Annotated in this window: 56 protein-coding genes (1 of these 56 running past the window's edge); 37 read left to right on the top strand and 19 right to left on the bottom strand. The window is 48.6% G+C overall.

Annotated elements, in window-relative coordinates; translation table 11 throughout:
* Both D515_RS05030 and D515_RS05025 read right to left on the bottom strand, forming a co-directional pair.
* On the bottom strand, positions 1-811 hold the 5' portion of the coding sequence (locus tag D515_RS05030) for a type III PLP-dependent enzyme domain-containing protein (RefSeq protein WP_051997475.1). 503 nt of this gene lie to the left of the window's left edge; 811 of the gene's 1,314 nt are visible here — the first part of the coding sequence; it begins with the start codon at positions 809-811; its stop codon lies beyond the left edge, outside the window.
* Positions 812-825: 14 nt separating this feature from the next.
* A complete protein-coding gene (locus D515_RS05025) occupies positions 826-1,194 on the bottom strand; it encodes a hypothetical protein (RefSeq protein ID WP_002536626.1) in 369 nt (122 codons plus the stop codon).
* Positions 1,195-1,336: 142 nt separating this feature from the next.
* On the opposite strand from D515_RS05025, the gene D515_RS05020 reads away from it, so the two are divergent.
* The 19 genes from D515_RS05020 to D515_RS25170 all read left to right on the top strand — a co-directional run bounded on the left by D515_RS05020 (position 1,337) and on the right by D515_RS25170 (position 22,299).
* Positions 1,337-2,284 (top strand): hypothetical protein, encoded by a 948-nt coding sequence (locus D515_RS05020; RefSeq protein WP_002536624.1) that lies wholly within the window; start codon positions 1,337-1,339, stop codon positions 2,282-2,284.
* Complete coding sequence (locus tag D515_RS05015; protein ID WP_002536622.1) at positions 2,277-3,830, top strand: AMP-binding protein; 1,554 nt, start codon at positions 2,277-2,279, stop codon at positions 3,828-3,830. Before D515_RS05020 ends, D515_RS05015 begins: the two co-directional genes overlap by 8 nt.
* Complete coding sequence (locus D515_RS05010) at positions 3,827-4,816, top strand: 3-oxoacyl-[acyl-carrier-protein] synthase III C-terminal domain-containing protein (protein ID WP_002536621.1); 990 nt, start codon at positions 3,827-3,829, stop codon at positions 4,814-4,816. Before D515_RS05015 ends, D515_RS05010 begins: the two co-directional genes overlap by 4 nt.
* Complete coding sequence (locus tag D515_RS05005) at positions 4,797-6,332, top strand: AMP-binding protein (RefSeq protein ID WP_002536619.1); 1,536 nt, start codon at positions 4,797-4,799, stop codon at positions 6,330-6,332. Before D515_RS05010 ends, D515_RS05005 begins: the two co-directional genes overlap by 20 nt.
* A complete protein-coding gene (locus D515_RS05000) occupies positions 6,325-7,215 on the top strand; it encodes an alpha/beta hydrolase (RefSeq protein ID WP_152442348.1) in 891 nt (296 codons plus the stop codon). The genes D515_RS05005 and D515_RS05000 overlap by 8 nt, the downstream gene beginning before the upstream one ends.
* Entirely contained in the window at positions 7,212-8,162 is a 951-nt protein-coding gene (locus tag D515_RS04995; RefSeq protein WP_002536616.1) for a transglutaminase family protein, read from the top strand. Before D515_RS05000 ends, D515_RS04995 begins: the two co-directional genes overlap by 4 nt.
* On the top strand, positions 8,143-9,102 hold the full coding sequence (locus D515_RS04990; RefSeq protein ID WP_002536614.1) for a 3-oxoacyl-[acyl-carrier-protein] synthase III C-terminal domain-containing protein: 960 nt from the start codon (positions 8,143-8,145) through the stop codon (positions 9,100-9,102). Before D515_RS04995 ends, D515_RS04990 begins: the two co-directional genes overlap by 20 nt.
* 8 nt (positions 9,103-9,110) lie before the next feature.
* Positions 9,111-10,070: an alpha/beta hydrolase family protein gene (locus D515_RS04985; RefSeq protein ID WP_239643944.1), complete on the top strand. Its 960-nt coding sequence runs from the start codon at positions 9,111-9,113 to the stop codon at positions 10,068-10,070.
* Positions 10,071-10,296: 226 nt separating this feature from the next.
* Complete coding sequence (locus D515_RS04980) at positions 10,297-10,566, top strand: acyl carrier protein (protein WP_002536610.1); 270 nt, start codon at positions 10,297-10,299, stop codon at positions 10,564-10,566.
* Positions 10,567-10,703: 137 nt separating this feature from the next.
* On the top strand, positions 10,704-11,459 hold the full coding sequence (locus D515_RS04975) for a hypothetical protein (RefSeq protein WP_239643943.1): 756 nt from the start codon (positions 10,704-10,706) through the stop codon (positions 11,457-11,459).
* The gene (locus D515_RS04970; protein WP_002536606.1) at positions 11,459-12,061 is read left to right on the top strand and encodes a hypothetical protein; all 603 of its coding nucleotides are present in this window, start codon (positions 11,459-11,461) and stop codon (positions 12,059-12,061) included. The genes D515_RS04975 and D515_RS04970 overlap by 1 nt, the downstream gene beginning before the upstream one ends.
* Complete coding sequence (locus D515_RS04965; protein ID WP_002536605.1) at positions 12,058-13,170, top strand: acyl-CoA dehydrogenase family protein; 1,113 nt, start codon at positions 12,058-12,060, stop codon at positions 13,168-13,170. Before D515_RS04970 ends, D515_RS04965 begins: the two co-directional genes overlap by 4 nt.
* The gene (locus D515_RS04960; RefSeq protein ID WP_002536603.1) at positions 13,167-14,480 is read left to right on the top strand and encodes an MATE family efflux transporter; all 1,314 of its coding nucleotides are present in this window, start codon (positions 13,167-13,169) and stop codon (positions 14,478-14,480) included. Before D515_RS04965 ends, D515_RS04960 begins: the two co-directional genes overlap by 4 nt.
* A complete protein-coding gene (locus tag D515_RS04955) occupies positions 14,477-16,066 on the top strand; it encodes a class I adenylate-forming enzyme family protein (RefSeq protein ID WP_002536602.1) in 1,590 nt (529 codons plus the stop codon). The genes D515_RS04960 and D515_RS04955 overlap by 4 nt, the downstream gene beginning before the upstream one ends.
* Entirely contained in the window at positions 16,063-17,178 is a 1,116-nt protein-coding gene (locus tag D515_RS04950) for an efflux RND transporter periplasmic adaptor subunit (protein WP_002536600.1), read from the top strand. Before D515_RS04955 ends, D515_RS04950 begins: the two co-directional genes overlap by 4 nt.
* Positions 17,175-20,372, top strand: coding sequence for an efflux RND transporter permease subunit (locus D515_RS04945; RefSeq protein WP_002536599.1), 3,198 nt, complete (start codon positions 17,175-17,177; stop codon positions 20,370-20,372). The genes D515_RS04950 and D515_RS04945 overlap by 4 nt, the downstream gene beginning before the upstream one ends.
* A gap of 261 nt (positions 20,373-20,633) precedes the next feature.
* Positions 20,634-21,449, top strand: coding sequence for a helix-turn-helix domain-containing protein (locus D515_RS04940; protein WP_002536597.1), 816 nt, complete (start codon positions 20,634-20,636; stop codon positions 21,447-21,449).
* 48 nt (positions 21,450-21,497) lie between these two features.
* A complete protein-coding gene (locus D515_RS04935; protein ID WP_002536595.1) occupies positions 21,498-21,896 on the top strand; it encodes a VOC family protein in 399 nt (132 codons plus the stop codon).
* A 226-nt stretch (positions 21,897-22,122) separates the two neighbouring features.
* Positions 22,123-22,299, top strand: a complete 177-nt coding sequence (locus D515_RS25170) for a DEAD/DEAH box helicase (RefSeq protein WP_002536593.1) — start codon at positions 22,123-22,125, stop codon at positions 22,297-22,299.
* 4 nt (positions 22,300-22,303) lie between these two features.
* On the opposite strand, the gene D515_RS04930 is transcribed toward D515_RS25170, so the two are convergent.
* Genes D515_RS04930 through D515_RS04910 form a run of 5 tightly spaced genes read right to left on the bottom strand, consistent with a single transcriptional unit; the run spans position 22,304 to position 26,681 of the window.
* Positions 22,304-22,933: a bifunctional 4-hydroxy-2-oxoglutarate aldolase/2-dehydro-3-deoxy-phosphogluconate aldolase gene (locus tag D515_RS04930; protein WP_002536591.1), complete on the bottom strand. Its 630-nt coding sequence runs from the start codon at positions 22,931-22,933 to the stop codon at positions 22,304-22,306.
* 25 nt (positions 22,934-22,958) lie between these two features.
* Positions 22,959-23,912 carry a sugar kinase gene (locus D515_RS04925; protein WP_002536589.1) on the bottom strand — a complete coding sequence of 318 codons (954 nt, stop codon included), beginning with the start codon at positions 23,910-23,912 and terminating at the stop codon, positions 22,959-22,961.
* Between the two features lie 20 nt (positions 23,913-23,932).
* Positions 23,933-24,325 carry a RidA family protein gene (locus tag D515_RS04920; protein WP_002536588.1) on the bottom strand — a complete coding sequence of 131 codons (393 nt, stop codon included), beginning with the start codon at positions 24,323-24,325 and terminating at the stop codon, positions 23,933-23,935.
* Positions 24,322-25,797, bottom strand: a complete 1,476-nt coding sequence (locus D515_RS04915) for an N-acyl-D-amino-acid deacylase family protein (protein WP_002536587.1) — start codon at positions 25,795-25,797, stop codon at positions 24,322-24,324. The genes D515_RS04920 and D515_RS04915 overlap by 4 nt, the downstream gene beginning before the upstream one ends.
* A gap of 20 nt (positions 25,798-25,817) precedes the next feature.
* Positions 25,818-26,681, bottom strand: coding sequence for a MurR/RpiR family transcriptional regulator (locus D515_RS04910; protein ID WP_002536585.1), 864 nt, complete (start codon positions 26,679-26,681; stop codon positions 25,818-25,820).
* Positions 26,682-26,846: 165 nt separating this feature from the next.
* On the opposite strand from D515_RS04910, the gene D515_RS04905 reads away from it, so the two are divergent.
* The 6 genes from D515_RS04905 to D515_RS04880 all read left to right on the top strand — a co-directional run bounded on the left by D515_RS04905 (position 26,847) and on the right by D515_RS04880 (position 33,561).
* Positions 26,847-28,124: an amino acid deaminase gene (locus D515_RS04905; RefSeq protein WP_002536584.1), complete on the top strand. Its 1,278-nt coding sequence runs from the start codon at positions 26,847-26,849 to the stop codon at positions 28,122-28,124.
* A gap of 456 nt (positions 28,125-28,580) precedes the next feature.
* Complete coding sequence (locus D515_RS04900; protein WP_002536582.1) at positions 28,581-29,123, top strand: TRAP transporter small permease; 543 nt, start codon at positions 28,581-28,583, stop codon at positions 29,121-29,123.
* Positions 29,123-30,397: a TRAP transporter large permease gene (locus D515_RS04895; RefSeq protein WP_002536581.1), complete on the top strand. Its 1,275-nt coding sequence runs from the start codon at positions 29,123-29,125 to the stop codon at positions 30,395-30,397. Before D515_RS04900 ends, D515_RS04895 begins: the two co-directional genes overlap by 1 nt.
* A gap of 71 nt (positions 30,398-30,468) precedes the next feature.
* On the top strand, positions 30,469-31,521 hold the full coding sequence (locus D515_RS04890; RefSeq protein ID WP_002536580.1) for a TRAP transporter substrate-binding protein: 1,053 nt from the start codon (positions 30,469-30,471) through the stop codon (positions 31,519-31,521).
* Between the two features lie 150 nt (positions 31,522-31,671).
* A complete protein-coding gene (locus D515_RS04885) occupies positions 31,672-32,910 on the top strand; it encodes a DEAD/DEAH box helicase (protein ID WP_002536579.1) in 1,239 nt (412 codons plus the stop codon).
* 195 nt (positions 32,911-33,105) lie between these two features.
* Positions 33,106-33,561 carry a GNAT family N-acetyltransferase gene (locus tag D515_RS04880; RefSeq protein ID WP_039849623.1) on the top strand — a complete coding sequence of 152 codons (456 nt, stop codon included), beginning with the start codon at positions 33,106-33,108 and terminating at the stop codon, positions 33,559-33,561.
* A gap of 48 nt (positions 33,562-33,609) precedes the next feature.
* Here the strand turns inward: D515_RS04880 and D515_RS04875 are convergent, their stop codons facing one another.
* The 5 genes from D515_RS04875 to D515_RS04855 all read right to left on the bottom strand — a co-directional run bounded on the left by D515_RS04875 (position 33,610) and on the right by D515_RS04855 (position 38,105).
* The gene (locus D515_RS04875; RefSeq protein ID WP_002536577.1) at positions 33,610-34,092 is read right to left on the bottom strand and encodes a YehS family protein; all 483 of its coding nucleotides are present in this window, start codon (positions 34,090-34,092) and stop codon (positions 33,610-33,612) included.
* A gap of 195 nt (positions 34,093-34,287) precedes the next feature.
* Positions 34,288-34,536 (bottom strand): DUF3297 family protein, encoded by a 249-nt coding sequence (locus tag D515_RS04870; RefSeq protein WP_002536576.1) that lies wholly within the window; start codon positions 34,534-34,536, stop codon positions 34,288-34,290.
* 129 nt (positions 34,537-34,665) lie between these two features.
* Positions 34,666-35,583: a cation efflux transmembrane domain-containing protein gene (locus D515_RS04865; protein WP_002536574.1), complete on the bottom strand. Its 918-nt coding sequence runs from the start codon at positions 35,581-35,583 to the stop codon at positions 34,666-34,668.
* Positions 35,584-35,769: 186 nt separating this feature from the next.
* Positions 35,770-36,189, bottom strand: coding sequence for a bifunctional diaminohydroxyphosphoribosylaminopyrimidine deaminase/5-amino-6-(5-phosphoribosylamino)uracil reductase RibD (locus tag D515_RS04860; RefSeq protein ID WP_002536573.1), 420 nt, complete (start codon positions 36,187-36,189; stop codon positions 35,770-35,772).
* Positions 36,190-36,206: 17 nt separating this feature from the next.
* Entirely contained in the window at positions 36,207-38,105 is a 1,899-nt protein-coding gene (locus tag D515_RS04855; protein WP_002536572.1) for a sensor histidine kinase, read from the bottom strand.
* A gap of 90 nt (positions 38,106-38,195) precedes the next feature.
* On the opposite strand from D515_RS04855, the gene D515_RS04850 reads away from it, so the two are divergent.
* From D515_RS04850 to D515_RS04830, 5 genes are all read left to right on the top strand, one after another.
* The gene (locus D515_RS04850) at positions 38,196-39,368 is read left to right on the top strand and encodes a Mur ligase family protein (RefSeq protein ID WP_002536570.1); all 1,173 of its coding nucleotides are present in this window, start codon (positions 38,196-38,198) and stop codon (positions 39,366-39,368) included.
* 61 nt (positions 39,369-39,429) lie between these two features.
* Positions 39,430-40,992 carry a hypothetical protein gene (locus D515_RS04845; RefSeq protein ID WP_002536568.1) on the top strand — a complete coding sequence of 521 codons (1,563 nt, stop codon included), beginning with the start codon at positions 39,430-39,432 and terminating at the stop codon, positions 40,990-40,992.
* Between the two features lie 19 nt (positions 40,993-41,011).
* Positions 41,012-41,710, top strand: a complete 699-nt coding sequence (locus D515_RS04840; protein ID WP_002536567.1) for a tail fiber domain-containing protein — start codon at positions 41,012-41,014, stop codon at positions 41,708-41,710.
* A 25-nt stretch (positions 41,711-41,735) separates the two neighbouring features.
* Positions 41,736-43,433: a hypothetical protein gene (locus D515_RS04835; RefSeq protein WP_002536566.1), complete on the top strand. Its 1,698-nt coding sequence runs from the start codon at positions 41,736-41,738 to the stop codon at positions 43,431-43,433.
* Positions 43,430-44,584 carry an OmpA family protein gene (locus D515_RS04830; RefSeq protein ID WP_002536565.1) on the top strand — a complete coding sequence of 385 codons (1,155 nt, stop codon included), beginning with the start codon at positions 43,430-43,432 and terminating at the stop codon, positions 44,582-44,584. Before D515_RS04835 ends, D515_RS04830 begins: the two co-directional genes overlap by 4 nt.
* A 3-nt stretch (positions 44,585-44,587) precedes the next feature.
* On the opposite strand, the gene D515_RS04825 is transcribed toward D515_RS04830, so the two are convergent.
* Positions 44,588-45,214 (bottom strand): response regulator, encoded by a 627-nt coding sequence (locus tag D515_RS04825; protein ID WP_002536564.1) that lies wholly within the window; start codon positions 45,212-45,214, stop codon positions 44,588-44,590.
* Between the two features lie 256 nt (positions 45,215-45,470).
* Here D515_RS04825 and D515_RS04820 point away from each other — a divergent pair, with 256 nt between their 5' ends.
* On the top strand, positions 45,471-47,324 hold the full coding sequence (locus D515_RS04820) for an MFS transporter (protein WP_002536563.1): 1,854 nt from the start codon (positions 45,471-45,473) through the stop codon (positions 47,322-47,324).
* A 51-nt stretch (positions 47,325-47,375) separates the two neighbouring features.
* Here the strand turns inward: D515_RS04820 and D515_RS04815 are convergent, their stop codons facing one another.
* The 3 genes from D515_RS04815 to D515_RS04805 form a co-directional block, all read right to left on the bottom strand.
* A complete protein-coding gene (locus tag D515_RS04815) occupies positions 47,376-47,819 on the bottom strand; it encodes an L-alanine exporter AlaE (protein WP_002536562.1) in 444 nt (147 codons plus the stop codon).
* Positions 47,820-48,066: 247 nt separating this feature from the next.
* Positions 48,067-48,585: a hypothetical protein gene (locus D515_RS04810; protein WP_002536561.1), complete on the bottom strand. Its 519-nt coding sequence runs from the start codon at positions 48,583-48,585 to the stop codon at positions 48,067-48,069.
* Positions 48,586-48,743: 158 nt separating this feature from the next.
* A complete protein-coding gene (locus D515_RS04805; protein ID WP_002536560.1) occupies positions 48,744-49,199 on the bottom strand; it encodes a hypothetical protein in 456 nt (151 codons plus the stop codon).
* Between the two features lie 270 nt (positions 49,200-49,469).
* Here D515_RS04805 and D515_RS04800 point away from each other — a divergent pair, with 270 nt between their 5' ends.
* Both D515_RS04800 and D515_RS04795 read left to right on the top strand, forming a co-directional pair.
* Entirely contained in the window at positions 49,470-49,799 is a 330-nt protein-coding gene (locus D515_RS04800) for a hypothetical protein (RefSeq protein ID WP_002536559.1), read from the top strand.
* Positions 49,800-49,891: 92 nt separating this feature from the next.
* The gene (locus D515_RS04795) at positions 49,892-50,395 is read left to right on the top strand and encodes a CreA family protein (RefSeq protein ID WP_039849648.1); all 504 of its coding nucleotides are present in this window, start codon (positions 49,892-49,894) and stop codon (positions 50,393-50,395) included.
* 59 nt (positions 50,396-50,454) lie between these two features.
* On the opposite strand, the gene D515_RS04790 is transcribed toward D515_RS04795, so the two are convergent.
* Positions 50,455-50,709 carry a hypothetical protein gene (locus tag D515_RS04790; protein WP_002536558.1) on the bottom strand — a complete coding sequence of 85 codons (255 nt, stop codon included), beginning with the start codon at positions 50,707-50,709 and terminating at the stop codon, positions 50,455-50,457.
* Between the two features lie 182 nt (positions 50,710-50,891).
* On the opposite strand from D515_RS04790, the gene D515_RS04785 reads away from it, so the two are divergent.
* Positions 50,892-51,461 (top strand): DUF1415 domain-containing protein, encoded by a 570-nt coding sequence (locus D515_RS04785; protein WP_002536557.1) that lies wholly within the window; start codon positions 50,892-50,894, stop codon positions 51,459-51,461.
* Here the strand turns inward: D515_RS04785 and D515_RS04780 are convergent.
* Positions 51,448-52,113, bottom strand: coding sequence for a fumarylacetoacetate hydrolase family protein (locus D515_RS04780; protein ID WP_002536556.1), 666 nt, complete (start codon positions 52,111-52,113; stop codon positions 51,448-51,450). The two genes, D515_RS04785 and D515_RS04780, sit on opposite strands and share 14 nt — an antisense overlap.
* A gap of 498 nt (positions 52,114-52,611) precedes the next feature.
* Between D515_RS04780 and D515_RS04775 the strand changes: the two genes are divergently transcribed.
* The 3 genes from D515_RS04775 to yieH all read left to right on the top strand — a co-directional run bounded on the left by D515_RS04775 (position 52,612) and on the right by yieH (position 55,036).
* The gene (locus tag D515_RS04775; RefSeq protein ID WP_002536555.1) at positions 52,612-52,992 is read left to right on the top strand and encodes a DUF3302 domain-containing protein; all 381 of its coding nucleotides are present in this window, start codon (positions 52,612-52,614) and stop codon (positions 52,990-52,992) included.
* A complete protein-coding gene (locus tag D515_RS04770; RefSeq protein WP_002536554.1) occupies positions 52,992-54,122 on the top strand; it encodes an HlyD family secretion protein in 1,131 nt (376 codons plus the stop codon). The genes D515_RS04775 and D515_RS04770 overlap by 1 nt, the downstream gene beginning before the upstream one ends.
* Positions 54,123-54,343: 221 nt before the next feature.
* Positions 54,344-55,036: a 6-phosphogluconate phosphatase gene (yieH, locus tag D515_RS04765; protein WP_002536552.1), complete on the top strand. Its 693-nt coding sequence runs from the start codon at positions 54,344-54,346 to the stop codon at positions 55,034-55,036.
* Here yieH and D515_RS04760 read toward each other — a convergent pair.
* The coding region (locus D515_RS04760) for a hypothetical protein (protein WP_039849622.1) at positions 55,037-57,671 on the bottom strand (2,635 nt) is incomplete at its 5' end.

Raw genomic sequence — 57,671 nt, 5'->3', positions numbered from 1 at the left:
CCGCCTCTCCAACAATAAAGCGGCCACTTTCAAAGAAAAGACGCCTTACTCCCGTCCTTTTCACCAGAGCATGTTGTAGGTTCAAAAGCTCTTCTTGAATCGCTTCAAGACACAAAGACTGTTCGCCCTTGTAATAGGGAATCCCAAACCCTCCCCCAACATTGAGCCACTCCAGCTTGAGCCTAAACCGCTCAGGAAGCGCTGCCAGATATTCGCAAAGCGAAGAAAAGTTGGCGAGAAAACTATCCGGATCAAGCACACGTGTTGTGGCGTAAACATGCACACCATGGATATGAATCTGACGCTCACGTGCTAGTGACAGGACACCTTCAAACTCTGATTCGGCGATACCAAACTGAGACGCCGCACCTCCCATCTTCATTGAGCCACCCGAAATATCAATATCAGGATTAAGTCGCAACAGAATGGCCGTGTCTGACTGATGTTCCTTTCGTAGCGCCGCCAATTCCAGCAATTCTTCAATACTTTCAACAGCCACAAAAGCAATGTTGTTCTTCACGCACATCGTCAGTAGCCGTGTTGATTTGTAGGGGCCAACACAGCCGATATTCTCGGGGTTTACCCCACTGGAAAGAGCAACATCCAACTCAAATGCACTGCTCACATCACAGCCCATCCCCTCCTCCACGATGGTATTAACCAAAGCTGGATTTGGATTGGCTTTCAGAGAATATAAAACGGTAGAAACATCCGGCAACACCGCCCGCTTTAACCGCTGACACTGATGTTGGATTGTCGACTGCGAATACACATAGAACGGTGTTTGCGGTACAGAAAATTGTTGAGACATCACACGCCATCCTCTTATGGGTTTTTGAACTCTGTATATGTGAGACAGCGTGGCGCAGGGGCATGGTGCACCATATCCACAGCTTCAACTTCATCACTGTTCATGTTGATGGTGATGAGACTCAACACGTTATGACAAGCCTTCTCAGCACGAAGGCTCATATAGACAAAATACTCCAGATACTCCTGATTCCGCTCTTCGCGCAAGAATTTAAAGTGATTGATTTCATCACTTTCCTCAAAAACCCAAGGGCTGCCAGAGAGCTCATGGCCGTTAATCAACGTGCGAATTTCCGCTTGGCTGAAGTCTGATTTGGCGAAGGTCAGGGGCGATACCAACATCACTGCCGCCATGATCAATGCGTGCAACATCTTCCGAAACATATTTCCTCCATTTCGTTTGTCGGGAAGCTTCATTAACCATGTCACAGCTTTCTCTGGGGGCTAACTGTCAGAACTGACAGCTGGGTGAATGGGGATAGAGGGACAACAATGATAGCCATAAGTCAGCAAACGGATTGGCATTATGACCCACTTAAATTATTGGTCGGACACTGCAGAGCTCAGGGAGCCCGTTGAAACGACGCTTTCAGAGCTCGGCTATGACAACGGCTACGTCGGCATCATCAAAAAGATATTCCGGATAAGCCAAACGCCGGTGTCTCGCAAATCACCCTCTCAGTACCTGTTTCAGGATGATTTTTGCCACCAGCCGGCACTGAAAGGCTCAACCTACCTTGCCTATACACATACTGGCCAAGAGGTTTATCCCTTCGGCCAATCGTGCCTTCGTAAGTTAAACCGTGTTAGTGAAGGTAAAGGCGCTTTGTTTGGCTCGACGGCCAGTAATTGTGCCTCGACATTTAAAGTGATCGACCTTTATCGTCGCCGGCAGCAAGAAAGCAAACAGGTCATAGTCACTTGCGACACGGGCTTTACTTCTATCCTAAAAGACATTCCCGGCTCTACCGTCACAGGCGATGCTAGAAGCGCGGTCAGTCTTGATGCCACATCCGGCAACTACCAATTTGTCGACTATCAATCACAGGTTTACCCCGCCCATTTCGGAGGAGCCTGGGAAGAGTCTGATAGCCACTCTGTTTACGAGAAAACTTATAAAGACCGTATCGTCGCTCTGATCGAATCGGCATTGGCAGCCATCAATACAAATCCGGAAGCGCGAATTGCAGTCGTGCCGCATAACGTCAATGTGTACACCTGGAATGCTATTGAAAAGAAGCTAGCTAACCCTCAACTGACATTCTTCACCGGTGGCGTCTCTGACCATGGCCACTGTTACGGCAGCGACGCGTTCATCAACCTTAAGCTGTTGGAACAACTCACCGTCTCCGATGACGCGGATTTTGCTCACGCACCTGATTTCTTTCTCTGCGTTACCGCAGGAGTTGGCGGCTTTTTCTCCAGCGTCACCTTAAAGCGCAATGAAGCCGATAAGGAATTTTTCCATGACTGATATCACCCCAAACACCGCACCTCTGCGCCAAACTATCGAGGATAATCTGGCGCATTATGGTGATGCTGCAGCAGTACGTTTTCGACACTTGGAGATCAGCTACCGCCAACTTCTGGATCTGTCGACAGCGTTGAAGGTATTGCTTGAAGAAGCGGGCCACTTGAAACCTAACGTGCCTGTTATCACTTGCTCCCGTTCACCCTTTTTCAGCAATCTATTTAACCTTTTGATGGGAATTGAAGGCATTACCTACGAGCCCATTTCACTGAACGAGCCTTTTGAACGTGCAGAAGCAAAAGCAGGGAAATGGCAGGCGTTTTTGCTGCTTACCGACGCAGAAACTGCATCAGAGCTGTCTGCCATTTCTGAGCGTGCCGCACTGACACTGGTTTGTGATACGGACTTCAACTACACAACAAAGGAACGGCCAGATAACACGGGTAAAAACCCTTTCCAGCTAGAGGATTGTGTTTACATCCTGTCCACTTCCGGTTCCACTGGGGTACCTAAATCTGTGCCGATAAAAAGCGACAATCTGCAGGCATACCTCAGTGCCGCGACACGCTTTTTCAACATCCATCGAACCGATCGTTTTTCAGTCATTCACGATGTTTGTTTCGACTTCAACATTCACGAGCTCTATGTACCTATCCACAATCACGCCTGTTTATGTGTTGCGGAGAAGTCGGATCTTCTCAGTCCAGCTACCGTTGAGAATTTTGTCGATAAACACCAAATTAGCTTCTGGTCGTGTGTCCCTTCATTTATCAACCATCTGAATCAGTTAAAAAAATTCGGCAATCATCGCTTCAACAGCATTCGTAAAACAATGATCTGCGGTGAAGCATTCCCAATGGTCATTCAGCAAGCATGGCGAGACCTTGCACCTAACAGTCGTATTTTTAATCTCTACGGCCCAACAGAATGCACTGTATCGGTATCAGGGAAAGAGGTCACCCGCCCAAGTGATGATGACGTGCTAAATGGCGTTCTCACGATAGGTAACGCCTGGGATAACACGACATTCTATGTCCTGAGTGAAGGTCATATTTCAGAGGAAGGGCATGGCGAACTGCTTGTTGGTGGTGCCCAGGTTTTCGATGGTTATTTCCGTGATGGTAAGCTCTGCCGTGACAAACTGGTAGAAGAACCGCAGTCAGGACAACTTCTATACCGCACCGGTGACATTGTCGAGCTCTCACCCGGCAAGCCTAACCACTACCTGGGCCGCGCAGATGATCAGTTACAGATCCGCGGTCATCGCATACAGAAGAATGAAATTCTACACCTGATTAGACAAGCCATACCTTGTTCAAACCTCGCGGTCGTGGAGAAAAACTCTACTAACGGCACCACCGTTGGCATCGTCTTGTTTATTTCAGGCGAGGGATTGAATGAAGTCGACATCCGGCATCAACTCGCAACTGTGTTACCCAGTTATGCCCTGCCACTCAAAATCAATATCGGTCCGATCCCACTCAATAAAAATATGAAGGTGGACCACAAATCTCTCTTCCAGCAGGTCAACGCAGAGGTGGTGTCATGACATCTGTAACGATACCGTCTAAAGCGCTCTCTATCGATGCAATCCGGGTGATTCGTCCAGAGCATAGATTGGTGCTGATTGAAGAACATGAAGCCGTGCATTGCTCATCATTCAATGCCCATATCCTGAAAAAGATGATGGGAATAGAGTCCGTCAATGTGTTGCCAGAAGGCACATCGACCGACGATATTCTGCTACCTCTGGTTTCTCGCAGCGAATCGGTTAACCCGTCACTGCTGCGAAGTGCGAACACGGGCGCGAGACGCACGCGCTTTGGGCTTTCATTAGACCGAAAATTAGCTCGCATCCACAACCTGACCCCTTTGGGTTCGGGCAATGCCAATCGCTGTGTATCACTGTTCAAGCAGCTTGATCTCCTGTTCCGAACACAGTCGGAACATCAGGTTGCCATTCACAACGGAGAATTGGCTTTTAGTAAAGAAATGCGGATCACTCGTGGGCTCTCTGTTCAAGGGGACAGCAGTACCAGTTTGTTTTTGACCCAGACAGACACGCCAAAAATCCGCGTCAGCAGTGTGCATATGCACTACGACAGACGTTTTTCCCGCGGCATCTGGGGCGAAGGTTCAGAAACTAAAGCCTACGAAGACAGCTATCGCAGCAATATGCATCAGGTCATCCACTCTGCGCTTGAAAGAGCAGGCGTCACGCTGGAGGAGGTCGACCATATCCTGCCTCACAACATCAATATCAAGTCATGGCGCTTTCTCTGCCAATCGCTCGATGTAGCGGAAGAGAAGCTCTTTGCGCGCAATATCCAGACCGAGGGGCACTGCTTCTGCAATGACATGGTGATCAACCTGAGTGACGCGATTGAAAAACATCGTCTTGCCGGCACAAACCCGACAGCCTCCACGCCGCTAAGGTTTCTGGCCGTTGCCGCAGGTGCCGGGGGAATGTTTGGCGCATGCGTGTTGGAAGTAGTTCAGCTAGAGGGATTTCTTAATGAGAGACAAGCTATTTAATATCATGGTCGATGCTGGCAAACGAAAAGCCGTCATCGACCAGGGAAAAACGTACCGCTATCACGAGCTGCTTCATGATGTCAAAACCTTGAAGAATAAGCTCGTAGAAGCCAAGGGCGAACATCAGCAAGGCACCCATATCATTATGTCCGCTCAACGCGCTTACCAGAGCATCGCTCTGTACGTTTTCAGCGTTGTTTATGGCTATACCCTGGTGCCAGTAACGGCGGAGATTGATAACCGATCTCTGGCGAGATTGCTCCGGGAATTACCTGTCGCTTTTTTCTATACCGACAATCCGGATTCACGCTTGCTTGAAGAAGCCACAGCCCATGGCTGTCCCACACTGGTATCACAAGAAGGGCATCGTCTGAATCAGTCGCGCTTCGAAGCGGGAGACGATGCGTTCCACAAGACCGCTCAATCATTTTCTTCGCCTTCGCTGAATAACCGCGAGTTATACCTGATTTTCACCTCAGGCAGCACCGGTAACCCGAAAGGGGTGAGTGTAGAGACTCAAAATCTACTCAATTATCTTGAAGCAACACGTGAGGAGTTCGGTATTCAGGCTGACGATGTATTCAGCCATATTTCTCCACTGAGTTTTGATTTCAGCATTCACGAAATCTTTCTTGCACTGTTCAACCAAAGTGCGATTGCCGTGCTTCGTGAAAATGATAAGTTCAACTTTTCCGGCTATCTCAAAGCCAATGGCGTCAGTGTGTGGGCATCGGTTCCATCAACCGTTTCATATCTACAGAAAACACGTCAGCTGCAGCCCGACCAATATCCAGACCTGCGCCTCGCTTTTGTAGGTGGTGAGCCAGTGCAACCCGCCCTGCTGAAAGCACTGAAAGATGCAGCACCGAATTGTGTCATTTACAGCTATTACGGCCCGACAGAATGCACCGTTGCCATGATGGCATGTCGGTTTGAAGCAGATGCCCACTACCCGCAGCATATGCCGCTGGGTAAACCTTTTGGTGGTCACCAACTGTTAGTGCAACCCAAACCAGACAGCGAGCTTCAACCGTTTGGCACAGGTGAAGCGTATATTGCCGGCCCTCAAGTGCTAAAAACCTATTGGAAGAACCCTGAGCAAACCGCATTGCGATTCGCGTTCAGTCCAGAGCATGGAAACCTCTTCCGGACAGGAGACATTATCCGCATCGAGGATGATGGAAACCATGTATTCATAGCCCGTCAGGATGATGACATCAAAATCGGCGGGTATCGTTTTAATACCGCTGCCTGTCAGTCATTCGTCAAAGAAAAATCGCGTGCCGAAGAAGTGGTCGTGATGCCATTTACTCAGGGGGAAGCTGGCACATTTGAGCGTCTGCTTGTGGTCACTTTGAACGCTGAGATCTCCGAATCAGCGTTGGCACGCATCTTCCGCGACCAGTATGACAACTATGTTCAGCCCCACTTCGTGAATGTTACTTCTCTTCCTCAGAACAGAAATGGAAAGCTCGACAAAAAAGCACTCATTAAACAGGTGACTTGCCATGCTTGATACGCTCATAACACCCCGCCAAACAAGAGTAAATACACAGACACCAACCGACGTTGCTATGTTCAATAACCTGGTGACGCTCGAAGGCAGGCCAACAAATCTGGCAATTTGGTGTCCGTTAAGTGAACTTGCAAATCCGCCTGAGCGTCAACAAAACGCACGATACTACTTGAGCCATCTGGGGAGCGCAGTGAAAACGCGTTGCGTTGAAGCGAAGCCGGATGTGGAAGTTGAGAAATTCTGCCTGATGCTTCCCGGCTTCAATGGAGGTCCTTTTGATTGCTTCCATCTTGCCGAAAAGCTAGCAAAACAAGGCTATTGGGTATTGTCGGCAGGTTGCTATATCAACCCAAACCTAAAGCCAAGCGAAGACCCAGATAAAGTCGCTTCTGCATTGGCGGATGCTTATCCCGAATACAGTGCCATGCTGCGCGCATTTTCGCTGCTAACAGGCGTGGTGCTCTCAGAAGAGCGCATTAATCGTATTCGTTATGTGTCTTTTTCCGCCGGTATATATCCGCTAATCCGCGCTATTTCTGCCGGGAATTGCCCAGGCTGGCAACATGAGCTCTTGCTGATGGCGCCCGGCTTATCAGCCACCCGAGGCCTCAATGGCACACTCAGCGATGCACCAATCAGCAATATTCAATTGATACATTCAGAGCAAGATAGCCACCCCACTTTTGGCAGCCCATTAGCTTATCTTGAACTGTTTGAGCGCAACAAAACCACCTTGCACCTGCTTTCAGAAGGCGAGCACTACGATTTCATCCACCTTCCCCGGCAAGCTAGCCATACCGAAGCGCAATCTCAGCATGAACAGACGGTGAAAAACGAATGCCTGACTGTTCTCGACGAATTACTACAGGGAGAAAGACCATGACAGCAAACGCAGCACAATCTGCCATGATGGATATCGCCAGAATTTACTCTACCCATACTCCTTACACGGAATTTGACGCTTGGCAGCAATTCGCACCCGCCTATGGAGAAGACATTCTTTCTGATCCACAAGCTGCCATTGATCTTGCCAACGAGTTGGTCGCTCACTACAACCACTCTGAATTTCACGAGATGGGGCCAGAGCGCGAAAACGACCTATCACTTCGCGCCGTTAATGAAATCATTAAGCGCTACGCTGAGCTGAACCCTGATCCTAATACCCCTCAATCTCCTGTCGGCGGTCGCTGCCGGGATCTCGCACTGCTAATTTGCAGCCAATTCCGCGCTCAAGGTGTGCCTGCGCGTCTTCGTTACGGCTTCACTCATATGTACTACGACACCAAACGCGCGCTGGCTGATCATGTGGTTGTGGAGTATTACGACGGTGAGTCTTGGAAACTGCTCGAACCGAGAGGAAGTTCGCGCTTGATGCAGCATCAGGACTTAGGAATTAACCCGGTCAATGTCGACCCTGCCAAGTTTATTTCAGGCCCCAGAGCCTGGCACAAAATCCGCACCAAAAAACTCAGAGCTGAGTGGTTCAGTGGCAGCACACCCAATGCACAGATGGGGCTTTGGTACGTGCGCAAAATCATGTTGTTTGATCTGGCAAGTTTATGTCGCTACGAGGCTGATGTCTTTGACCTATGGGGTTATCTCACCGACTCCAAGCCAGGTGTCATGCCCAAATTTAAGCCACATCTCCAAGCGCTGGATGATATTGCAGCGGTTGATTTCCTGAATGAAGAAGCGTTCCTTGATTGCTATCGATTACTTGTTGAAGACGAACGTTTCCTCCCGGATGGCGATATCAGTGTCTCCCCTACATTGGGTAAACGCGCTACTTTATCAATAAGGAAAGACGACTATGTTTTATATCAGTCGTAACGTTACAGCACCGGCACCCGCTACACTCAATGTTGCGGCTGACCACGATGCCCTGTTTCTCAGTGCCTCGTCAGCAAAAGTATTCAGCCAATGGTATGGCTTTGGCGAAATCCCCTATTACGACAGGACGCCATGCACCGAGTACTACGCACGGGCACTTTCAATCTATGCCCAAGCAAGCGCTGACGATGCACCCGATTTCGATGCAGTGGTACACAATCACACTGGCGCATTATGTGGGGTATTCGCTGAGCGCGTTATGTTGAAAAGCAGCCGCGCCTCTCTGACAGACAAAGACGTAGGGAGCCGTTGGTTGGGTTTTTCGTCGTCCGCTACCAAGTGCGCTACCCCCATGCAGCTTATGCAGTACTTCGAGCGGAATGTCTCGTTGAACAACATTCTTCTTGTCACGGGAGATATTGCAGACAACGAAGATTTGCGTGTTAACCCCGTCGCGCTGAGTTCCGACACTATCAATCTCGTGAAACTTACCCGTACCGAAAGCGACATTGCCGTTGTGGCGGTTTCAACCCTGTTTGATGGTGAGTTCTCCGGTGGTATCTATCTCGAGACCAATGATGGGCTTCAGCAAAAATATAACGAACACTACCAACTGAATGTTGCCAAGGTCGTCGGTCGTTGCTTGGATAAAGCTAACCTTTCGCTCGAGCAGGTTGATGTGATTCTGCCACACAATGTGAATGTGCAAACGTGGAAGAAGCTCACCGCGAAACTCGGAGTCGGCATGGAGAAAGTCTACTCGCGCAATATTTCCCGACTTGGCCACTGCTTTGGCGGTGATGTCTTCGTCAATCTTGGTGATTTCTATGACGGGATGAAAGCCGGACAAACGGCGCATTGCCTCGCAGTCGCTGCAGGTATTGGGGCGTCGTTTGGGGCAACGGTATTCACCATTACCAAAGGAAAGGACACTGAATGAGGGGCAAGATGAGCATTTTCATTGCGATTGTCGCAATCGTCATTGTCGGCGTAGCGTTTTCGATTTATCAGCTTTCTAAACAGCAAAATGATATAACACTTGAGAAAGGACTTAATGTTTCAACTTTTGGTGTTGAAGATCCAAAAGGGCAAACCTCACTCACCGCCAAATTGTGGCGATTACCAGAGTCCGAAGAGACCCCAAAAGGCGTTATTCTCGTCTCCCACGGTTTTTCAGCCAATGCAGACTCATTGCAACGATACGCGGCCAATCTTGCTCAAGCAGGATACGTGGTTGCCGCCGTTTCACATCAAGACTTGAAGGGGCTCAGGAGTGGTCAGCTTTCCAATGACCCTATGGTGGCCAGGCAAAGGCATTTGAAACTTCTGTTAGAGAACTTGTATCTCAATGATGCAAATCTAAAGCAGCTACCCGTTGGCATACTCGGTTACTCGCTGGGAGGCTATGCCGCACTCACCAGCACTCACTTTCGAGCTCTGCTTGATAAACAGGAAAATTACTGTGCATCGCTTTCGCCGGGTGACAATGTGCTGATTTGTAACCCAAGGTTCAGTCAACGTATAAGCGCACTTTCTGCAGAGCCAGAGTTAACACCCACTCCATCAATACCCGCAAAAGCCATCGCTCTCTTTGCACCCGCGTATACCGAATTGATTGATTTGGATAAATCTGCAGATGCACCCGCTATATTCCTCGCCAATGGCATCAAAGATGAGTTCATTTCAGTCGGTCAGATGGATGATCTGGCACGGCAACATAGTTATGTTAAAGAGCATCAAGAACTCATGGAAGCGGGTCACTATGCCTATTTACCGACATGCTCTTGGCCGTTTAACTATTTCATTGAAAGTTGCCGGGATCCCATTCCCATTGACAGAGCGCAATTTCAGAACACACTGATAAAAAATGTCATTAATTTTTTTGACGACAATCTTGCTATAAAATAATCATCATTCTTTTATTAAGCACCCTAATGGGTGCTTTTTTATTACCTGTTAGATCTAACACAGTTTAATTCCAAACCTAGAACAACCTATAAAATTCAACCTAATAAAAGAACTTACACTCATCACTGTAAAAAGTATCAGGTTATAAATCATCCATTTTGCGCTTAAATGGTTTTGTACTGAATAATTAATTTCCCGTACACAACCAGGACAAATGGAGTTCAAAATGGAAAGACAAGACGCATACAATCAAATGGTCACTATTCTCAAATCAACTATCACAGTACCGGAAGATATTCAACTCACGGAAAATACCAGTCTTCGTGATGACCTGGGAATGGATTCACTAGGCTCCCTGACATTCCTGATGGAATTGGAAGAATCTATTGATGGTTTTTCTATTAATCCAGAAAGTTTAGAGGAGCGCCACTTTAGTTCAATCGGCGCCATGGTGGATTACATCGTAGATAACGTTGCACTCGAAACGGCTGCTTAATTATGTATATCAATTACTGTGAACACTTCCCTATGTCAGAAAGGCATCTTAGTCAGACGCCACGAGATCGGTATGTCACCTATTTTAAAGACCTACACCGAATCTCTGATAAGCCTCTGTCTGAAGAGACTTTTCTGATGGGTGACCAGTATAGCTATACCAATATTATTGATAATGTGCTGGACAAGGGATTGCCATTTGAGCAATTCCCTGATGTCTCAGACGTCACCTTTAGCTATTGGACACCGGAATGGGATCCAGACTATTCTGCCTTCGCGACATATTTCCTCTGGAAGAGCAATCTCGATGCCGAAATTCTCGATGTCTGTGATGTAGGATCTATTGCTACAACTACCGCGCTTCACATTCTGTTTAATACTGATGAAAAGTCAGATCTCAGGAAGAAAATATTGGTAGGTATGGAACAAACTTCCGTACCCCGTTTTCTCCCAGACAATAATCTCATGCCAAATCATTCAAGTGGTTCGGCATTATTTGTTAGTCAGGCAGATAATACCAGCGCGCTATTTAAGGTTTTGGATTCTCAGTATTTAAATGAAAATACGATTTATTCAGAAACCTTCGCATTATCCAACATGATTACTAATTTGTTGGCTAACCACCAGTTGAGTACGTCTGACTGTGTGTTATTCCTGCAACGGAATAGTGCTGCTTTTAAGCAAATTGACTATCTAACTGATAGAGGGGAGCTCTCCAAAGATCTATTAGATAATGCCTATTACCTTACCAATGAATATTCCGTCAACACCTTACCGAAGTTGATATCGGAATATCAAAATAATCCTGAATCATTTCGACATGGAATTTGGCTATTTGTTGATGAAGATGCCGAATCGTTGAATACAACTCTTACTTTGCTGAGGCCGTTGTAATGTATTGTCTCGACTTCGAAAACCAATGCGCTGCTGTTGAATATCAGCATCAGGAAAATATCACTGGCGTCATCGTCTCCAAGCTTTCACTGGCAAACCATAGCTATGTGATCCTGGACACGCAGGGCTCATCCTTCGACACCTCTGTTTCACTAAATACATGGGAGATAGAAAACCTAGTATCACTGAAGCACTTCAGTGTTGTGAAGTTGCCGAAAACCACCAAGTCTCTCCCATCCCACCTGGAGGAACAAAGCTGGGAGGCTTTCACTCAAGAAGCAGTGAGCCTTTTTCATCAAGACTCTCTCGATAACTTCCGCCACCTGATCAAACGTCTAAAAACCAAAAAAGTCGGAGAAACCTCTCTGATCGACATCGAAAACGTCAGCCTGTCTGTGGCTGATTACCATCGTTTTCTTTTTCAGCTTGAGATGGTGGCGGATTCACTTCCTGAAACCCTCTCACCGCTCGCTGACCGCACCATGCTTGCATCTAACATCATTTCCAACCTTCAGGGTGGCATTTCCATTCTGGCAGGGGCAAGTGTGGAACAACACCTGCAGTTCGCGCTGCTGCTGAATGATCTGGAGTACTGGCGATGATGAATTTAGACAGATATCAAGCGACCTATGGCGAGAAATACGCCGACCATATTGAATGGTTACGTGAAATATCAACAGCGGTAGACAGCTATCAGGATGTTCTGACAGGGGCCGATTTCCGTAATCCGGCGCTGGATAAACTCCTGTTGAGTAGTTTTTCCATGACCACGGAAGAGCGTGTCCGCATGTTCGAACAGCTTTCGTACGGAGACCCGGGTTCGCTGCTGTTTTCTCCCGGTCCAAGTCTATCAGGCGTCATTTTAAATGAAGCGGGCTCTGACGAGCAGAAAGCGCAGTTTTATGACTACCTGAAAGCCCATGATTGCCGAACGTTTTTTGCTGTCACAGAACCCAACAAAGGCAGTGATGCAGGGCGACTGGAATCGCGTCTGGAAAACGACGTCTTAAACGGTGAAAAGTGGCTTATCGGAAACGGGGCCCGCGGTGAAATGGGGGTCGTGTTGTTCAAAACCGGCAGCAGCCCGCTCGCAACTCGCGCGGCGTTACTGACCAAAGAGATGATCAACAGTGGCCATCTAGAACGTCGCTTACTCAAACAACACTGTATGCGCGGAGCGCGTCTGTCATATCTGACTTTCAACAACATGCCCATACCCCGTGAAAATCTGTTGGGCGAACATCTTCACCCCTGTGAACGTGGATTGTTCTCAATGATCCGCACTTTTAACAAAATGCGCCCCTGTGTCGTCGGACTGAGTATTGGCTACGCGCAGGCAGTCATTGATCTGCTGCTTGAACATGGTGAAGAGGTCGGTATTCCACTGGAAACCTGCCGTCACTTCAACACCACCTTGGCCAGCATGCGCGAAATGAACATTGCGGCAGCACGAACTGCCGATAAAGAACCGGACAACACGGCATATTCATCAATGGCAAAAATTGAGCTGGATGATTTCGTGAAACAAATCCGTCCGTTTCTGTTCACGCACTATCAGAAACTTCAGTCAGATCGCTTTACTCACGTTCGCAAGTTTATGCGGGATAGCTATGGCGTGGACTTCATGGAAGGCACACATGTAATCCAGAAACACAATCTGGTGAACATCCTTAAGCGCAATGACTATCAAAGCCCATGGAGAGGACTATGAAACAGATCGTCTCAACCCTCTCCATCTTTGCCTCCTCGTCATCGACTTTCGTCACGCAATTGTTGGCGGTGTGGATTATCTGCCAGGAAGACCAGCGGGCGCTGTTGATCCTGACGGTCTTTATGCCGTTCGGTTTTACCCTTTCTTCCCTGTCAGATGCGTTGAGGGCTGGGGCACTCCCTGTGGTATCCAGTCACGAGGATACAAAGTCGAACGAGGTTCATGGAGCACTCGCTACCCTGTTGGCGATGGCTGTGGGTGTGTTTGGCGTATTGTCAGCGATAGCATGGGGAGTCCTTCCTATGCTTCGTCCCTACTTTGACTTGCCAATTGTCACCTACCTCGATTTTGTCGATTTGCTGACGGCAATGGCAGGGGCATTCATGCTCATTACCTTCTCTTCCGTTCTCACGACCTGTCTGTTCGCAAAAGAGAAAAACGCTACCGCCACCAGCATTGTCGTTATCGCCAATGTGCTGCAACTGAGCTTGATTTACCTGTTTGCCAAGCAAGGTCACGGCGTTATGTCGATGCCCTACGCAGCAGTGTGCTCAACCATTGCGTCGATGGCGATTGCGTTAACGCTATCACCTACACTGCGCGAATTACTGGCTCCCCGGGTGATGCATTACTTCGGTGCGATGCGGTCTCAATTCAAGCAGTTACTCACCATTGTTGTACCCATTTTCTCGAGTTATCTGCTGCTGATTGCCTGGTTGTTCTACATCACCTACGTGCTGCTTCAATACAGTGATGCTGCTGCTTCTGCATTCCCGCTATACTCCCGCGTGCAGAACATCATCATCATGCTGTCTATTGCCGTCGGCGTCAGTCAGGCAATCCGCTTCAACAAGCACTCAGCGGAATATGATTACAGCATGCTGAAAAACAGTGTGACGCAGTTTGTCACTCACTCACTGCTTTATCAGATCCCGGTACTGCTGGCGGTATTCATTTTCAGTGAGCAGATTGCGCAATGGCTGATCAATGAGCCCAGCGTTGCTGCTGAGTGTGCCGAATATCTCCGCATCATTGCACCCGCACTTCTGGTGCTTTCTACCTACGTCGGCATGACAGTGTTCATGGAGCAAACGTTCCGCTCCCGCCGTGCCTTTATCTACAACTTCCTCTATCTCGGCGGCGAAGTTGTACTGATAGAACTGGTGCGCCCTTACTGCACCACCAGCACCGAACTATACACCTTACTCGCTGTAGCGTTCTTCGCGTCTGCCATCTTCATCCTGTTTGAGATCGGACGTTCTCGCTATGAATACCATTTGATGCAAAAAATGCAGAGTGTGACCTTATGAAAACGACGCTGTACCACCAATTGATCGATATCCAGCAACGCTATCCGAACAAGATTTGTTTGAGTGATTCGCAACACGACTGGACGTTTACCACCCTTCGGGAAAAAGCCGATGACTATGCCAACGCGCTATCAGCACTCGGATTGGGATTGGGTGACAGATTGCTGTACGTCGCCGGTCGCGGTATCAACACCATGCCGCTTCTACTGGCTGCCAACAAGCTCGGCGTATTATTTGCCAATATTGACGCGCGTGCTGACAAGGTGAAAAACCAGTCGATTATCGACCAGTACGAAGCCGACCTTTTGCTCATCGCCCCTGAGCATGCTCAAAACGCTCAGTATCAGTTTGGTTACTATCGTGATGCCGAAACAGAAGCGTTCAATGCGCAAGCCTGGCTTCGCAATGACCGCGCAACCGGTGTTAATGACACTCAGGTTTCTTCGCAACAACGTCAGCGTGCCCCGGTAGCCACCGACATTGGCCTGGTGTTCTTCACTTCCGGTTCAACTGGCCGTTCGAAAGGCGTAGCGCTGAGCTATGGCAATGTCAGTTTTGCCGCCCAGTCGATCACCGAGTATCTGGAAGTCGACAGTGATGATGTGATTTACAATGCGTTGCCATTGAACTTTGACTACGGTTTTTATCAGATCCTTTTCCCACTGTTCACAGGTTGCCGCACTTACCTGACCTCTTCGTTCATGATCCCCCAGAAAAATCTGATGGAGATCCAGAAGATATCCGCCACACACTTCCCTATCGTTCCCTCCATGGCCCGTCTCATCAAGCAGTTTGGCAGCAAGAGTCAGTTCGAGTCTGTCACCACAATCACTAACACAGGTGAAGCTATCCACCGTGGAGAAGTCGATTACATGCAGGCTGTTTTTCCAAACTGCCGCTTCTTCTCTATGTATGGCCTGACTGAGTGCAAACGCACCACTTGGCTTCACCCTGATGAATATGCCAACAAACCGGAAAGTGTTGGCGTTGCCATTCCCGGCACACGCATCGAGATCTTAGATGATAACAACCAACCCGTTCCCTATGGTGAAGAAGGTCAGATTGTGGTGTCCGGCCCGCACGTCATGACGGAATACCTCGACAATCCTGAAGCAACGCGCAAAGCCATCTTCTTTGATGAAAATGACCGCCAGAAGAAACTCGCCACCGGTGATTATGGCCGTATGGATAGCGATGGTTACCTGTATCTCAGCGGGCGTAAAGATGAAGTGTTCAAGATTGATGGTTTGAAGTACTCCTGCAAAGAACATGAGCAGTGGTTGAAGTCTCAACCTGAAATCCGAGATGCCTGTATTTTGGTGGATGCAAAATCCCTCGACATTACTGCATTTATCGTCGAAGAAATCGGCAAAACCTTATCCGACGAAGCAGTGCGTGAACGTCTGCAGAAACGCTCAGCCCTCTCTTCCCACTTGCCAAAACGGATTGAGCGCTTGATTGACATTCCTATCAACGACAACGGAAAGCACAACAAGCAATACCTCAAGCAAGGTAAATACGAGGGCCTGCGTATGCCAGAGCCTGTATCCCGTGAACCACAACGACAGGTAGCGGAAACACTATGAACAATAAACTCGCCCTTTTTCTTCCTTTGTTAGTGCTGGCCTCTACCGCTTCTGATGCGCTGGCTGGTGTAAAAAAGAAAACCTCGGAGACGGAGATACCTGCTGGCTTCCAACTTAAAACAGTTGAAAGTCTGACAGTTCGTCAGCAACAACGTCACAAGGTTTATCAATCGTCATGCATGATTGCGCCCCAACACATCTATCACATCGCACCAAAAGTGGAAGGCGAAGTGATTTATGTGCGCAAAGGCGGACACCAGGTGAAAAAGGGCGAGTTATTGTTAGAAATCGAAAATGAGTCGGTTCGCTACGCCTATCAAGTCGCGAAGAACAATCTGCGCTTGGCGGCACTCAACCTCAAGCGTTACCGCTCGCTTAGTGTGAAGCAATCCAGACAAGAGATGGACCAACTCCAACTGGAAGTGGATAACCTCCGGGCAGAGGTGGACTACCAAACCGCTTTATTTAAATCCTTCAAGTTTTATGCGCCGGAAGATGGTGTGTTCGAAACGCCAAGCGTAAAAATGCACGACCGAGTGGTGCCTGGCGTATCTGTTCTTACGTTTTACAGCAACAGTTCGTTCGAGTTTACGTCCCGTATCCCGCTGCACATTTTCTCGTCGTTGGCCTTGGAAAACGAAATTCCACTTCAATCCGTTGACGATAGAAGACAGATGGCAATGGCCAACTACAGCCACTTCGAGCCGGAAGACAATGGCGAGTTTGTGAAGCTTTACGGCAATGTCAGCCATACATATGAAGGTAATGACAACGTCAAAGCAATGTCCAACCGTTCACTATTCCAGCGCTGCACAGCCAGCCTGCCCTTCTACCAGTCTGAGCAAGGGATTTTCCTCGAGAACAAATATGTTCATCTCGATTACAAGGGATTTTATGTTTTCAAACTCAAAGGTCGACGTGTCAACAAGGCTTATGTTCAGGTGCATTGGTATGACGATGGCATATTGGAAGTGGAAAGCGGTTTAAGCGCAGGTGATCGCATTGCGACAGCGGGCTCTTTTAAGCTACTCGATAACGAACTTGTGCGCGTAAAACCTCAGCCCAAAGCTGACAACAATGACACTCAACAACTAGTGGGGATGGTTCGATGAAGGCGCAATCACCGCTACAACGGTATTTTGACTCAAAGATGGGTTACATCATTTTGATGTTGCTCATCACCCTCTGTGGTTTGGCAGCGCTGAAGTTCGCCACTCTCACCTCTTTCCCTTACTCGCGCAGCAGCAGTATTTTTGTCTCTGCGCAGTTTTTCGATAAGCCTGCCAAATACATCGCCACACACGTTGCCAGCGATATTGAAGATATTTTTGCATCCCAGGACGGGCTCGAATACACCCGTCTAACGGTTGGAAACAACACCCTTCGCGTCACCGGAAAGTTCGACAAGAGCGTGGATATTGATGCCGTTGCAAGAGACATCAGTAATGCGCTGACGAACAGTACTATGGTTCAAAACAATCTGGATGAGCTGACCTCTGGCCTCGATGACGGCGATTATGCACCTGACCTGGGTTACGTGTTTACTTCTTCATCTCGCTCAGATGCACTGGTGAGCCGACTGCTGGAAACTGAAATCACACCTATCCTCCGCAGCTTGCCAGGTATCCAGTCTGTTGCCTTGTATGGCCCAAGTGATGCCATTTACATCGATATCGGTCAGGACAAACTCAATGCATCTGGCCTCGCTTTAAATCAGGTTTATGACGCAGTACGCAATGCGTTTACCCAGCCTGCCAGCTATCTGGTTGATGGCGAGAATTACGAGATTTTCCATCATAAAGAGGTAAACAACGGCATTCAGAAGATGGCGACACTGCGTATTGAAGACAGCCATTCTGAAGGAATTCATACCCTCTCTGATATCGCCAATTTCCGTGTAGATAACGAGTACACAAGGGTTAAGGCACAATTCAATGATAAAGATGGCGTTGTACTTCTGGCGACTTTTGATGGAAGAGACAACCCGCTCTCTGTCGCCGGTGACGTGAAGCAAATGATCACCACATTCTTGCAGAACGAGCCTGATTTAAAGGCACAGGAAATCATGGACAGCACGGTGATGCTTTACGGCTCTATTAAGGAGACGTTGATATCCATTATCCTTTCCGTCGTCGTCACTTGTTTGATTGTGTATTTCACTACACGTTCCGCAGCATCAGCCCTTGCTATTTCGCTTTCCATTCCTCTTTCATTGCTGCTGGCCTTCGCTTTCTTTTCAGTGTCACTGGATTCAATAAACCTCATTACGATCACTGCATTGATTATCGCTATCGGTTTGGTGGTTGATGACTCTATTGTGGTCACAGACTATCTTCAAAATCAGGGGTCAGACAAAACGAGAGCGGGGAACCGTCAACTTAACAATCTCAGAGCCATCATGATGGTGTTGGTCGCCATCACCCTCACACTGGTTGTTGTCTACTTGCCTTACATCTTCTCCAGTGCAGATTACAGTGTTGTCAGCAAGGAGTTTGGTTTGTCCATTTCAATTGCACTACTCTGCTCGCTGTTTGTTTCTGTGCTGGTCACTCCCAAGCTCTTGCCCTCCCAATTCGTCCGAAACGAAAATGGAAAGTCTGCGCCTTACCAAAACCCGGTCATGCGCAGTTATCGTCATTCACTCGTTTGGTTTGCGGAAAGCCGCGGTTTTCGTGCGACGATGGCCTTTGCATTGCTAGGTATTCTGGCCTTCGGTTACCTTTCTTGGCAGAACACAAACAATGAAGTCGCGCCGCCAGAAGACAAGCGCTTACTGATGGTACTGAGCGAAGTGAGTCCAAATGCGACATCTATCGAGGTGCAGCAGCAAGCGAACGCCCTGACCGAGAAAGTACTAAGTCTGCCTTGGGTTGAATCGACAAACTATGTCACAGGTGTGCCAGACAGCAACATGATCACTCACTACGTGCGTCTGAAAGAGCCTGAGTACGAAACATCTTCTGAGGGCTTGTTCGGAGATTTGAATAGTCTCCTTCAACAATTCAGCGAGAATCCTCAGAGAAACAATATGTTGGTCAAACAATCAGAGAGTCTGGCGTCACTGCTGGCATCTGAAACACTCAGCCGCTCGTTTGTCATACTTCCGACAGACATACCCGGTGCTTCAACTTTTCCGATTGATATTGCCGTGATGGGGAGTGACACCGAAGAGATTTTGGAAAAAGTAGAGAAGGCGCTTGGTGAGGCTCGGGCGACGGGTCTCTACGAGTTTCTTATCCATGACGCCAAGTACGTTTCTAACCAGTTCAATATCGAAACGCTTGTAGATACATCAACGTATGGCAGTGCCGAAAATCGCTACTTTGCTTCATTAATTGCCGCCTTTGCTCAGCCCAATTACATAGGAAAAACACCCCACGCTAACGACAATGTGAAAGTCTATCTTGGTATTTCCGAGTCAAGCTATAACCGAGCCGCGCCAATGCCTCAAATGACTTGGGTTGATGACTACACACTGTATGACGATGGCAGCCGCCAAATTATGAAGAGTGCCATTCAACGGGTCGAGCCTTCTTTCGAGCCAAGAGACATCAATAAAACCAATGGATTACCTAGCGTTCAAATTCGCGGGATAACCTTGTCGGGTGCAAATAAATACGAAGCCATCGAGACCCTGAAAAACATTCTGATTTCGAAAGGAGTCCCCGAGCACAACATTACGTTGTTAGGTTCGAGTCGCTCAATTTCTAAATCGGTCACAGAACACGTTCAGATCACCCTGTTCTCTCTGATTCTGATTTTCCTTCTCCTCACCGTGCTGTTTGATTCACTGGTAGCTCCGATCATCATCATGGTTTCCACCGTACCTATCACCTACTTCTCAGGTTATATTGCCCTCGACTTGTTCGGGCTTAGTGACAACATCTACACCCGCCTGTCTATTTTGACCGCTGTGGGTTTGTCGTCCAAGCAAGCCGTGATCATGGTGTATGAAGTACTCAGGCTGGCAAAGGAGAATGGACAAGAAGCCTCCATGAAAGAAGCCATCATTCAGGGATGTGCAAAGCGCTTCAATGCGGTGTTTATGACCTCATTCTCACTGATCCTCGGCGTGCTCCCACTAATATTTCAGTTCAATTTTGGCGCCGTCGCGAAATACAATATCGCCGTGGTCATTGTGTTCTGTATGACCATCTCATTCATCACCGTTCTCTATTTCGTTCCTCTGGTTATGTTGAGCTTGCCAAAAATTTTGTACCGAGGTCTTCTGTTTCGAAAATCCACAAAGCAGGAGGGGGATGCCGAGGTTTCTCTTACCCAGCAAGCAATAAAAACAGTAAGTTAAGTACTAAAGAAAAATGGGTACCAATAAAATTAGTTGAGCACCAGCTATCAGCTGGTGCTTTGGTTTCACTCGAATTCCCATCGTCTATGCTTATCAAGCAAGAGTTTCAATGGATTGAATCACTATTGCAGCACCTTCCGGGTTATCGAGCGCAATCTCCCACATTATTGATGAAACGGAAGTAAGTCAGGACAAAGCAGTCCCAACCTAAATGCCTGTGATATAAAAAATGAAGCACATTCATAACAGAGGCAGCGAGTATTGCTTGATATCGACTATCAACCTGCACAAGGGTCTGTCACTCTTCAAAACGCTTATAAAGCCTATGTGCCTCCTCCTCCTCTGAGTCACTGGATACATAGCTTTTGGCAGTTAGATGTTCCCTTCGGCGAGCATTTCTATCGAAGCATGCCCGACAATTGCGTCGACTGGATCATTAATGTTGGAGATATCGACGACAACGTCATCGTCTCGCCCTTTCTTTCCTCAATCGAGTTCCCGCTCTCTGGGCCTGTCAGTTACTTTGGTATCAGATTTCGCGTACTGGCAAATCAAGGTCTCATTCCGCACCCTATCGGGGAGTGGGATGCAGTAACACCTGATACGCGATCCCTCGAACTCGTGTCGCCATCAGTTTTCATGGAGGTGTTTGAAGGTCTTCAACGCACTACCTCGTTTAATGAAAGATGCAAATATGTTGGAACGGCTTTGCTGAGAGAGGTGAAGTACCCTTCGATAGACCGACGCTTGGTTAGCTTCATCCGCTATTGCCTCCACAATACTGAATCTGTTATTCAACTTTCGGATAAGCAATGCGCCGAGTTTGGCGTTTCCGCTAGACAGCTAAGGCGGCTGACACAACTTCATTTGGGGATGTCCCCAAAGTCTTTCTCTAGTGTTTTGAGATTTCAGAAAACAGTTAAACAGCTGACTCAAGAAAACCAAGGCGCATCATCCTGGGCGGCACACTATTACGACCAATCCCACTTTATCCGCGAGTTCAAAAGGTTCTCTGGCCTAACACCACAAGAATTTAAGCGAATGTCCGTTTTATACAATCGTCGGAATCGCCGATAACACATACTCACTTCTGTTCAACACACATTCGTTTTCAGGAGAGAAACTATGATAGAAATTAATGCCATGTTCCCGGTGATGGTGACTTCAGAGCTCGAAGCCGTTAAGCGTTTTTATGAAACCGTTTTTGGGTTCAATGCTGTATTTTATGACGACACATTTTACCTGCATCTTGTCTCCCCTAGCTCTGGCGTTCAGCTTGGCTTTCTAATGCCTGAACATGCCAGCCAACCGACGTTTCTTCATCCTATTATGAATCCGGAAGGATACGTCGTATCTCTGGAAGTCCAAGATGCAGCGAAAGCATATGCGGCCGCGAAAGAGCTGAATTTGCCCATTGCAATGACGCTTAAAGAGGAGATATGGGGGCAAATCCACTTTATGGTTGAAGACCCAGCAGGGATCCGATTGGATATCGTTCAGCATGTAGATATGGAAGGCCAATAACGCAGTTGAAAGTGAATGCTTTGAGCGATGATCACTATCTAGCCAAGCGAAATGCAATCTAGCCAGACCGTTTACAGGAATAGCAAAAAGCAGGTATCTCCACTTTTTTCGGTACCTGCTTTTCTCTTCCCCTCCTACCGCGTTACAAAATCAAACAGCTTTTCGTACAATTTCTGGCGACTCACTGTTAGACTTCGCCACCTTTCCAATCTCATTGTGACTGCCCATGACTTTTTCATCGTTGAATCTCTCTCCTGCTTTACTTGCTGCGCTACCTGAAGCGCTCTCGTCCCCAACCCTGATTCAGGAAAAAGCCATTCCAGTCACTTTGAAAGGCAGCGATGTGATTGCCCTTGCACAAACAGGTAGCAGCAAGACGCTGGCATTTTTGAGCGTTACATAGCAGCTTACTCAACCAAAGCAACAGCTTCACTGATTAGCCTACCGAGTCCATCCCAATCGCCCTCTTTCATCAGCGACCCTGGTACCATCCAGGTTCCACCGCAACAAACCACGCGGTCAATACTTAGATAATCTTTGACGTTTTTGGGGCTGATCCCACCTGTTGGCATCATCTGAATATCACGGTAAGGCGCTAACAGCGCTTTCACCATCGCAACACCCCCTGAGGCTTCGGCAGGGAAAAACTTCACAAAGTTCATTCCCAGTTCCAGTGCCTGTTCAATTTGGCTTGGGTTGTTGACCCCTGACACCATAGGAAGACCAATCTCCTGACAGTGTTTCACCGTATTCGGGTTTAAGCCCGGTGCAACCGCAAACATGGCGCCCGCGGCCAGCGCGTCATCCGCCTGTTTTGTGGTAAGCACAGTGCCTGCGCCCACCAGCAAATCTGGCTGGCTTTCACGCATAATTTTGATGGCTTCGGCTGCCACATCAGTGCGGAAGGTGACTTCGGCTACCGGAAGGCCATTTTCTACCAGCGCTTTTGCTAAAGGCTCCGCATGTTTGATGTCATCAATTTGAATAACCGGTACGACTTTATATTTCGCCAGTTCATTAAAGATTGTTGTGCTCACAGGTGGGCTCCTGAAAATGTCCTGTTTATGTTGATTCGAATACTGATGTATCTGGCATGGCGGATTTTTCTATCACCGCACCGGGATACTGAATGACTGTAGCGGCTAATTTGTGTGCCAGCGCGACCCGTCTCGGGATTGGCCATTGCTTGATATATCCTGCCAGATAGCCAGCAGCAAATGAGTCTCCCGCCGCACAGGTATCAACCACACGCTCGACGCTTTCACCCGCAATGGAAAACTGCCGGGGTTCTGCGCTCTGCAAATCCGTCACGACTGAGCAGGGTTCAGCGCCACGCTTGATCACCACTTCCTGACAACCAAAAGCTTGGCAGCGGGTTGCTATGTCCTGATCCCCCCAAACCGCTTCATCATCATCTTGAGTGATCAGCGCCAGATCGGTTACACGCAAACACTCGCCATACCAGTCCTGAACGTCTCCACCCTGCCAAAGCCGGGGGCGATAGTTGTTATCAAACACTATGGTTGTACCCTGACGCCGGGCTTCGTGGATGAGTGACAGAAGTTTATTTCGACCCTCAATGGGTAGAATAGCAACGCTGATACCGCTGAAGTACAGCAGATCCAACCCTTCACCTTTGATGATTTTCTCAAGCGGAGAAATATCATCAAAATAGCGTTTAGCAGCACTGTCACTGCGCCAATAGTGAAACGTACGCTCACCCTGAGGGTCTGTTTCCACGAGATATAATCCCGGCATTTTTCCGGGTAGACGTGAAACCAGTCCGGTCGCGATCCCTTCACTCTGCCAGTTTTGCTGCATCTCATCGCTAATGGCGTCTTCACCAAGTGCAGTGGCGTAGCTGACTGTCACTTGATCCTTTGACAATAGGCGGCTTAGGTAGAGCGCAGTATTGAGGGTATCGCCGCCATAGGATCGCGAAAGAGGCTCTCCACTGAGCTCCACCATACATTCACCCACCAGTGCAACGTGATAACTTTGCTTATTCATTTCCATTGACTCGGCATGGTATCAGGTCAGGCGCGATCTGCTCGGTAGCAGGTCACATCGACTTCGACTTTCACATCCACCACCAGATCACACACCATACAGATACGTGCTGGAGGATGTTCACCAAAGAATTCTCTAAAGACTTTATTGAAAGACTGGAAATAGCGCGAGTCTGTCAGTACCACTTTCACGTGCACCACATCAGCCAGTGTGTAACCCGCCTCTTCCATGATGTCGACACAGTTCTGAATAGCCAAACGGGATTGGTCAACAATTCCGCCTTCCACCACTTCGCCATCTATCATCGGGGTTTGGCCGGACACATAAAGAAAACCACCCGCTTCAGTCGCGCGGGAGAAAGGCAGATGTTGCCCACCAGTACCCGTGCCGCCTTCTGCGCCATATCTTTTAATTGTCATGAATTCATCTCCATTATTTGGTTGTTAGCGGGTTCGGTAATTTTGCGCCGCAGAAAACGGCCATGTCGTCCCTGAACCCCTGTTGATAGTTGGTAACTGATTTTTCCGTTGACCCAGACAGTCTGAATGCCTTTTGCAACCTGCTTGGGTTGATGAAAATTGGCGGTATCAATAATTTCGTCCGGGTTGAATAACACCAAATCAGCAAAGTAACCCACTTTGATTTCGCCACGTTTGGTGAGATTGAAACGCTGCGCTGACAAGCCTGTCATTTTGTGAATGGCCGTCGAGAGCGGAAACAGTTTCCGCTCTCGGCAGTAATAGCCAAGAACTCTGGGAAACGCCCCCCACAATCGAGGGTGAGGGTGAGGATCATTTGGCAGCCCATCAGAACCAATCATGGTGAGAGGGTACTGAAGAACGCGTTCCACATCTTGAGCATCCATGTTGTGGTATACCGCGCCTGCAGGCTGAAGCTTCTTGGCAGTTTCCATCAGGCTGAGATTGAGATCATCAGCAATGTGGGAGAGCATCTGCCCTGCCAATTCAGGATGGGGATCAGACCAGGTGATAAAGATGGGATATTCATCAGTCACCTGCTTTAAATCAAGCGTGGAGGAGCTGGCCGTATAGGGATAACAGTCACAGCCGACATCCTGTGCTTGGCGAGCCTTATCCATTTTTTTCAGGACTTCAACGGTGCGTCCCCAGTTGCCTGCTCCTGCACATTTAAGATGAGAAATCACCACTGGGACTTTTGCTGCCATGCCAACACGAAAGGCCTCATCCATTGCATCCAAAATACCTTCAAACTCAGTGCGCAGGTGAGTCGTGTAGATAGCATTGAACCGCGAAAGCTCTTGCGTTAACGCCAGTACTTCGCTTTCTTCACAGCTCTTGGCACTGGCATAGGCAAGGCCAGTGCTTAGCCCCAGGGCTCCTTCCTCAAGCGCTTGCTCAAGCGCTTTTCTCATCGCCTCAATTTCCTCCGTTGTGGCGGTACGGTAAAGGTCATCCATCACGTTGTTCCGCAACGTGGTATGTCCCACCAACGCCGCCACGTTCACGGCAGGTTGAGCGTGATTAACAGCCTCGACATAGCTGGCAAACGTTGGATACTCGAAGTCTTTTTGTTCTCCGAGCAGATTCATCGGATCGGGTGGTGCCGCTTTCAGTACCGCCGGAGATGCACTGATCCCACAGTTGCCGACAATCGTTGTCGTCACACCCTGGGAGATCTTGGGGATACATTCAGGCATACGGATCACATTGGTGTCATCATGCGTATGCACATCAATAAAGCCGGGGCTGAGCACCAGTCCGCGAGCATTGACGATCACGTCTGCGTTGGAAGTATCAAGCTGGCCTATCGCCACAATTTCATCATCAATGATCGCCACGTCAGCCACATAAGGAGGCTGGTTCTGGCCATCAATGATCGTCGCACCCTTAATTACACTGTCGTATCTCATAGTGGTCTCAGTGTTTGGCCTTAGTCTCCCAAAGGTTGCCTGTCTCCGCCGCCCCGGTAAGAATCTAACGCCAGTTTTAGTCTTCTGAGCTTGTCACGCGAACGTCGTTTGTGAGTGACGGCCAACTGCATGGAAATCACGTCCACCAACGCCAGCATCGCGTAACGGGAAGCCGAAGGTTTATAAATAAAATCCGTTTCCTGAGTCGTAATCGGCAACACCAAGTCGCCTATCTCTGCCAGTGGTGAATCCGCCTGGGTGATAGCAATAACCTTGAGGTCGTATTTTTTAGCTAACTGCGCGGCATCCAGAATGCCGGGCGTATGCCCCGTCGTTGACATGATCACCATGACATCACTGCTGTCTGCTGTTGCCGCCACCATGCGCGTCAGCAATCCATCGTGATAGGCGGTAATGGCATAACCCAAACGAAACAGCCTGTGCTGCAGTTCCTGTGAAATCATGGTGGAGCCCCCACCCATGCCCACACTGATGATCTGTCTGGCTCCGTGCAGCCAGTTCACGGCTTTCTCTATGTCTTTTTCATCCAGCAGTTTGCGGTTAGCATCCATCGACTGTTTCACGGACTCATAAACCCCCTGAATCCCAGTCTGCTCCACCGGATCAATGATAAACCTTTGACCAACAGCGAGGGACTGAGCCAGCTTCATCTTCAAATCACGCACGTTTTTGCAGCCAACAGCCTTGGCAAAGCGAGTAATGGTGGCTTCACTGACCTGCGCTTCTTCTGCCAGTTCGGTGATGCTTGCGCTCGCCGCACCCGCCAGATTATCCATGACGCACTTAGCCACTTTCTTTTCAGCATCTCGCAAAGCGTCAAAGCGTTGTGATATCTGCGAAAGGATGTCTACTTCCATCGTCATTCCGATTACCTCGAGCAATATCCTAGCGATTGGCACGTGTCGATAAAGTGATTACACGCACAATAACATCGCATTTGTTTGATAGTTTCCAACATGGAGAAAATTATATATCATCCAAAACCCACGCACCACCATAGCTCAACGGCATGTTAAGAGGATGAGGTTATGTCGGAAAGAAAGAGTTTTTTTGATAGTTATTATCACACCTTGGACACGCTCTCTTTTGAAAAAGGGGCAAAAGGCGTTCCACTGAGGACTAAACCTGAAGGCAAATACTCCCTCTTTACCGACATTCCTTTACCCGCTGCTGTCGTTTCAGAAACAGCCATCACGCACAATGCCCATTGGATGCAGCGCTTTGCCAATCAAAGCGAGGTATTGCTCGCCCCGCACGGTAAAACCACCATGTCTCCCCAACTGTTTAAGGCCCAAATAGAACAGGGGGCATGGGGGCTGACACTCGCCACCCCCGCTCAGGCACAAGTGGCTGCGGAAGCGGGAGCTAAACGAATTATTCTGGCTAATCAAATCGTTGGATTAGCAAACATCAATGCCGTGTTGGATATCATCGAACACTATCGCATTGAGGTATATCCGTGTATCGACAGCCAATATCTGGCAGAACAGTGGCAGTCGGCTGCGAATGCCAGAAATCTGCAGGTCACAATGTTGGTGGAATTAGGTGTACCAGGCGGCCGTTGTGGATGCCGCACCCACGAGCAGGTAAAAGCGTTGGCAGAATACATCGCCCACTCTTCCCATCTTCAGTTTGCGGGTATTGAGTTTTATGAAGGTGTGATTCATGCAGAACATGAAAGCGATGATGTAGAACCTGCAGTCAGGGAGTTTATATCTGGGGCAGTGACACTAGCAGAATCCCTCATTACCCTTTCTGCGCTTGATAAGCCTATTGTGACCGGTGCAGGGTCGGCGTGGTATGACGTGGTAGCAGAAGCGTTTACCGGGAAGACAAGGCTGACGACCATTATTCGTCCTGGCTGTTATCTCATCCATGATGATGGGATCTATCTGGAGGCCCAAAACGCCGTCATGGAAAGGGCTCAACGGGACGGAAGCACAGCCTGTCGTTTGGATGGGGATTTGGTTTCCGCCCTGACCCTGTATGCCCACGTCATTTCAGTGCCAGAGAAAGATAAAGCTATTATCGGGTTAGGTAAGCGCGACGTTGCGTTTGATGCCGGTCTACCTAAAGCAATAAGACTTTATCGGGATGGTCAACCACTGCCTCTCCCTGAGCTCACATCGACAGATATTATGGATCAACACCTCTTCCTCGAAGTCATGCAGGAAGACACGCTACAAGTTGGGGATATATTGGTATTTTCGACCTCCCACCCTTGCCTCACCTTCGACAAATGGCGATATATCGGTGTGGAAACGGAGCCTGACACGATAACTAAGTGGATAACCACTTACTTCTGATATATCGATAACTTACCCATTCGCCAGCTAACAACGGGCTCTGCATATTACCCAGAGTCCGATTGGACAAAGCCAGATAGCATCTGACTGTTCATCTCTCCCCATCAATTATCGGCTGACCAAAAGAACAACGAATATCACATTTTCGCAGGAAATTCCCCTGAATTTGGCCATGTTATTTTTCGACGCCGGCAGCGCTTTCTTCCCTTTCATCGCTTTAAATTCCATCACTTCGACGATGTTACTTTTTCAGGTCACAAGCAGGCGAAAAAGCCATGAAACAACATAAAACCCAATAAAAACAGATAACTAACATCAACCCTTCGCTCTTTGTGTTAGAAACTATCACACATTGATGTTTTTGCGATATACATCACGGCTAAAAGCATATTCCAGCATTAATGTTTTGTTCACTTAGCAACCAAAAGTGCCTTCTTTCATGAATAGGGACGCATCATGAAAACCCCTGAATCACTACTTCGAACTATCACAGCCATCAAAGGCCGCTTATATAAAATCAACCAATTTGTCGTCGCTATTCTCATGATCATACTGATTCTGGATGTCTGGCTCGGTGTGTTGGATCGTTACTGGTTGAAACTCCAGCTTGGGTGGGTGGAAGAGCTAGCGCGTTACATTATGATTTGGGCCATTTTGATGGCAGTCCCCTGTTGCACTGCCAACCGCGAACACATGGGGCTGACTTTTATTGCCGACCGACTTCCTGACAGGTTGAATCTTATCCTTCAGGTCGTCTTAAGTGCGCTAACCGCCTCCTTTTTTGCTTATATCTCCTATCTCGGTATTACCTTTGCGGAAAAAGGCGCGAGCCAGCTTTCAACGGTATTCGGTATGCCCATGGCCTATGCGTATGCCGCTGTCCCCGTCACATTTGGGCTTGCTGCACTTCAAGCACTTCTGGTGTTTTTAGAAGACCTCTTCGCAGCCTTATCAGCCGAATACCAAACTCCTTCTCTACCGCAGCAAGAGGATATCTGATGGTCGCTTCACTGTTTTTTTTCCTGATGTTTCTGGGCGCGCCGATTGCCATCGCTCTGGGCGTTGCAGGCCTTGTGGGTATGTATGAGATTGGTGGTTCACATTTCACCTCACTGGCTCCCAGCAAGATTTTCAACGGATTAAATATTTTCCCTTTTCTCGCCATGCCATTTTTTATTCTGGCGGGAGAGATCATGAACCACACCGGCATCACCAGCCGTCTGGTGTTTTTGGCGCAGGCATTGGTGGGACATTTTAGGGGTGGGCTGGCACATTCAAACATGTTGGCCTCAGTCTTTTTCTCAGGGATAACAGGCTCAGCCACAGCAGACGCTGCTGCTTTTGGACGCACACTGGTTCCGGCGATGGAAAAGGAAGGCTATACCAAAGATTACGCCTGTGCCGTTACTGCAGCGGGCTCCATTATTGGTCCCACCATTCCACCGTCTGGCATTATGGTCGTCTATGGCTCACTGATGGGTGTGTCGATCGGTGGCCTGTTTGCAACCGGCATCCTGCCCGGGCTCTTGGTATGTTTCGTCTGTATGGCGATCATTGCTTCCATGGGTAAGCGCAAAGGCTTACCGAAAAATCAGCAACGCGCCTCTTTGAGGCAGGTACTGGTGCTGTTTCGTCAATCCGCCCTCGCTTTGTTGATGCCTGTGATTATTCTGGGTGGCATTGTTTTCGGAATCGTGACCCCAACAGAAGCCGCCTCTATCGCCGTGGCTTATGCGCTCATCATCGGCACCTTTGTCTATCGCAACCTCTCCTTGAATGCCTTCTATCACATGATAGTGCGAACTGCCCAAATCTCTGGGGTGATTTACCTCATTATTGGTTCGGCTTCCATTTTGGGGTGGTGGCTGAGCTTCAACCAAATTCCACAGATGATTGCAGATTTCTTCATCTCTCTCTCTGACAATCCAAATGTCATCCTGGCGCTGATCATCCTGTTGCTGCTAACCGTCGGCATGCTGATGGATATCAATGTCATGCTGGTTATCCTTGCGCCAATTCTGGTTCCATTAACGATGGAAATTGGTCTGGATCCACTTCACGCGGGCATCATCTTTGTCCTCGTACTTAATGTCTCTTTAATGACCCCACCGATAGGTGCCTGTCTGTTTGTCCTGTCCTCAGTGACAGGGGCAAAGATTGAAGGGATTTCCAAAGAGTTAATGCCGTTTCTCATCGGCCAACTGCTCTTACTGTTCTTTATCGCTTATTCACCCGACGTGGTGCTGTACATACCCAGATTGCTTGGCTACTAGCCCTCGCAACCATTCAATGGGTTTTCGTTTCTACGAATGCTCATGGAAGCAAACATAACAATGGAGTGATTATGAAACACATCAACAAATCTCTTGTCGCCGCAGCACTTGCTGCCAGCCTTCTGTCCGCACCGTTTGCCATGGCAGAAAAGGTGCTCCGTATCGGGCATGACAATAAAGCGGACATCATGGAAAACCCGGCACACGCATTCACTGGCGTATTCAAAAACATTGTTGAAACTGCCACCAATGGTGAAATCAAAGTGCAGGTTTTCCCTAGTAACCAGCTAGGTTCTGCAAAAGAGCACATCCAGATGGTGCGTGATGGTCAATTGCAGGGCACGTTAGCGCCTGTCGGGCCTCTCGCTGGTTACTACCCACGTATCGGTGTACTTGACGTACCTTTTGCATTCTCAAGCAACGCAGCCACCTATGAAGTGTTTGACGGCAAGTTCGGCCAAACACTGGCGAGAGATATTGAAGGTGAGCTGAAAGACGTCAAAGTACTAGGCTTCCCTGATACCGGCGGCTTCTTTTCCGTCACCAACTCCAAGCGCCCTCTTGAGTCACTGGAGGATTTTAAAGGGTTACGTATCCGTACTATGACCTTGCCGACCCACCAGAAGATCATCCAGTCTTTGGGTGCAGAAGCTTACCCATTGGCTTGGGGTGAAGTTTACTCCTCACTGCAAACCGGCGTGATTGATGGTCAAATGAATCCAATCCCGACAGTGTCATTTGCCAAATTCAATGAAGTGCAGGGTTACCTGACGCTCACCAATCACCTGTTTGCCCCATACACCTTTATGATCAACAAAGATTTCTATGACGGACTCACACCGGAGCAACAGGCCATTGTGTCTGATGCGGTAGAAATTGCCCTGAGCTCAAACCGGGGACTGGCGAGACTGATTGAAGCCTCCAATGACCGTGGTCTGGATGGCCTGAAAGCGAAAATGAAAGTGAATGCCTTGAGTGATGATCAACGTCAGGCTATGCGCAATGCGACCCAGCCAGGCGTGATTGAATACATTAAAGAAACCCATGGCGATAAAGGCACTGAACTCCTAGAACTGTTCCTCGCCGAAGTTGATAAAGCCAACCAGAGCGTCTATCTGCAATAGCATGACCACAAAGCAGGCATACTCACTTCTTCCGATGCCTGCTTTTCTCTTTTCCCACTGTCTGTGCAAAAAAATCAAACCGCTTTTCGTACAATTTTCATAGACTGGCTGGTAGACTTCGCCACCTTTTCCATCACATTGTGACTGCCCATGACTTTTTCATCGTTGAACCTCTCTCCTGCTTTGCTGGCTGCACTGCCTGAAGCGCTCTCGTCCCCAACCCTGATTCAGGAAAAAGCCATTCCAGTCGCACTGAAAGGCAGCGATGTGATTGCACTCGCGCAAACAGGTAGCGGCAAGACGCTGGCATTCAGTCTGCCAATGCTTGATCGCACCAATCCAAGCCAGAAAGACATTCAGGCTTTAGTGCTGGTTCCAACACGCGAACTGGCCGCTCAGGTCATCAAAGCGATTGATGAAATAGCCACACCCATGGGCATCAAGACCGAGATGCTGTGTGGCGGCGTCGCGCCTGAAAACCAGCTCAAAGAGCTGGCGGACAAACCACAACTTATCGTGGCAACGCCAGGTCGCCTGCTTGATTTCATCGACAAAGAAGAAGTCTCGCTCCACGCCTTGAAGCTCTGGGCGCTTGATGAAGCAGACCGTCTGTTGGAAATGGGTTTCTGGCCTGACGTTCAGCGCCTGATTTCTGCGCTGCCAGCGAAGCGACAAACTCTCCTGTTTTCAGCCACTATGCCGCAAGCACTGGAGTCTGCCGCCGCGTCTATGCTCTTTAAGCCTGTGCGAATAGAAGCACACCAGAAAAACAGTGTGGTGGAAGAGATTGAAGAACGCCTTTATCTCGTCAACAAAGGCAGTAAAGCGCAGGCGTTGATTTCGCTGATCAAACAACATGGCTGGAAGCAGGTATTGGTGTTTGTCGGTGAACGCGGTAATGCCGATGCTCTGGCGAAGAAACTCACCAAAGCTGGAATGTCAGTGGCGGCGCTTCATGGCGATAAAGATCAAACGGCACGCGAACAAACTCTGGCCGCTTTTAAAGCCAAGAAAGTGAACGTTCTGGTTTCTACTGACCTGCTTTCCCGCGGCATTCACATCGACGCGCTGCCTGTGGTGATCAATGCTGATTTACCACCGAACGCGCCTGTCTATGTTCACCGCGTTGGCCGTACCGCCCGTGCTGGCGAAAATGGTCTGGCGCTCTCTTTGGTTTGCCATGGCGAAACTGATGCCCTGAACGCTATTCGCAAATTAACAGGAAGACCATTGGAACTGCTTTCGCTTGAAGGATTCCCAGTGACTGACCAACCTGCAACAGAAGGCATCAACAGCGAGCGCAAACGTCCGCCTCGCGACAAGAAAGCCAACCGTCGCAGCAACAGCAAGCGCTCCATCAAACAATTCAAACCGAAAACGCGGAGCTAGATTTGCTTCCACGTCTATCCCCAAGCAGATAGTACGGTCTTAAACAGAAAGCACTCACTTAGTCGCATTTTGGCACGCCATCTCACAGAGCACCGATAAAACGGTGCTATAAAGCCTCTTCCTTCCATGCTGGCAAGACTACAAAAACTGTTTTTGTGCGGCACCTCGGCATTAATTGGAAACTTGATAAAACACATGATAGTTCGGGAATATTCGGAAAACGATTGGTCTCGCCTTTGCGAGATTCATGACTTGGCTCGCCTGGATGAGCTTCGAGGGGCATCACTTGAAGATGCTTTCATACCACTGGAAATCGCTGCAAAAAACGAAGACCTCTTTGATTATCGCCTACTGGTTGCAGAGGATAATGATCAGGTTGTCGGGTTTATCGCACATGATGATGAAGAGATCGCGTGGTTGTACGTTGATCCCACAGCTTATCGTCGTGGTGTCGGCAAAGCATTGGTCAATGCCGTGATTGGCTCACCTGCACGTACTTTCTCAATTGAAGTGTTAAAAGGGAATATTACTGCGCTAAATTTCTATCAATCTGTTGGGTTTATTGAAACAGGTATCGCCAGCGGCCGCATGCCAGGTAATGAAAAGTTCCATGTCACTGTCCATACATTGGATAACGCGAAATCTACCTAACGTGCCAAAAACAAAGCCCGGATAACCGGGCTTTGTTTGGATTAGCAATCAGTCTTGGTATTCAGTCTGATCTTCAGGGCGTAGTTTTAGCTGCACACCCATCAGGAAATTACGCAGGATCTGGTCTTTACACTGACGGTAGTGTTTATTGTCAGGCTTGCGGAAAAAAGCACTCAGTTCATGCTTGCTCAAGCGGAAGTTCGCCAGTTCCAGGATCTCCAGAATATCTTCCGCTTTCAGGTTCAGCGCAATACGCAGCTTCTGAAACACCATGTTGTTGCTCAGATGGGCATCAGGCTGAGGTTGTTCACCGTCGCGCTTACCGCGTTTCAAGTTGATCAAACCGTTCAGAAAAGAAGAAAGCTCGATGCTGTTCATTTGCACGAACGCTTCGTCTTCATCTCTTTTCATCCAAGCCGCCACTTGTTCAAGCGTCACGGTTACATCAGCCAGCGCGAAAATTTCCACAACTTCTTTGTCTTTAAAGTCGAAGGTATAGCGAATGCGGCGCAAGATATCATTATTGGTCAAAGCAGATCCTAGTCTTAGGTGGTCCGGCATAATCAACACGATTTACCGGAGAGGCGGGGGAGTCTATCAGAGTTCCAGGCTTGCACCTAAGGGAATCATCCCGCGTACAAACCCTGTTTTACAGGCAAAAAAAGAGAGCCCAAGTGACCTTGGACTCTCGTTCTTTTGAATCAGTGTCTTGCGACGTTTGATAGCTTAGATGTAGTAAGCTTCAACCGTGCCTTTCAGCGTGATCAGCAGTGGCTGGCCACGACGATCCAGTGCTTTAGGTGAAGGAATTTTGATCCAACCTTCGCTGATGCAGTACTCCTCAACATCAGTACGCTCTTTACCGTTGAAGCGAATGCCGATGTCGTGCTGGAAGCATTCTTCCACAAAGTGTGGGCTACGTGGGTTACCAGAAAGGTGGTCTGGCAGCGCTGGCTTTGAAGTTGTGTCGTTCATTATATTGACCTGATGTCATTTGAAAGTGCGCCATTGTAGAACATAGATGGGTTCTAGCTCAATCGGCATCATTGCACTGATTTCATGTCGCCGAAAATGAATGGTTTGCATCGTGATGGCTGGATCTATTCAATCCAGCACCAACTCTAAGTCGACGAAACTACGTGTTTTACAGAGGCTATCGAGGATCTCTTTCCGTACTATCACCAAATCATCGCTTTTGTGTTTAAACACTTCCGCGGTGAAGCACACGATGATGAGGTAACTACTGCCGACCTTCATCGCCAGTAATTCTTTGCATTGAATGTCCCTTGCACTGAGCAGCTGACGAATGGTTGTGTCGATTTCACGCTGCTCGTCTTCATCTTTAAGGCTACCACCCATTAACTCATGAAACGCGCACCGGATTAGATCAGTAGGCTGTGGCATCATCGCTATCCCCAACAGCACCACGACAATGGCATCTCCAATGTAATGCAGAAAACCCCATGCCCCGTGAATATCCACGAAGATAATGGCAATCAGCGCAATACCAATTGCAGCAGAAAGCACGCCATCCACCAGCGAAGACTTTGCCTCTGCATCTAATAACATGCTGTTGTATTGCACTTTTTTGTTTTCATTACGGTAGTAAAACGCCAGTCCTAGACATATCGCCACCATAGCCAGGGTATAAATCATGATGGGCCCGATCACGAGCGGGGGTGTCGGCTCCCCTTCGATATAGCCAAAGATTTTGCCAATATTGGTCGTGATAGAAGAGAGCAACACACCAAGGATCATGATGCCTTTGAACAGTGTATACATGGACTCGCCAGCAAACTTTCCAAAAGGAAAATCGTCCGTCACCAGCGCTTTAACGCGGGTCAGGCGAAGTGCAACTATTGACGAAAGAAAAAGAATAAAGGAAAGGTTACCGTCCAGCAGCAACGCTTCAGAGCCTGAGAGGTAATAGGTCACCCACCCTGAAAATGCCATCACCAAATTAGCCACAATACTGACTTTCAGCGCCCTTTCTTCGGTGACAATCAACGCAGTGTCTTTCATAAGTGCCCGCCCTATCGACTCACTTCTTTGCATCCTTCATCAGTTGTAGTTGCCGAGGGTGGGATTTTCCGTCTGGTAAGTGAGCCAGAAGACAGGTTTGTTCTTGCGATGAATCTTTGGGTAGTTTTGATGCGGGGTTAACGGCTTTGACAATGAGAGATGTTGATTAAGTCTCCACCAAAACTCTTACCAAGAAAGCCCAAGATAAGGAGTCAGGAAGGTTTCAACCTCATCCCGTGCGAGACCAACCTCAACATGCACGCCACCCTGCTGCAACATCGCAATACCCGCGCCATTGTTTCGCCGATCTGGGTCGAGTAGCGAAACGACCACTTTGCCTATCCCTGAATTCAACAAGGTTTCGGCACACGCTGGCGTTCTGCCAATAAACGAGCAGGGTTCAAGTGTGACGTATGCTGTTACCGTTTTAATATCGATATTTGAACTGAGCTTCCCGAGTGCTTCCACTTCCGCATGATGGCCGCCAATAGGTTGTGTAAACCCTTCCGCAACAATATCGCCATTGGCGACAAGGACGCAGCCCACAGGAGGGTTGGGTTGGCAATAAGGCAGTGCATTTTTTGACACATCGAGCGCTCTAAGCATGAATCGCTTTTCGTCTATCACGTCCTGTTTCCTGCTTCTTTTCCCGTTGGAATGATCATCTCCGTCGACGCGCCTGACGTTCCTCGTTGAAAATGACACTGCCCCCCCAATCTCTTTACGCGTGATTGAATAGACGCCAGTCCATACCCGTGATCACTGTCATCTTGTTCTTCACTGCATTTTCCGTCGTCTGTAATCTGAATATGTAGTGAATTTGATTCCATTTGGCAACAGAACATCACTCTGGTCGCGTCCTTTGCATGTTTGATCGTGTTGGTTATAAGCTCCTGAAAAACACGCAGTAAGTCCAGCTTTTGTTGGGCGCTCAAGTGCATTTCTTCGTCACAGATATCAAGGCTCCACGCTAAGTCGATACCAGAGGCCTCCAAGACGGGCTCGATGCGTGAGCGCCACTGACCAAGGAGCACGGTAAACTGGGTTTCAAACAACGGGTTCCGGCTATCAAGAATCAGTCTGAGATCATTGAGACATTGCTGCGCTTTGAGTTGGAGATCTTCCCGGCCAACGCTCTTCACTCTTAGCAAGGTGATCAGCTCTACCAACTGGCTACCCAATCCATCGTGCATGTCAGATAACAGGTTTTGCCGTTCCGTCAGCAAAGCACGTTGCTTCTCACTTTCGTGGGCTATCGACTGCTCTTGCTCAAAACGTTTTATTGCTTCAACGACTTTGTCTTCCAACGTTTTCTGCAGCTCTTCACTCTTGTTTAGGGCGCTCACATAGCGGTACATCAGCAAGCCACAAAGTGTCAGAAAGATCAGTAAGTTTGCATGTATACTCAGCGGAAAATACATATCCAGAAGCTGCATGCCATCCAGTGAATCCAACACCCCAGCATAAACACCCACCAGACCGGATATCGCCAAGATAAGCGCACTGAGGCTGTGTCGTAAGTATGCCTGCCACAGCAGTATGTACCCGATATAAACCGCGCTCAGCGCCACGAATCCCCGCAGGAAGCTCTCGTTAAATCGCCACCATATATATTGAGGATCCCATTCATACAACGCAAAGGAGGCAACCACCAGCAAGAGGGAAACACACCAAAATACATACTCAAGCTTTCTCGCCTGAATGCCATACCAGCGGTGAAGAAACAGCACCATAAACAGGGTGAGCAAAGGTTGAAATGAAACAGACAACATCCAATAAATGTGCTGGGAAATCGGTAAGTTGGAAATCGTGAACGTCATATTGGTCATGGCCCAGCAGACCGTACCCAGCGCGAAGTAGAGGTATTCGCTGTTCTGACGGCGAAACCACCAAAGCATCAGGTAAAACAACGTGATGACCGGCGTGAGCCAAAGCATCACCTTATGAACGCCTATCTGGGACCAGTACTGACGATGATAAACAGGTTTCACCTCTTCAGGCGTACCCACATAGATTTGAGGAAGCCGCAACCCTCCACTGGAACCAATATCGACCGAGACAGATAAGTTCTCTCCGTTAAATAATCGATTTGGGAACTCATGATAAACAGGCTGATAGCGAAAACGCGGCATCATATGCTCGCGGGAGTAGGCCACAGGCGCTGTCTGCCAAATTAACTCCCCTCCGGTTCGCATTACCAAGGTATCTCTGAATGGCGGCAACAAAATCGCCGTGGTATCTCCACCCGCTTTTGGCAGTACCAAACTGTATTGCCCATAGGAAAAACCGCTACCAAGGGTGTAGTTATGCGGCAGGGAAACCTCCCGGTATGTGGGCTTACCGTCTTGCTGAATCACCTGAGTCGCCACATCAACAACGGGCAAGTTGATATGGTTAGTCACCTCAAGTCCCTTCACCATTATCAGCAGCATGATTGCAGGCAGCACGAGTACCAACACAAAGCGAAATACTGCATTGGTTAGCGCCTTTCCAGAGTGCATCGCAGACATTCTTTGGTGCATTAGATCCTTAATACCCCCTAGAACTTGGGATGGTGATTATTCCTGTCAGATTTAGGCTGTTTGGTAACCACTTCGCCCAAGGAGTTATCCATGAAATTCGCAGCCGTTACCGGAACAAACGGGAAAACCACCAGCATTGAGTTAACCCGCCAACTACTGAACCATATCGGCGTGTCCGCAATGACATGGGGCACGTTGGGGCTTCGCCACCAAGACATCACCGAATCCCTGCCCTGGTATTGCAACACCCCTGAGCGAATCCATGACCACGTGAAGGAGGTGATGGTGCAGTGGCAAATCGACGTCTGCTTGATGGAATGCTTCAGCAGGTTACTGATTTTAGGACAGTACCAAAGATTCCAATTTGACTGTGGGGCTTTTACTAACCTGTCTCACGATCATCGCGATTACCATAAAACCGAGACAGACTACCTCAACGCTAAACTCAAACTCACCGCTCATTGCAAACCGGGCGCAAGCATCTGGCTCCGCCATGAAGAGCCACACCGCGAAGCATGGTTTGATGCATGCATTCAGCACGGTTGCCTACCAAAAACCTTCAGCAGCCAAACGCGGGAAAGCGGGTGGTATGGCGTGCTCAACCATCACCAACTGACGTTGTGTTTGGCCGGTGAACACTGGCAAGGCCGCGCACCGTTCTTGGGGCAGCACAATGTCTTCAACTTGCTGACTGCCTTGGGCCTGATCGACAGCCTTTGTGGTTATCATGCCATGAAAAAAGCCCTTGCATTTATCCCCTCTCTCACTCTGCCACCGGGTAGGTTGCAAGCCATTCCAGTCAAAGATAAACGGCGGGTTTTTGTCGATTTTGCCCACAACCCTGATGGCCTGGGTCAAACGCTTTCAGCGTTAAGAGAACACTATCAGAAGCCCTTAACCGTCGTGTTTGGGTGTGGGGGCGATCGGGACAAAACCAAACGCACGCCTATGGCAAAAGAGGTGGGGAAATATGCCCAACGCATTTTTATCACTGGTGACAACTCACGGACTGAGCCGATTGAGCATATCGTTTCCCCCTTGCGCCAGACCTTGCCTCATGCGCGTTTTGTGAAAAACCGGGTCGAAGCCATTTATCAGGCACTCTCTGGCCAAACTGATGAGGACATTCTTGTCGTCGCGGGGCGAGGACATGAAACCTACCTTCCCGGCGCTTCACCTTTGCTACCTCCCTCTTTCTTCAATCAGCCGTTGTGCGATGCCGACGTCATCAAGATTTGCCTGAAGCAAATACAACAGCGCTGAACCTCACTCCAAAAGCCTGTTATCACGACATCTTTCTCTCAACACCTCTAAGGAGGAATCTATGCGAGTTGCAGTTATTGGCGATTCCGTCATGTGGGGACAAGGGATCCCCCGGCATCAAACCTACGCAAACCAACTGGTTGCTTGGCTTTCCCGAGAGCTTCGTATTGGCGCTTCCATCAATGACATGCACCAACCCATCACGGGTGACTACAAAGCCCACTCAGGCGCGATTATTGGTAAAAAGAACGAGCATCATCGTCGCCCAGCATTCGACACCCACCTGCCACAACCCACGTTTTTTGGTGAACTGCCTGCGGCTTACCCCACCATTACTAAACAATTAACGGAGCTGGATCGCCCCGAGAACATCGATCTGCTTCTGGTGAACGGCATAGCCAATGATGTCGGGTTTAAATCTGCAGCTACAGACTACGAGAAAACGGTTGAAAAGCTCGACGACCTGATTGATGAGCGCTTGGTGCCCTTTCTCAGAAAAGTCAGATCTCAATGTCCTAACGCACAAATCATATATACCGGATATTTCCCTTCGGTTTCGCCGCATTCGCGTTTTGAGAGTGTGGAACAGTTTACCGATGTCATGCATGAGTCAGGTTCTGTGCTTCAGGAGATTTTAGATTTTCGAACAGGAAACCGTTTTGCTGATGCAGCTATCGACTTCGCCAAAGCACTGTCTCCCGTCGATGATGTTCTGGGTTGGATGGCAGAAGGCCTGCAGACACCGGCAGACACGCTTGAACAAGCCAAGCTCAATGGCTACCTGTTTTATATCGCCATGGAGCTGGGAGCCATGCGCGCAGTCAATAAGGTTAACAAAGAACTCGCTGACACCCGCAAAGCCCCTATCTGGTTTCTCCATCCTGGTCTTGCAGCGACTCAAGCCATGTTCACAAGACGCCCACAAGTATGGGGATGGAACGGGGATGGAACCGTCACCAGAGAGCGCAATAAACTCTGCCCCAACTACCAAGCTGGATTGGAATATTCGGTAGCAAACGGTTTTGAGATTGAACAAAACCTCTTCTCTGCCGTGGCATGTCGTAAAGCCCACATGTTGCACCCCAACAAAGCAGGTGCGAACCAGTATTTTTCTAGGCTACGTTCGATGATGACAGATCATTACAACTTCAGCCTGCGAAAAGTGATGAACAACATCGCACCTGGCTATAGCCTCCGCAAAGCGACCCAAGAACTGGGCATTCCCTTCTATGGCTCCCTTCGAAACCTCATCCCTCATCAAACCCTGAATATGCTGGGAGCTACCCTGACCGTTCAGGCAAAAACCCGCGCCAAAAAGCTCACCTTCCACCTTCATTACAGCAACCGAAAGTTTCCATTGGTCGTCAAAGCCGTCACAAATCAAGGTGCGATGACGCTATTCGCTTCTGAGCAGGTGGTGCTTGATCTGGAAGCGAGATTACCCATCCGATCACTCAACAAACTCTCACTACGCTGCGCCACATCTGGCGTCAGGAAAGTCAGCAACGTCAATTTGCAGGTGATGATCAACGGCGCGGGCTTCGCCTTTGATCTCGAAGACGCCGCAGCTGCATTAAGACCACAGGGTATTCCCCTTCCATTCGGCCTCAACGCAACCCAATAACAGTAAAAGGACACTCATTATGGCGACAGACATCAAGCTTCAAAGAACCCGTATCGACAACATCGCCCGCATGATCCGGTTTGGTGAACAACTGGACACCAACAGTGGTGGCGGCATGGTGTTGGATCGCGACACACTTTTTATCACGGAGAATATCACCCGCTTCCGCGGTGGCAGCCAGCGCACCTTCATTACGCCTGACAAGGTTTCGACAACCAAGGTCACCAGTAAAGAAGCCTTCACTGAGCAGTTGGAGTGCCGAAGGGATTTACGAATCGGCATGCTCGCATCAGTGACAGAAGTAGTTGATAACGAACCCGGCTCTCTAAAAGTGATTACCCCGAAAGACTCACCCGACATTCACATCGACGGCCGAACCAGCACAGTCAAAGCACGACATTTCAGCCGCACCTCAGATGAACGGCTAAAACATGACATTAAACCCATAGTTTCAGCCCAGCAGTTACTTAACCAAATCGAAGGCGTGACCTATCGGTGGAAAGATACCCATCAGGCAACCGAGGAGTTTGGCCTGATTGCCCAGCAAGTAGAGACTGTGATCCCCTCACTGGTTGACGAAGACGAAGACGGGCTGAAAAGTGTCGATTACGAAGGCTTGATCCCTTTGCTGCTTGAATCCGTCAAACAGCTCCACGCACAAGTTCATCAGCTTGAAACCCGCATTATTGAGCTGGAATCGGCGTCATCCCAGCCCTAATCCCTAACCCTAAATGGAGGCCCCCATGAGTCAGACAGAACCCATGATCAAATTCGATGACGGTGGCAACGCCAGTCTGCTCCGTTACGACTTACCTGCATCGACAGCATTCACTTATGAACAGGTTTCTGAACTTGTGATACCAAGCAAATTCAAACGCAAGAAAAGTACCGACAGTACATCCAATCAGGAGAAAAGCGCTAAAAACGTGGTGCCTATGACCATGATGGCCATGAAAGCCCACGCCATCAGCCCACTTTGGCATGCAGTGCTTGCAAACGAAACGGATGAAAAAATAAACGAGCAACTCATTCAACCCGCACCAGTGAATGACGTTATCGAGGACACCCCCATCCAAAACGAAGCGATAGTGCAAACCGCCGTCCAACCACTGGACTACGTCATCAATAAGTATGGTATGGCGCAAGTGCAGAACATGCTTGAGAACGGCTATGTCATCGACAGCTATGTTGGCATTTCAGGCATCCCTAACTATGACCTCTACCTACCCAATTTGACATCAGTTCCAACGATTCGTCTGGTGGAAAAGATAACAGTCAGAAACTATCTCGGTGATTATGGTGCAGGCCGAGTGGTGGATTCCTTCTCCTTGCTACCAGGGGAAGAAGTCGAACTTTCCATCCGCAGCTTTGAGCAAACCAAAACCAACCGCTCGGAAACCCAAAGTATTCTTGATGCGCATAGTTCAGATACCCAATCAGAACTGACAGAATCACTGGATAGGGAGAGTAAAACCGAGTTTTCAGAAGACACGCAGGATAAATGGCGTCTTGAAGGTCGCACCGACTACCGGATGAAAACCAGCGCCAAAGTGGATATCCCTGTGGTGGGTAGTGGTGGCGGCGAGAATGAGCTGAAAATATCAGTCAGTGGTGGCTATGAAACCCAAACCAATACCCACCGCGCCAACACACAGAAAACCGCAGAAAGTGCACTGAAAAAACACATCGACAAGGTGAATGCGAAACGCGAAGTCAATGTTCAGGTCGATCGCAGTAGCAGCCACACTGAAGAGAACGAGTTCAGTGAAAAACGGACGATTCGCAATATCAACGTCAGCCGCACCCTGAACTTTGTCGCACGACAGATGAACCAGGAATACCTGTCTACTTTCGCATTGACCGGTGCCTATCTTGAAGTCGACTACGGCACGCCCGCCAGTATCAAACGCTACGAGCTTTATGAACTGGACGCTTTGTTTGAAGACTGTATTGCTGATCGAGACTACCGGGAAGATGTCACCAAAGTCCTCTACCGAATGCTGGCCTCTATCCGTGACCACCAAGGAAATACCCGAAGCCTGATTAAACAGGAACACATCAAAACGCCAGAAAAAAAAGCGCTGCTAAGCGTTGATCATCAAGTGACAACGCCCGTATCTGAAATCGGCGGCAAGCCCATTGATGTGCCGGGTATTGTATTGGCGGTTAACCAAAACATCCTGCAAACATCCGGTGTCGTCGTGGAAGCCCTGCTTGGTCAATCCAACGCGCTAGACCCTTACTCTATGGGTCTGCAAGCTAACGAAGTACGACGCCGGGAGCTCGAAAACAGTGGGCGTAAACTGAAAACCCATGTGATCAATGCGCTGATTGATATCGCCAACCAACCCGAGCACAAAGAGAACGCTATTGCAGCGATTTCAGCACTCCAGACCATTCACAACGATTGCTGTGAGGAAGAGAAAGGGGATAGCGCATGACGGATACACTCACCAACTCATCTTCCCTTATCACAGGGTCGACCAACCAAAGTCCGGTTGCCCCTTTGGGGCAATCTTTGGTGACTCCGAAAGAGGCTGCCCCGCCTAATCTCGGCACATCCAAATTTAAATTTCATTTGCTGGATATGGAATATTCCAGTGGTTTGCTGACCTTTTCTGTGCTGCTGGCAAACTTTGCTGTTCGCCAGCACAAGCTTTTACCGGGTCAGAAAAAATACCTTGATGAACTGGTTTCTCTTTTTAAAGCCTATGGGGATGCTGCAAGAGTGACTCACCTTATTGGCAGAGCGAGCAAAACTGGCCCTGAAGGTAAAAATAAAACCTATGCCAAAAAGCGGTTGGAAAGTGTTAAACAATATCTGGTGGGACGATGCCCAAACCTGCAAATCCTGAAAGAATCTTCTGATGGTTCATCCTCTCCCACTCACGTGAAAAACGAAGCATCACAATTGGACTGGAACCGTTCGGTGGAAATCCGAGTTTCGGTGCTCATTCCAGAGCCCAAACTTCCCAAACCGAAAAAACGTAAAGTGCCGATAATAAAAGATGTATGTAGCCAGGGCTCATCTCATAAATGGCGCTTAGAAGTTTCAATCATGCTGAGTTTTGACGTCATCATCGGTGTGGTGCTGCTCGTTGGTAAGCTCCACAGACTAAGTGGCGATGATATGCCCCTTGAAACAAAAGATGTTTACGTGGTAGGAGCCACTGCGAATATACCTCTACCTATCAAACATCTAAAACACATTAAGATGCTCAAACACATCAAGGAAGTCAGAAAAATTGTCCCCCTTTTGACGAAACCAAAAAAACTGGCGAGTTACCTGAAACACTCAAAATTAGGTGTGAGTACCAGCGTGACCTCGTCAGGGGGAAAGCTCGAATTTGTTACTGGCAACCGTTTTCACTGCTATCGATTTGATGATTTTGAGGGTAGTGTAGGAATGGCATTTGCCTCAGTGGGGTTTATTGCAGGAGGGGGCGATCTATTAACGATGAAACTCCCCTCAAACTTTCCTCAAAGCGCTGATTACTGGTTCAAAATTGGCGGTATAGGTGCTGTAAGAGGAGGTTATGACTTTCTCAATGTGGGTGCCGGCATTGGTGCTGGATACTTATTTGTTGAGTAAACATCAAAGCAGTCCCTGTTGGTTAGCTTCAAACACCGCCTCACAGCGACTGCTTACTTCAAGCTTGCGGTAAATGGCCTTAATATGATCATTTACCGTGTAGTGAGAGATACCCATCGCGCTTCCAATCTCACTGGTTTTTAGTCCCTTTGCCAGTAGCGCCAGCACTTCGTTTTCTCGGTTAGTTAAAGGATTATTCAGCGGCGTTTGCGTTCCTACCTGAATTTGATTTAACACATGTGCTGCCACCGCCGCACTCATGGGTGCACCGCCCGCCAACTGATTTTCAATCGCTTCTTCAATTTTCTCAAACGGCGTGTCTTTTAACAGGTATCCGCGGGCTCCCGCCTGAATCGCACTTAGCACATTGATTTCATCACCAAAAATGGTCAGCACCATCACCTCAGTGTCAGGGTGGTTTTTTCGCAGGTAGTGAATCAAATCCCGGCCATTGCCATCGGGCAGGCCTAAATCGACCAGCGCCAAATCGTACTCATTCTGTTCAGCCAACATCAGTGCCTCTGCCAGTGAACCAGCGCAATCACAATGGGTTATCTTATAGGAGGAGGCCAACTGCCCCAGAAACTGCTGATAGGCGGGGATATCTTCCACAATTAATAAACGGGTCACATGCCACCTCTTACTTCGGCAAAACAGAAGGAAAAAGTATCTAAGAATCAAAGCCGGATGGGTGTAATAAGCGCAAGACTGAGCACAATCTTACCTATACGTAGATCACTTAAAGAAATGGATATTTCAGACTAGAAAGTCTCACCCTCTATTACCTTGGGTTTCCTATATCGCGACTCTTTTCAACACGCTAGCATCTATGCTCACGCCTTATAAAGTGAAAACATCTGACGCGAATTGACTCCAAGGAGCCGGCATGTTTTTCACCAAACGATTCTTTCCCTATTTTCTTACTCAGTGCCTCGGCGCGCTGAATGACAACATCTACAAAAACATTCTGTTGTTGATGGTGACCTACAGCTTTATTGATTCACTTCCTGTTTCGGTCGATCTCTTCGTCAACCTTGCTGCTGGCCTTTTCATTCTGCCTTTCTTCCTGTTTTCTGCGCATGCTGGCGCGATTGCCGACAATATGGATAAAGCCAAACTCATTCAGCGTTTGAAACTTGCAGAGCTCGCCATTATGGGCTGCGCCGCTGCAGCCATCTTGACGCAAAATGCGTTACTGATGTTGGCTTTGCTTTTTATGACGGGAACCCAGTCGGCGTACTTTGGGCCTGTTAAGTACGCTCTTTTACCTCAGGCTCTGAAGGCCAATGAACTGGTAAAAGGCAATGCCTGGGTCGAAATAGGCACTTTCCTCTCTATCCTTATTGGTACGCTCAGCGCAGGTCTGCTGCTCGCTATGCCAAGCGGGACATTCATTGCAGCGTGTCTGGTTGTTTCGCTGTCATTGATTGGCTTTTTGAGTAGTGTGAACATTCCATCTTTGCCCGTTTCCAACCCAGAGAAAGTGCGTTTTTCTCCGATTTCAGGCATGAAGAACACGCTTAAAGTCGCCAAAAAACAACGCGGGATCTGGATGTCGATTCTCGCCATCAGTTGGTTCTGGTTTATGGGTGCAACCTACCTGACGCAGTTTCCGAACTTTGCCCGTGAACACCTGCACGCAGACAGTACCGTGGTTTCGCTGCTGCTCGCCCTGTTCTCTATTGGTATTGCCGCAGGTTCTTTTATCTGTGAGAAGCTGTCTTTCAACAAAGTGGAACTGGGAATTCTTCCTTTCGGTATTCTTGGCCTGACACTGTTCAGTGCGGATTTGCTTTGGGCAGTTCCTTCCGTTGAATCTTTCCCCGAGCAGTTTTATGGCGTGCAAAGCTTCATCGCTCAATCAAGCCATCTGCGTGTGATGTTTGATCTCTTTATGGTGGGTGTCAGTGGCGGCGTGTTTATTGTCCCGCTATATGCGTTTATTCAGTCTCGCGCTAAAGACGGTGAGTGCGCGCGCTCTATCGCAGCAAACAACATTATGAATGCGTTGTTTATGGTGGCCTCGGCACTGGTTTCTATCTTGGTATTGAGCGTATTGGATTTCTCGATTGTCGAATTGTTCGCACTGATGGCGGTAGGGAACTTCATCGTGGCAATTTACGTTTACCGTCAGGTGCCTGAGTTCACACAACGTTTCATCAGTTACTTATTGAGCCACTGTCTGTACCGCGTATCGGTTAATGGCCGCCAGCATATTCCTGAGCAAGGCGCAGCCTTGATTGTCGCAAACCATGTCAGCTATGTAGACGCATTGCTCCTGATGGGAACATCAACCCGCCCAGTGCGCTTTGTGATGGAAAAATCCATCAGTGAAATGCCGATACTGAAATACGTTTTCCGTCATGCGGGTGTTATTCCTATCTGCTCGCCCCGCAAGTGCGAGAAGACCTACAACGCGGCATTTGAAACCATTGAGCAGGCATTAAACAACGGCGAAGTCGTCTGTATTTTCCCAGAAGGCCGTTTAACCTCTGATGGTGAACTTGGCGAATTCAGACCCGGCGTGGAGAAAATTCTCGCTCAATCACCGGTGCCGGTCATCCCAATGGCATTGAAAGGATTGTGGGGCTCCTTCTTCAGTCATAAAAACGGCCATGCACTGACGACCCGCCCAAGACGGTTTTGGTCAAAGATTGAAGTGAATATCGGTGAGCTTTTAAAACCGAACGCATTAAACCGTCACTTACTGCAAAAGGAAGTACAAAGCTTGCTGGTGTAAAAACAAAAAATGCCACCCGGTTGAGGTGGCATTTTTCATATACCCAAATGGTTAAACAGCAGCAGGCATGACCTGAACACGAAACAGTCTGCGACAACGCTCCAGGAAAGAGCCATACACCACACCCAGTAAGCCGGAAAGCAGCGCGTTAGAAGCGACGGCTGTTGCGATTTGGCTTGGCTCGGCGCCAACGGTAAACAAAATGGCTGCATACACTGGCGACTGGAAAGCCACATAAGCCACAAAGTCAGCCACGCGCTTCATTGTTTTAGTCGAAGATAAACGTTGCGAGAACTTTTGCACATTGTCTCGGAATACGCCATAAGGCCAGGCAATCAGGATATTGACTGGAATCGACAACAGTCGCGAAGCCAAAGATTGTTCGAAAGACATACCAGACACGAAGATCTCGACCATCATGCCAGTGACGAAGCAGAAAACGACCATGGCAAACATATCAGCCACGACGCTGCGAACGCGGTTAGCGCCACCCATTTACTCACCCCAAAATCGCTAAATCAAAACGGCTAAAACAGCCAAAAATTCAATAAAAAACGGATGGGAGAAGTGCCGTTCACGCCGACTTTTTCACCTCCGTTATATCGGCTATTAGAACAAAACTCTGTTGGATTTAGGCGCTATATTTAAAATTAAAACCAGTGTTTTATTCTAATTATTGAGACAAAAATGGATCATATGACCACAATAAACCTGGCACATATTAAGCCCATTTGATCACTGTCTAGTCTGGCTTTCGGGAGAGGTCTCGGGCCATGATCAACGCGAGGCCGAGGATTTGGAGGAAAAGGGCAAGGTTTCGGTAGTTAGAGACACTGCTCACAATTTCACGGTAGGAGTCTGCTAACTGTAGATTATCGAGATATAGCGTATCTATCTTGTTTCGCAGAAGATCTTGCTGCTGGTCAATACCAAGCATAATTTTGTTGATGTTGGCCATATCTAAGGGTGTGTCTATCATATCAGAAAACGGTGAAAGCAGTTGGCTAACGAGCATCTTAGGCAGTTCTCTACCCTCTTCTTGGGTGGTAAGGATGATGAGCAAGGTTTCCCTTCGGCGCTCAAGGGCATCGACTTGCTGCCAGGTTAATTGAATAAGTTGATTGTTGCTGCTCTGGGTTTCTTCCACCACCGCCGCTTTCTCTCCCAAACCATCAATCACAAAGTTGGTCATCAGCGCGGCGATGACATTCATGACCAGTCCTGTCGCAACAATCACCCACGTTGGCAGTCCTATTTGCACCTTGTTACTCCCTCAACACAAAGCTACCGTTCTGCCTTCATGTATAGCGCAAAAACAATGCGTTAGGGGTCTCACTTATACCTAATGATCAGAGAAATTCGCTAGAAATGAAAAAGGCCAGCATTTCGCTGACCTTTAAGGCTAGTTTGATGGGAACTTTATGCGCTTTGCGCCACTGGCATCACTTGCGCCAGTTTGAGGTATGAATGCAGTTCGCCGTTTTTGTACTCGATGGCCGAGTGAATGTTCACCGATTTATTGGCAATGACCCGACTACGGTAGGTGTTGTCGTTTTTCACGATTTCCAAATCGAGTACGCCTTGTTCCAGTTTCCACCAACCTTTGGTTGGTAGGCGGTTGAACAGGGTAAATTCTTCAAGGGTGCCATCTTCTTTAAGCAACAGCTCAGTCACATAGCCCGCACTGCAGGTTTTAATCCAGCGTTGGCCTTTCACTTCCGATACCGAGAAAGAGCGCTTACTGGACATCCAGTCAAAAAGGGCGATGGCATCGACATCTGACACGTCGGGAAGTTGTTCAATATTCAGCATGGCTGCGGTGCCAGATTCACGCAGAAAAAGCTGTAAGTACGAGCTGTTTACCTGATTTTGCATCTCTTACGTCACTGTCATTCCTTGAAAAAGATGAAGATAACCGCAAGCTACGCCCTCTTCATCCCTCTTTTTGTAGGAATGTTAACCAGCGCCGAAAACAGGCCGGAATCCGATAGTCAGTGTTTGATAATGAGGCGTTAATTCAGGAACCAATATCACTAAATGAAAGGGGAATTGTGCTGAATCAATAATGAGCAACGTATCTCACTGGAGAGGCACTGTTGTGTGAACTATCTTTAAAACGAGTGGGTTCACTATCAGGTGAGGATTATGCGCTATCTCGTTGTTAAATCAATAATTATAACTTCGGCTCTGGTATCTGGTTTTGCCTTTGCTGCAAAAGATAAGTTGGGTGAAGTGGTTACAGAAAGAAACGAATCAATCTGCAAGCAGAAGTTCACGCAAGAGCTGTTTACTCAGCAACGAATTTTCAGCTCTGATCGCAACGGCTCCGATAAACGCCGAATTGCTGAGCGTAAAATCGAAGCTGCCCGCCAAAAATACAATGATACGGCAAGCTTTTGTGATGCATACGACGAGCTACTCACTTTCAATCCAGAAACACTGGATCGCCGCCCTGGTGACGCACAATTCGATTAGTGACTCTTTACTAGCGATACCAGTCGAAGTTAGACAATTAACACAAGCCACTGATAAAGTGGCTTGAAATGTTTCTAACGACAGGTGTTGCCATGTTCGCTGTATCAAAATCGTTTTCTTCAAAACCACTTCGCGCGCTGATCGCTGCATCTGTATTCGGTCTTGCATTGGCAGGCTGTTCAGACGATGAAGTCGGCGATGTCAGCTTGGGATTGTTCACGACCAAAGACATCAAAATCCAAATCTTTAATGATCCAGAAGTGCCCGGCGTCACTTGTCACATCAGCCACGTGAAAGCGGACCTCGACTTCTCTGACCCTTCTGATATGGGCATTTCATGCCGACAAACCGGTGAAATTACCCCAGAAATGATTGCGAATGTGGATCGCTCAAAATCCGGTGAAGTGGTGTTTACCGCATCAAAGAGCATCTTGTTCAAGTCCATGAAAATCCGCCGTATCTTTGATTCGAAAAACCAGACGCTGATGTACCTTTCTTACTCTACCAAAGAGACACAAGGGAGCCATAAACACAGCCTCTCAACGGTTCCACTTTGGGGTACAAAAGCATGGCAAGCACCGACAGAAGATAAATAAAACGCTGCTTGCTCATCCTTCTGGTGAGATTTTTAATGAAGGATGAGCACGCTTGCCTATCAGCAAGGTAGACTGCGCTCGTATCGTCCAACGATGTAAGTCACGTATCCGACTTTGAATACTCCCGCGATCACGATGGTCACTATGTGAGCGATGGTTTGATGGAAAATTGAAAAATTGTCCGCAAATGGGAAGCTGATGAGTAAAGAGCTCACCATTATCAAGCCCGACATAATCATCAACACGCCGCCGACCTGCGTAACCTTTTTGAAGTTAATGCCTCGTTCATTTCCAGATTGGATTACTACTTCCATAACCTTCCCCTTTAAAGATGCATTTCAAATGCACTTTAAGTAATAAAGGCTCTCCCGTCAAACTAATGCGAATGATTTTCACTCATTGGCAGGCCAGCTTGCTTTCTTGTTTTGGTATAAACGTTGGGTTTGGCGAAATACGCCGTTAATATACCGCTGTCGCATTCAACAGAGTAATTACCATGACCGCTTTTCCTTCCAAAAACCTCGTCGAGCAACAAACCACAGATTGGCTCGAGAAAGTCGTCATTGGCTTAAACCTCTGCCCGTTTGCCGCCAAGCCGCAGCGTAACAAGCAAATCAAGGTTGCCGTATGTGATGCCCAGGATGATCAGGAAGTGATGGAAAGCATCATCACAGAGTTAACATTGCTGGAAAAAAGCGACGTGGCGGATTTAGAAACCACCATCGTGGTCACTCCGAATCACTTTCTGGACTTTGATGATTACAACCAGTTTCTGGATGTCGCAGATATGCTGATTGATCAGTTTGGCTGGCGCGGTATTTACCAGATTGCGAGTTTCCATCCCGATTATTGCTTTGCAGATGTCGAACCTGAAGATGATAGCAACCTGACCAACCGTTCACCGTTCCCGATGTTTCACCTGATCCGTGAAGCCAGCATTGAAAAAGCGCTGAAGCACTACGGCGGGGACGCGGAAGATATCCCTCAAATCAATATCGACCGCGTTTGCAGTTTGTCAGCTGAAGAGAGAAAAGCACTGTTTCCTTATCTTTTTAAGGCGCACTGATACAACTAAATTCTGCCAAAACTTCATCTGATAACGTCAGCGTTAACACATCACCGTCAGCGAGTTTACCCACGCCCTTCGGTGTGCCAGTCAGCACGATGTCACCCGGTACTAATGTAAAGTACTGGGTGAGGTGACAAATCAAATCCACCACTGGGTTAATCATCAGACTGGTGTCACCGCGCTGGGTTGGCTCGCCGTTGATGTCTAAACCATAGGTAGTTGTGGCCAGATCAAAGCCTTCAAACGGCATAAATGGGCTTTGCACGCAGCTGGCATCAAAGGCTTTTGCCAACTCCCAAGGTAAGCCTTTCTCTTTCAGTTTGCTCTGAGCTTCGCGGCGCGTCAGATCAAGCGCAACCCCAACACCAACAATCGCGTCCATTACTTCTTCCGCTGTTGCCTTCGTCAGCGGCTTGCCGATTAATACGGATAACTCCGCCTCATAATGAATAGGCGCCAGACGTTCACTGAGTGCTAGCGAGGAATCGGTGCCGACGATTGATGTCGCCGGTTTGATAAAGAGCACAGGCTCATCAGGGATAGGATTATTGAGCTCTTTGGCATGCTCAACATAGTTTCTCCCAATACAAACCGCCTTGCCCGTGGTCAACCCTGCAACCTTTCCGCCAACCCATTGATGTGAATACATTCGTGACTCCCTGTCATCTAAAATAACCGTGCCATATTATCAAACATCTTTAGGGGCTGTTGATCTTTGGTGGTTAAATTTTGTTCTCGCTATAAGCGTTTTAGGCGCGGCGCGGTGTGTGCCGCATAGTTATTCTAAGCAAACACACTTCAACAAAGCATAAAACGCTTAGAGTACGGGACGCGCAGTCGAACCCTTCGGGCAGCTTTTGTGGGGAATTTATGCAGCGTTATCGGCTTCTCATGTAGGCTAGCTACACATCGAAGCCTCTGCCTTGCACAAAATCCCCACAAACTGCTGCAAAAATCATCACCAAAGGTCAACAGCCCCTAGTGATGATGGCGGTTCGATCCAAACTTGTTAATTCTTATGTCGTCTTAGTCACGATTAGTTAAGTGAGTGTTATATTATCGCGTAATCGTCCGTCTTTTTGGCCTTGAATTTCAGCGGTATTCGGTAGACACGGACGAGTCAGTAAGTCATATAAAAGGATAAAATATGAACCTCGATTACTTTGCGCTTGGGCTGCTGGTCTTTGTCGCTCTAGTGATTTTCTACGGCATCATTGTCATTCACGACATCCCCTATGAAATCGCGAAAAAGCGGAATCATCCGCATCAAGATGCCATCCACCATGCTGGCTGGGTGAGTCTGTTTACCCTTCACGCGCTTTGGCCCTTCTTATGGATTTGGGCAACGCTTTGGCGCCATGATCGCGGCTGGGGAATGAGTGCGCTGGAACATAATCAGGAAGCCATGCAGAGCGAATTCAATGCGTTGAAAGAACGTATTACTCTGCTGGAAAAGAAGCTTGAGGAAAAAACGCAAAACGTGGAGAACTCAACCACCAGCGGTGACACTGATGGGGAGGCAAAATAATGGATTTACTCCTCATTCTGACTTACACCGCACTGTGTGTCGCTATTTTCAAAATCTTCAAAATCCCTCTGAACAAATGGACCGTACCGACAGCGGTATTGGGGGGTATCGTGCTGATTGGCACATTGATTCTGCTGATGAACTACAACCACCCGCACACGGCGCTGGGCGGTAATGTGTATGTCACCACGCCAATCGTACCGAACGTTCGTGGACAGGTTGTCGAAGTGCCCGTTCAGGCTAACCAACCGCTCAAGCAGGGCGATATCCTGTTTAAAATTGACCAGACCCGATTCAAAGCCCGGGTAATGGAAGCCAAGGCAGCCCTGCAGGACGCGCAGCAATCGGTACTGACCCGTCAGGCCGCTTACTCAACGGCTAAGGCCAATACCCTCAAAGCGTTAGCTGAACGGGACAGAACAAAGAAAGAGTTTGAACGTTACCAAAAAGGTGCAAAGAAGGGAGCGTTTACTGCTTCTGATGTCGACAACAAACGTCAAATCTATCTGGCTGCGGAGGCCTCTCTAGAAGCCGCAGAAGCGGAAGAAGATCGTCAACTTCTGGGTATTACCTCTCAAATCAATGGTGTGGACACCACGGTAGCGAAAGCACAAGCTGCACTGGAACAAGCACAGTTTGATTTGGACAGCACCGTTGTCCGCGCACCGACTGACGGCTACGTGACCCAAGTGACGCTGCGCCCAGGTATGATGGCCGTTCCTATGCCGCTTCGTCCGGTGATGACCTTTGTGAATGAAGACCGCACCCGATATGTGGGCGCGTTCCGCCAAAACAGCCTGCTACGCCTGAAACCGGGTTTTGAAGCCGAGTTCATCTTCCGTGCTCTGCCAGGCAAAACCTTCCAGGGCAAAGTCGTCGAAGTGCTGCCTGCCATTGCAGAAGGTCAGATTCAGGCGCAAGGCATGTTGATGGGCGACAAGATGTTTAGCGACCAAGGCCGTGCACTGGTTGTGCTGGAGATGACAGACGACATTTCTGAACATATGCTGCCGAACGGTACCAATGTCGAAATCGCCGTCTATTCAGACAGTTTCCATCACGTCTCTATCATGCGTAAAGTTCTGATCCGTATGAAGAGCTGGCAAAACTACCTGTACCTCGACCACTAATCACCCCTCTATTCCGGCTCAACCAGAAGGTTGAGCCGGCGCATATTTCCCCGCCCATGTATCACTCTTAATAAAACAAGATCTTAGATGGATTTTTCCACCTATTCGCAGCAATTGATAAGACCTAGCTAGCAATTTATTAAATGGCACGTTGTTGGATTTACTGGTCAGGTTAAGGCTTAGAGTATCGACATTATTGTGAAACCAATTGAACGAGAAGAATGAACTCCTTTGACTTTGATGTCCCAGTTTCTTGTGTCATTTTTGACTGTGACGGCACCTTGGTTGATAGCGAAGTGCTGTCCCAGATGGCGATCGTTGAGATTTTCTCAAACTATGGCGTGAAACTGGATTTGCAGGAATGTCTTGATAATTTTCAGGGTGGCAAACTGGCAGATATCCTGATCAAGACCTGTGAGCGCTATAACCTGAAAATTTCTATTGATGAACTGGAACATCTCTATCGCCAAAAGTGTTCAGAACTGTTTGCTGACCACCTTGATCCGGTCGATGGTGTACCAGAACTACTCGATACGCTCAAAGAGGTCGGTATTGACATGTGTGTCGCCTCAAATGGGCCTGTTAATAAGATGGAAATGTCGCTGGACATGACAGGCTTGCTTCCCCATTTCCGCGACCACCTTTATAGCGCATTTGATGCCAACAGCTGGAAACCTGCCCCTGATCTTCTCCATTATGCTGCCATGAACATGGCGGTGCTGACTCAGGAATGTCTGTTCGTCGATGACACCCTATTGGGTGTACAGGCTGGTATCAATGCAGGCATGCGTACGGTTTATTTCAACCCGGGAAACAGAGAAAACATTGAGCATCCTCTGGTGATTTCGGTTAGCTCAATGAAAGAACTGCAGGCGCTGATGGAACGCCTGCCGCTGTCAGACTGCTGGGCGTGATCACACCGAGGTGATCAGTATGCCGTCATCTATCATCTTACCGAGAATTTCAGAGCCTGAACTCCCACTGATGCCTAAATCCTGGCTCAGTTGATCCAACGACTTGTTCTCAAAGACAATCACCTGACTGTCAGCTTCGCCCTCAAGACCAACGGTCAGCGTCGCTTTACCCTCTTTGTCTGAGAGAGAAACCAGATAATCTTCAATACTTTCGTTGTTCAAACCATCCAACAAATCGGAAAGGTCTAACACATCCATACTCACATCGAAGTCAGTCAAGGTATCGGTCGCCAAGGAATCAGCATCACCACGAAGGAATTGGAACACATCGCGCCCTTCTCCACCGGTCAGCTCATCGTCGCCCGCCCCGCCAATCAAGAGATCTTCACCAAGGCCACCGTCCAGAATATCGTTGCCACCATTGCCTTGCAGAGTGTCTGACTCATCACAGCCCACCAGCAAGTTCGCGTTTTCATCCCCTGCCAGCTCGGTGGTATTAATCAGATCGCTCAAGTCGGCATCTGCGTCGGCGTTGTCATCCACCCGGATGTCCAGCACGCTTTGAATTCGCAATCCACTCTCGTTGACCAAGGTGTAATTAAAAGACTCTAACACGTCGTCGCTCGGTACATCGGTCATCAGTTGATAGACATAATCACCTTTTGTATGGGATTCGTCACTTTGCCCATAAATGGTGAGCGAGCCGTATTGGGTCTCAACTATCATCACACCTTCAGATGCGTGATAAGTGGCACCTTCAAACTGCACAGATTCAAACGACCAAGTTCCGCTTAAGGCATCATTGTCGAACAGGTTCCCTGTGGCGATGTGTGCATTCACGTCACCATTTAGCCCCGACGTTTGAACCGTGGCGATATCTGCCACCACGCGGGAACTGTCGTCATAACTTAGAGTAAGCTGTGCCTGTGCACTGTTACTGTCTGAATCTGCCAGTGTGTAGGTAAAGATTTCATCTTCGACGTCGTGAGTGGTGAGTTCAGCGAAGATCGTTTCAACCGTGAGGTTTTCAACATCCAACGCCACATAACGGAAGGTGTTATCGGCCGGCGCGGAAAGCGACAGCTTGCCGTCCGTTAACGTACTGGAACCTGTGCCAACGACATTGCCCGACACGTCATAGAGGAACCAGTCCACCACTTCATTGTCGGCTAAGCCTGAAACCGTCAACGTCGCTTCGTCGACTTCATCATCGAAACCATAAATCGAAGCCGAATAGTCCCCGCCTTCATCCGACGTATCGAAGGTGAACATGTCTGCGGTGAGGTCATCCTTATCAACATCGTTGAGCGTCAAAGTGCCGGTATCAAGGGTGATGATGGTATTATCTCCAACCTGCTCAATGCCCAGCTCTGCAAAGGTATCAATCGTCGATGCGTTCTTGATAATAATGGTGTCGTTGTTGGTATCGAAATCCATCACTGTGTCATTGCCAGATTCAAACACCACGGTGTCTGAGCCTTTACCGAGCGTGAGTTCATCATCACCCGCGCCGCCCACCAATCGGTCGTTACCGCGACCACCATCTAGCGTATCATTATCAGCGCCGCCATAGAGATGGTCCTCGGCATTGTCGCCTGACAGGTTATCGTTACCCGCTTCGCCGTAGATTTCATCCACACCGTTGCCGCCAGACACTGTGTCATTACCCGCGCCTGCGTAAACTATATCTGCACCGTTCCCTGCATCAATCGTGTCGTCGCCATCTGTGCCTATAATCGCGCCTTCTTCCACTTCGTGCTCGACAATCCCTTCATGTGAAGGGTGATGCACCTCATCCAAGTCCAGCCCGTTCCCTGCATCACCACTTAAGAAGGCGGCACTTGTCAGGTTGCTGCCATAGAAAGTGACCCCATTGGTGCTATCATAAGCGGTGTTCAGTTCGCTGGCGTAGAATTCTGTCTGCACAGATGAGGTGAAGGTGTAATCGCCGTTGGCAGAGACCGTCAGTTGTCCTGAGTCCGCGCTGATGGTGACACTGCCATCAGTCAGCACGTAATCCACACCATCGTAGGTCACTTGGGTCACATTGACAGAGGAAGGTGACGTCAGGGTATCTGCACCACTTCCATCACCATTGCTGCCAGAGATAACGTTACCCGTCGCCGTCGAAGACGCAGCAATCTCGTCACTGTCATTGGCGGCAACAATATCGTCTACCCGATTAACGGTGACACTCACATTTTCCGAGTCGACATAGGTTCCATCGCTCACCCCTACCATAAACGACAAGCTTTCCAACGGATCGGCAGCACTGTCGCTATTAATCGCCGCTACGCCCGCTGCGGTCAGTAACACCTGATTCCCAACGAGTGTGAAATAGCCTGCGTTATTATTACTCAGGCTGTAAGTCACTATATTTTCATCAGCGTCAGTCGCCGACAGGGTTGCAACCACATCGTTTTCGGCGACGTTTTCTTCCGTCATTTCGTTGACTGAGACAGTCAATTCAGGCGCATTGTCATTCACGCGCGCCACAGAAACTGTCGCATCGTCGCTGCCTGTGCGGGAACCATCTGATGCCGTGACGGTAAAGTTGATGGCGCTGATTTCAGCCCCATCATCGTTGATCGCTGCCACACCCGCCGCAGTCAGCTTCACTTCATTGCCATCAATG

It is taken from the genome of Grimontia indica, from assembly GCF_000333895.2.
In the GTDB taxonomy this organism is placed as follows: domain Bacteria; phylum Pseudomonadota; class Gammaproteobacteria; order Enterobacterales; family Vibrionaceae; genus Enterovibrio; species Enterovibrio indicus.
This window is presented reverse-complemented; position numbering and strand designations above follow the sequence as displayed.

What these genes read in the sequence shown, in the direction of transcription:
- D515_RS05025 (WP_002536626.1), bottom strand. Translation starts at nt 1,194, where the DNA reads ATGTTTCGGAAGATGTTGCACGCATTGATCATGGCGGCAGTGATGTTG.
- D515_RS05020 (WP_002536624.1), top strand. Translation starts at nt 1,337, where the DNA reads ATGACCCACTTAAATTATTGGTCGGACACTGCAGAGCTCAGGGAGCCC.
- D515_RS05015 (WP_002536622.1), top strand. Translation starts at nt 2,277, where the DNA reads ATGACTGATATCACCCCAAACACCGCACCTCTGCGCCAAACTATCGAG.
- D515_RS05010 (WP_002536621.1), top strand. Translation starts at nt 3,827, where the DNA reads ATGACATCTGTAACGATACCGTCTAAAGCGCTCTCTATCGATGCAATC.
- D515_RS05005 (WP_002536619.1), top strand. Translation starts at nt 4,797, where the DNA reads ATGAGAGACAAGCTATTTAATATCATGGTCGATGCTGGCAAACGAAAA.
- D515_RS05000 (WP_152442348.1), top strand. Translation starts at nt 6,325, where the DNA reads ATGCTTGATACGCTCATAACACCCCGCCAAACAAGAGTAAATACACAG.
- D515_RS04995 (WP_002536616.1), top strand. Translation starts at nt 7,212, where the DNA reads ATGACAGCAAACGCAGCACAATCTGCCATGATGGATATCGCCAGAATT.
- D515_RS04990 (WP_002536614.1), top strand. Translation starts at nt 8,143, where the DNA reads ATGTTTTATATCAGTCGTAACGTTACAGCACCGGCACCCGCTACACTC.
- D515_RS04985 (WP_239643944.1), top strand. Translation starts at nt 9,111, where the DNA reads ATGAGCATTTTCATTGCGATTGTCGCAATCGTCATTGTCGGCGTAGCG.
- D515_RS04980 (WP_002536610.1), top strand. Translation starts at nt 10,297, where the DNA reads ATGGAAAGACAAGACGCATACAATCAAATGGTCACTATTCTCAAATCA.
- D515_RS04975 (WP_239643943.1), top strand. Translation starts at nt 10,704, where the DNA reads ATGGGTGACCAGTATAGCTATACCAATATTATTGATAATGTGCTGGAC.
- D515_RS04970 (WP_002536606.1), top strand. Translation starts at nt 11,459, where the DNA reads ATGTATTGTCTCGACTTCGAAAACCAATGCGCTGCTGTTGAATATCAG.
- D515_RS04965 (WP_002536605.1), top strand. Translation starts at nt 12,058, where the DNA reads ATGATGAATTTAGACAGATATCAAGCGACCTATGGCGAGAAATACGCC.
- D515_RS04960 (WP_002536603.1), top strand. Translation starts at nt 13,167, where the DNA reads ATGAAACAGATCGTCTCAACCCTCTCCATCTTTGCCTCCTCGTCATCG.
- D515_RS04955 (WP_002536602.1), top strand. Translation starts at nt 14,477, where the DNA reads ATGAAAACGACGCTGTACCACCAATTGATCGATATCCAGCAACGCTAT.
- D515_RS04950 (WP_002536600.1), top strand. Translation starts at nt 16,063, where the DNA reads ATGAACAATAAACTCGCCCTTTTTCTTCCTTTGTTAGTGCTGGCCTCT.
- D515_RS04945 (WP_002536599.1), top strand. Translation starts at nt 17,175, where the DNA reads ATGAAGGCGCAATCACCGCTACAACGGTATTTTGACTCAAAGATGGGT.
- D515_RS04935 (WP_002536595.1), top strand. Translation starts at nt 21,498, where the DNA reads ATGATAGAAATTAATGCCATGTTCCCGGTGATGGTGACTTCAGAGCTC.
- D515_RS25170 (WP_002536593.1), top strand. Translation starts at nt 22,123, where the DNA reads ATGACTTTTTCATCGTTGAATCTCTCTCCTGCTTTACTTGCTGCGCTA.
- D515_RS04925 (WP_002536589.1), bottom strand. Translation starts at nt 23,912, where the DNA reads ATGGAAATGAATAAGCAAAGTTATCACGTTGCACTGGTGGGTGAATGT.
- D515_RS04920 (WP_002536588.1), bottom strand. Translation starts at nt 24,325, where the DNA reads ATGACAATTAAAAGATATGGCGCAGAAGGCGGCACGGGTACTGGTGGG.
- D515_RS04915 (WP_002536587.1), bottom strand. Translation starts at nt 25,797, where the DNA reads ATGAGATACGACAGTGTAATTAAGGGTGCGACGATCATTGATGGCCAG.
- D515_RS04910 (WP_002536585.1), bottom strand. Translation starts at nt 26,681, where the DNA reads ATGACGATGGAAGTAGACATCCTTTCGCAGATATCACAACGCTTTGAC.
- D515_RS04905 (WP_002536584.1), top strand. Translation starts at nt 26,847, where the DNA reads ATGTCGGAAAGAAAGAGTTTTTTTGATAGTTATTATCACACCTTGGAC.
- D515_RS04900 (WP_002536582.1), top strand. Translation starts at nt 28,581, where the DNA reads ATGAAAACCCCTGAATCACTACTTCGAACTATCACAGCCATCAAAGGC.
- D515_RS04895 (WP_002536581.1), top strand. Translation starts at nt 29,123, where the DNA reads ATGGTCGCTTCACTGTTTTTTTTCCTGATGTTTCTGGGCGCGCCGATT.
- D515_RS04890 (WP_002536580.1), top strand. Translation starts at nt 30,469, where the DNA reads ATGAAACACATCAACAAATCTCTTGTCGCCGCAGCACTTGCTGCCAGC.
- D515_RS04885 (WP_002536579.1), top strand. Translation starts at nt 31,672, where the DNA reads ATGACTTTTTCATCGTTGAACCTCTCTCCTGCTTTGCTGGCTGCACTG.
- D515_RS04880 (WP_039849623.1), top strand. Translation starts at nt 33,106, where the DNA reads ATGATAGTTCGGGAATATTCGGAAAACGATTGGTCTCGCCTTTGCGAG.
- D515_RS04870 (WP_002536576.1), bottom strand. Translation starts at nt 34,536, where the DNA reads ATGAACGACACAACTTCAAAGCCAGCGCTGCCAGACCACCTTTCTGGT.
- D515_RS04865 (WP_002536574.1), bottom strand. Translation starts at nt 35,583, where the DNA reads ATGAAAGACACTGCGTTGATTGTCACCGAAGAAAGGGCGCTGAAAGTC.
- D515_RS04860 (WP_002536573.1), bottom strand. Translation starts at nt 36,189, where the DNA reads ATGCTTAGAGCGCTCGATGTGTCAAAAAATGCACTGCCTTATTGCCAA.
- D515_RS04855 (WP_002536572.1), bottom strand. Translation starts at nt 38,105, where the DNA reads ATGCACCAAAGAATGTCTGCGATGCACTCTGGAAAGGCGCTAACCAAT.
- D515_RS04850 (WP_002536570.1), top strand. Translation starts at nt 38,196, where the DNA reads ATGAAATTCGCAGCCGTTACCGGAACAAACGGGAAAACCACCAGCATT.
- D515_RS04845 (WP_002536568.1), top strand. Translation starts at nt 39,430, where the DNA reads ATGCGAGTTGCAGTTATTGGCGATTCCGTCATGTGGGGACAAGGGATC.
- D515_RS04840 (WP_002536567.1), top strand. Translation starts at nt 41,012, where the DNA reads ATGGCGACAGACATCAAGCTTCAAAGAACCCGTATCGACAACATCGCC.
- D515_RS04835 (WP_002536566.1), top strand. Translation starts at nt 41,736, where the DNA reads ATGAGTCAGACAGAACCCATGATCAAATTCGATGACGGTGGCAACGCC.
- D515_RS04830 (WP_002536565.1), top strand. Translation starts at nt 43,430, where the DNA reads ATGACGGATACACTCACCAACTCATCTTCCCTTATCACAGGGTCGACC.
- D515_RS04820 (WP_002536563.1), top strand. Translation starts at nt 45,471, where the DNA reads ATGTTTTTCACCAAACGATTCTTTCCCTATTTTCTTACTCAGTGCCTC.
- D515_RS04815 (WP_002536562.1), bottom strand. Translation starts at nt 47,819, where the DNA reads ATGGGTGGCGCTAACCGCGTTCGCAGCGTCGTGGCTGATATGTTTGCC.
- D515_RS04805 (WP_002536560.1), bottom strand. Translation starts at nt 49,199, where the DNA reads ATGCAAAATCAGGTAAACAGCTCGTACTTACAGCTTTTTCTGCGTGAA.
- D515_RS04800 (WP_002536559.1), top strand. Translation starts at nt 49,470, where the DNA reads ATGCGCTATCTCGTTGTTAAATCAATAATTATAACTTCGGCTCTGGTA.
- D515_RS04795 (WP_039849648.1), top strand. Translation starts at nt 49,892, where the DNA reads ATGTTCGCTGTATCAAAATCGTTTTCTTCAAAACCACTTCGCGCGCTG.
- D515_RS04790 (WP_002536558.1), bottom strand. Translation starts at nt 50,709, where the DNA reads ATGGAAGTAGTAATCCAATCTGGAAATGAACGAGGCATTAACTTCAAA.
- D515_RS04785 (WP_002536557.1), top strand. Translation starts at nt 50,892, where the DNA reads ATGACCGCTTTTCCTTCCAAAAACCTCGTCGAGCAACAAACCACAGAT.
- D515_RS04780 (WP_002536556.1), bottom strand. Translation starts at nt 52,113, where the DNA reads ATGTATTCACATCAATGGGTTGGCGGAAAGGTTGCAGGGTTGACCACG.
- D515_RS04775 (WP_002536555.1), top strand. Translation starts at nt 52,612, where the DNA reads ATGAACCTCGATTACTTTGCGCTTGGGCTGCTGGTCTTTGTCGCTCTA.
- D515_RS04770 (WP_002536554.1), top strand. Translation starts at nt 52,992, where the DNA reads ATGGATTTACTCCTCATTCTGACTTACACCGCACTGTGTGTCGCTATT.
- yieH (WP_002536552.1), top strand. Translation starts at nt 54,344, where the DNA reads ATGAACTCCTTTGACTTTGATGTCCCAGTTTCTTGTGTCATTTTTGAC.